55 protein-coding genes and 1 tRNA gene (2 of these 56 running past the window's edge) are annotated in these 55,468 nt (G+C 72.8%); 34 read left to right on the top strand and 22 right to left on the bottom strand.

Features of this window, described 5'->3' with window-relative positions:
- From atpD to HOQ23_RS16870, 3 genes are all read left to right on the top strand, one after another.
- Window positions 1–814, top strand: the 3' portion of a protein-coding gene (atpD, locus tag HOQ23_RS16880) for a F0F1 ATP synthase subunit beta (protein WP_172215961.1). 641 nt of this gene lie to the left of the window's left edge; 814 of the gene's 1,455 nt are visible here — the last part of the coding sequence; its start codon lies off the left edge, out of view; its stop codon occupies window positions 812–814.
- 2 nt (window positions 815–816) lie between these two features.
- The gene (locus HOQ23_RS16875; protein WP_172215959.1) at window positions 817–1,218 is read left to right on the top strand and encodes a F0F1 ATP synthase subunit epsilon; all 402 of its coding nucleotides are present in this window, start codon (window positions 817–819) and stop codon (window positions 1,216–1,218) included.
- A gap of 98 nt (window positions 1,219–1,316) precedes the next feature.
- Window positions 1,317–1,769: a DUF2550 domain-containing protein gene (locus HOQ23_RS16870; protein WP_172215957.1), complete on the top strand. Its 453-nt coding sequence runs from the start codon at window positions 1,317–1,319 to the stop codon at window positions 1,767–1,769.
- A 59-nt stretch (window positions 1,770–1,828) separates the two neighbouring features.
- On the opposite strand, the gene HOQ23_RS16865 is transcribed toward HOQ23_RS16870, so the two are convergent.
- From HOQ23_RS16865 to HOQ23_RS16855, 3 genes are all read right to left on the bottom strand, one after another.
- The gene (locus HOQ23_RS16865) at window positions 1,829–2,590 is read right to left on the bottom strand and encodes a hypothetical protein (protein ID WP_172215955.1); all 762 of its coding nucleotides are present in this window, start codon (window positions 2,588–2,590) and stop codon (window positions 1,829–1,831) included.
- A 4-nt stretch (window positions 2,591–2,594) separates the two neighbouring features.
- Window positions 2,595–3,170 (bottom strand): cob(I)yrinic acid a,c-diamide adenosyltransferase, encoded by a 576-nt coding sequence (locus HOQ23_RS16860; RefSeq protein WP_172215953.1) that lies wholly within the window; start codon window positions 3,168–3,170, stop codon window positions 2,595–2,597.
- A 77-nt stretch (window positions 3,171–3,247) separates the two neighbouring features.
- The gene (locus HOQ23_RS16855; protein WP_172215951.1) at window positions 3,248–3,562 is read right to left on the bottom strand and encodes an STAS domain-containing protein; all 315 of its coding nucleotides are present in this window, start codon (window positions 3,560–3,562) and stop codon (window positions 3,248–3,250) included.
- 279 nt (window positions 3,563–3,841) lie between these two features.
- On the opposite strand from HOQ23_RS16855, the gene HOQ23_RS16850 reads away from it, so the two are divergent.
- The 5 genes from HOQ23_RS16850 (at window position 3,842) to HOQ23_RS16830 (ending at window position 8,958) form a co-directional block, all read left to right on the top strand.
- Window positions 3,842–5,863 (top strand): protein meaA, encoded by a 2,022-nt coding sequence (locus HOQ23_RS16850; protein WP_172215949.1) that lies wholly within the window; start codon window positions 3,842–3,844, stop codon window positions 5,861–5,863.
- A 105-nt stretch (window positions 5,864–5,968) separates the two neighbouring features.
- Window positions 5,969–6,199 carry a hypothetical protein gene (locus HOQ23_RS16845; protein WP_172215947.1) on the top strand — a complete coding sequence of 77 codons (231 nt, stop codon included), beginning with the start codon at window positions 5,969–5,971 and terminating at the stop codon, window positions 6,197–6,199.
- 52 nt (window positions 6,200–6,251) lie between these two features.
- The gene (locus tag HOQ23_RS16840) at window positions 6,252–6,776 is read left to right on the top strand and encodes a ferritin (protein ID WP_172215945.1); all 525 of its coding nucleotides are present in this window, start codon (window positions 6,252–6,254) and stop codon (window positions 6,774–6,776) included.
- A gap of 122 nt (window positions 6,777–6,898) precedes the next feature.
- The gene (locus HOQ23_RS16835) at window positions 6,899–7,804 is read left to right on the top strand and encodes an FAD-dependent oxidoreductase (protein ID WP_172215943.1); all 906 of its coding nucleotides are present in this window, start codon (window positions 6,899–6,901) and stop codon (window positions 7,802–7,804) included.
- A 29-nt stretch (window positions 7,805–7,833) separates the two neighbouring features.
- Window positions 7,834–8,958, top strand: coding sequence for an ATP-binding protein (locus HOQ23_RS16830; protein ID WP_172215941.1), 1,125 nt, complete (start codon window positions 7,834–7,836; stop codon window positions 8,956–8,958).
- Here the strand turns inward: HOQ23_RS16830 and HOQ23_RS16825 are convergent.
- Complete coding sequence (locus HOQ23_RS16825) at window positions 8,945–9,259, bottom strand: DUF952 domain-containing protein (RefSeq protein WP_172215939.1); 315 nt, start codon at window positions 9,257–9,259, stop codon at window positions 8,945–8,947. The two genes, HOQ23_RS16830 and HOQ23_RS16825, sit on opposite strands and share 14 nt — an antisense overlap.
- Before the next feature lie 7 nt (window positions 9,260–9,266).
- Window positions 9,267–9,953, bottom strand: coding sequence for an endonuclease NucS (gene nucS / locus HOQ23_RS16820; RefSeq protein ID WP_172215937.1), 687 nt, complete (start codon window positions 9,951–9,953; stop codon window positions 9,267–9,269).
- A 39-nt stretch (window positions 9,954–9,992) separates the two neighbouring features.
- On the opposite strand from nucS, the gene HOQ23_RS16815 reads away from it, so the two are divergent.
- On the top strand, window positions 9,993–10,586 hold the full coding sequence (locus HOQ23_RS16815; RefSeq protein ID WP_172215935.1) for a GNAT family N-acetyltransferase: 594 nt from the start codon (window positions 9,993–9,995) through the stop codon (window positions 10,584–10,586).
- 46 nt (window positions 10,587–10,632) lie between these two features.
- Window positions 10,633–12,444, top strand: a complete 1,812-nt coding sequence (locus tag HOQ23_RS16810) for a 3-hydroxyacyl-CoA dehydrogenase family protein (protein ID WP_172215933.1) — start codon at window positions 10,633–10,635, stop codon at window positions 12,442–12,444.
- On the opposite strand, the gene HOQ23_RS16805 is transcribed toward HOQ23_RS16810, so the two are convergent.
- Together HOQ23_RS16805 and HOQ23_RS16800 are read right to left on the bottom strand one after the other, a co-directional pair.
- The gene (locus HOQ23_RS16805; protein ID WP_172215931.1) at window positions 12,441–12,968 is read right to left on the bottom strand and encodes a polyketide cyclase; all 528 of its coding nucleotides are present in this window, start codon (window positions 12,966–12,968) and stop codon (window positions 12,441–12,443) included. The genes HOQ23_RS16810 and HOQ23_RS16805 overlap by 4 nt on opposite strands.
- 59 nt (window positions 12,969–13,027) lie before the next feature.
- Window positions 13,028–14,344 carry a glutaminase gene (locus tag HOQ23_RS16800; RefSeq protein ID WP_172215929.1) on the bottom strand — a complete coding sequence of 439 codons (1,317 nt, stop codon included), beginning with the start codon at window positions 14,342–14,344 and terminating at the stop codon, window positions 13,028–13,030.
- A 90-nt stretch (window positions 14,345–14,434) separates the two neighbouring features.
- Between HOQ23_RS16800 and HOQ23_RS16795 the strand changes: the two genes are divergently transcribed.
- Complete coding sequence (locus HOQ23_RS16795) at window positions 14,435–15,190, top strand: hypothetical protein (protein ID WP_172215927.1); 756 nt, start codon at window positions 14,435–14,437, stop codon at window positions 15,188–15,190.
- A gap of 56 nt (window positions 15,191–15,246) precedes the next feature.
- Window positions 15,247–16,035: an endo alpha-1,4 polygalactosaminidase gene (locus tag HOQ23_RS16790; protein WP_172215925.1), complete on the top strand. Its 789-nt coding sequence runs from the start codon at window positions 15,247–15,249 to the stop codon at window positions 16,033–16,035.
- A gap of 19 nt (window positions 16,036–16,054) precedes the next feature.
- Here HOQ23_RS16790 and HOQ23_RS16785 read toward each other — a convergent pair whose 3' ends face one another.
- Window positions 16,055–16,600, bottom strand: coding sequence for a CGNR zinc finger domain-containing protein (locus tag HOQ23_RS16785; protein ID WP_172215923.1), 546 nt, complete (start codon window positions 16,598–16,600; stop codon window positions 16,055–16,057).
- A 47-nt stretch (window positions 16,601–16,647) separates the two neighbouring features.
- Between HOQ23_RS16785 and HOQ23_RS16780 the strand changes: the two genes are divergently transcribed.
- Window positions 16,648–17,613 (top strand): DMT family transporter, encoded by a 966-nt coding sequence (locus HOQ23_RS16780; RefSeq protein ID WP_216654328.1) that lies wholly within the window; start codon window positions 16,648–16,650, stop codon window positions 17,611–17,613.
- Window positions 17,614–17,795: 182 nt separating this feature from the next.
- On the opposite strand, the gene HOQ23_RS16775 is transcribed toward HOQ23_RS16780, so the two are convergent.
- From HOQ23_RS16775 to mce, 3 genes are all read right to left on the bottom strand, one after another.
- Window positions 17,796–18,992 carry a hypothetical protein gene (locus HOQ23_RS16775; RefSeq protein WP_172215919.1) on the bottom strand — a complete coding sequence of 399 codons (1,197 nt, stop codon included), beginning with the start codon at window positions 18,990–18,992 and terminating at the stop codon, window positions 17,796–17,798.
- A 174-nt stretch (window positions 18,993–19,166) separates the two neighbouring features.
- Complete coding sequence (ccrA, locus tag HOQ23_RS16770; protein ID WP_172215917.1) at window positions 19,167–20,507, bottom strand: crotonyl-CoA carboxylase/reductase; 1,341 nt, start codon at window positions 20,505–20,507, stop codon at window positions 19,167–19,169.
- A gap of 123 nt (window positions 20,508–20,630) precedes the next feature.
- Window positions 20,631–21,077 (bottom strand): methylmalonyl-CoA epimerase, encoded by a 447-nt coding sequence (mce, locus tag HOQ23_RS16765; protein WP_172215915.1) that lies wholly within the window; start codon window positions 21,075–21,077, stop codon window positions 20,631–20,633.
- 163 nt (window positions 21,078–21,240) lie between these two features.
- On the opposite strand from mce, the gene HOQ23_RS16760 reads away from it, so the two are divergent.
- The 6 genes from HOQ23_RS16760 to HOQ23_RS16735 all read left to right on the top strand — a co-directional run bounded on the left by HOQ23_RS16760 (window position 21,241) and on the right by HOQ23_RS16735 (window position 26,856).
- Window positions 21,241–22,428, top strand: coding sequence for an acetyl-CoA C-acetyltransferase (locus HOQ23_RS16760; protein WP_172215913.1), 1,188 nt, complete (start codon window positions 21,241–21,243; stop codon window positions 22,426–22,428).
- A gap of 6 nt (window positions 22,429–22,434) precedes the next feature.
- The gene (meaB, locus tag HOQ23_RS16755) at window positions 22,435–23,424 is read left to right on the top strand and encodes a methylmalonyl Co-A mutase-associated GTPase MeaB (protein ID WP_172215911.1); all 990 of its coding nucleotides are present in this window, start codon (window positions 22,435–22,437) and stop codon (window positions 23,422–23,424) included.
- A gap of 55 nt (window positions 23,425–23,479) precedes the next feature.
- Window positions 23,480–24,430: a tetratricopeptide repeat protein gene (locus HOQ23_RS16750; RefSeq protein ID WP_172215909.1), complete on the top strand. Its 951-nt coding sequence runs from the start codon at window positions 23,480–23,482 to the stop codon at window positions 24,428–24,430.
- A 112-nt stretch (window positions 24,431–24,542) separates the two neighbouring features.
- Complete coding sequence (locus HOQ23_RS16745) at window positions 24,543–25,235, top strand: EI24 domain-containing protein (RefSeq protein WP_172215907.1); 693 nt, start codon at window positions 24,543–24,545, stop codon at window positions 25,233–25,235.
- Window positions 25,236–25,289: 54 nt separating this feature from the next.
- Window positions 25,290–26,273 (top strand): DUF1963 domain-containing protein, encoded by a 984-nt coding sequence (locus HOQ23_RS16740; RefSeq protein WP_172215905.1) that lies wholly within the window; start codon window positions 25,290–25,292, stop codon window positions 26,271–26,273.
- A gap of 151 nt (window positions 26,274–26,424) precedes the next feature.
- A complete protein-coding gene (locus HOQ23_RS16735; protein ID WP_172215903.1) occupies window positions 26,425–26,856 on the top strand; it encodes a hypothetical protein in 432 nt (143 codons plus the stop codon).
- A 46-nt stretch (window positions 26,857–26,902) separates the two neighbouring features.
- Here the strand turns inward: HOQ23_RS16735 and HOQ23_RS16730 are convergent, their stop codons facing one another.
- Window positions 26,903–27,796, bottom strand: coding sequence for a LysR family transcriptional regulator (locus HOQ23_RS16730; protein WP_172215901.1), 894 nt, complete (start codon window positions 27,794–27,796; stop codon window positions 26,903–26,905).
- Window positions 27,797–27,869: 73 nt separating this feature from the next.
- On the opposite strand from HOQ23_RS16730, the gene HOQ23_RS16725 reads away from it, so the two are divergent.
- Window positions 27,870–28,793 (top strand): EamA family transporter, encoded by a 924-nt coding sequence (locus HOQ23_RS16725; protein WP_172215899.1) that lies wholly within the window; start codon window positions 27,870–27,872, stop codon window positions 28,791–28,793.
- A 3-nt stretch (window positions 28,794–28,796) separates the two neighbouring features.
- Here HOQ23_RS16725 and HOQ23_RS16720 read toward each other — a convergent pair whose 3' ends face one another.
- From HOQ23_RS16720 to HOQ23_RS16700, 5 genes are all read right to left on the bottom strand, one after another.
- Complete coding sequence (locus HOQ23_RS16720) at window positions 28,797–29,825, bottom strand: NUDIX hydrolase (RefSeq protein WP_172215897.1); 1,029 nt, start codon at window positions 29,823–29,825, stop codon at window positions 28,797–28,799.
- Between the two features lie 86 nt (window positions 29,826–29,911).
- Complete coding sequence (gene glgB, locus HOQ23_RS16715) at window positions 29,912–32,116, bottom strand: 1,4-alpha-glucan branching protein GlgB (protein ID WP_172215895.1); 2,205 nt, start codon at window positions 32,114–32,116, stop codon at window positions 29,912–29,914.
- A complete protein-coding gene (locus HOQ23_RS16710) occupies window positions 32,113–33,609 on the bottom strand; it encodes a hypothetical protein (RefSeq protein WP_172215893.1) in 1,497 nt (498 codons plus the stop codon). The genes glgB and HOQ23_RS16710 overlap by 4 nt, the downstream gene beginning before the upstream one ends.
- Window positions 33,606–35,333 (bottom strand): maltose alpha-D-glucosyltransferase, encoded by a 1,728-nt coding sequence (treS, locus tag HOQ23_RS16705; RefSeq protein WP_172216035.1) that lies wholly within the window; start codon window positions 35,331–35,333, stop codon window positions 33,606–33,608. The genes HOQ23_RS16710 and treS overlap by 4 nt, the downstream gene beginning before the upstream one ends.
- Before the next feature lie 212 nt (window positions 35,334–35,545).
- Window positions 35,546–37,543, bottom strand: coding sequence for an alpha-1,4-glucan--maltose-1-phosphate maltosyltransferase (locus HOQ23_RS16700; protein ID WP_172215891.1), 1,998 nt, complete (start codon window positions 37,541–37,543; stop codon window positions 35,546–35,548).
- 275 nt (window positions 37,544–37,818) lie between these two features.
- Here HOQ23_RS16700 and glgP point away from each other — a divergent pair, with 275 nt between their 5' ends.
- On the top strand, window positions 37,819–40,386 hold the full coding sequence (glgP, locus tag HOQ23_RS16695) for an alpha-glucan family phosphorylase (protein WP_216654327.1): 2,568 nt from the start codon (window positions 37,819–37,821) through the stop codon (window positions 40,384–40,386).
- Window positions 40,387–40,401: 15 nt separating this feature from the next.
- Here the strand turns inward: glgP and HOQ23_RS16690 are convergent, their stop codons facing one another.
- The 3 genes from HOQ23_RS16690 to glgX all read right to left on the bottom strand — a co-directional run bounded on the left by HOQ23_RS16690 (window position 40,402) and on the right by glgX (window position 44,125).
- The gene (locus tag HOQ23_RS16690) at window positions 40,402–41,343 is read right to left on the bottom strand and encodes a hypothetical protein (RefSeq protein ID WP_172215887.1); all 942 of its coding nucleotides are present in this window, start codon (window positions 41,341–41,343) and stop codon (window positions 40,402–40,404) included.
- Entirely contained in the window at window positions 41,340–41,861 is a 522-nt protein-coding gene (locus tag HOQ23_RS16685) for a SigE family RNA polymerase sigma factor (protein ID WP_172215885.1), read from the bottom strand. Before HOQ23_RS16685 ends, HOQ23_RS16690 begins: the two co-directional genes overlap by 4 nt.
- Window positions 41,862–41,977: 116 nt before the next feature.
- Window positions 41,978–44,125, bottom strand: a complete 2,148-nt coding sequence (gene glgX, locus HOQ23_RS16680) for a glycogen debranching protein GlgX (RefSeq protein WP_172215883.1) — start codon at window positions 44,123–44,125, stop codon at window positions 41,978–41,980.
- Window positions 44,126–44,240: 115 nt separating this feature from the next.
- Here glgX and HOQ23_RS16675 point away from each other — a divergent pair, with 115 nt between their 5' ends.
- The 12 genes from HOQ23_RS16675 (at window position 44,241) to HOQ23_RS16625 (ending at window position 53,436) form a co-directional block, all read left to right on the top strand.
- Window positions 44,241–45,020, top strand: coding sequence for an enoyl-CoA hydratase/isomerase family protein (locus tag HOQ23_RS16675; protein WP_172215881.1), 780 nt, complete (start codon window positions 44,241–44,243; stop codon window positions 45,018–45,020).
- A 71-nt stretch (window positions 45,021–45,091) separates the two neighbouring features.
- On the top strand, window positions 45,092–45,421 hold the full coding sequence (locus HOQ23_RS16670) for a hypothetical protein (protein ID WP_172215879.1): 330 nt from the start codon (window positions 45,092–45,094) through the stop codon (window positions 45,419–45,421).
- 192 nt (window positions 45,422–45,613) lie between these two features.
- Entirely contained in the window at window positions 45,614–47,023 is a 1,410-nt protein-coding gene (locus HOQ23_RS16665) for an Ig-like domain repeat protein (RefSeq protein WP_172215877.1), read from the top strand.
- A 282-nt stretch (window positions 47,024–47,305) separates the two neighbouring features.
- Window positions 47,306–48,091, top strand: coding sequence for an electron transfer flavoprotein subunit beta/FixA family protein (locus tag HOQ23_RS16660; protein ID WP_172215875.1), 786 nt, complete (start codon window positions 47,306–47,308; stop codon window positions 48,089–48,091).
- A gap of 36 nt (window positions 48,092–48,127) precedes the next feature.
- Window positions 48,128–49,081, top strand: a complete 954-nt coding sequence (locus HOQ23_RS16655; protein WP_172215873.1) for an electron transfer flavoprotein subunit alpha/FixB family protein — start codon at window positions 48,128–48,130, stop codon at window positions 49,079–49,081.
- Between the two features lie 119 nt (window positions 49,082–49,200).
- Entirely contained in the window at window positions 49,201–50,103 is a 903-nt protein-coding gene (locus HOQ23_RS16650) for a phosphotransferase (RefSeq protein ID WP_172215871.1), read from the top strand.
- 62 nt (window positions 50,104–50,165) lie between these two features.
- The gene (locus HOQ23_RS16645; protein ID WP_172215869.1) at window positions 50,166–51,416 is read left to right on the top strand and encodes a glutamate-5-semialdehyde dehydrogenase; all 1,251 of its coding nucleotides are present in this window, start codon (window positions 50,166–50,168) and stop codon (window positions 51,414–51,416) included.
- A gap of 28 nt (window positions 51,417–51,444) precedes the next feature.
- Complete coding sequence (locus HOQ23_RS20595; protein WP_216654325.1) at window positions 51,445–51,600, top strand: hypothetical protein; 156 nt, start codon at window positions 51,445–51,447, stop codon at window positions 51,598–51,600.
- A gap of 14 nt (window positions 51,601–51,614) precedes the next feature.
- Window positions 51,615–52,256, top strand: a complete 642-nt coding sequence (gene nadD / locus HOQ23_RS16640; protein ID WP_367650548.1) for a nicotinate-nucleotide adenylyltransferase — start codon at window positions 51,615–51,617, stop codon at window positions 52,254–52,256.
- Complete coding sequence (rsfS, locus tag HOQ23_RS16635; protein WP_172215867.1) at window positions 52,253–52,657, top strand: ribosome silencing factor; 405 nt, start codon at window positions 52,253–52,255, stop codon at window positions 52,655–52,657. The genes nadD and rsfS overlap by 4 nt, the downstream gene beginning before the upstream one ends.
- A 2-nt stretch (window positions 52,658–52,659) precedes the next feature.
- On the top strand, window positions 52,660–53,283 hold the full coding sequence (locus HOQ23_RS16630) for a histidine phosphatase family protein (protein ID WP_172215854.1): 624 nt from the start codon (window positions 52,660–52,662) through the stop codon (window positions 53,281–53,283).
- 80 nt (window positions 53,284–53,363) lie between these two features.
- Window positions 53,364–53,436, top strand: a tRNA-Ala gene (locus HOQ23_RS16625).
- 102 nt (window positions 53,437–53,538) lie between these two features.
- On the opposite strand, the gene HOQ23_RS16620 is transcribed toward HOQ23_RS16625, so the two are convergent.
- Together HOQ23_RS16620 and HOQ23_RS16615 are read right to left on the bottom strand one after the other, a co-directional pair.
- Window positions 53,539–54,147 (bottom strand): lysoplasmalogenase, encoded by a 609-nt coding sequence (locus tag HOQ23_RS16620; RefSeq protein WP_172215852.1) that lies wholly within the window; start codon window positions 54,145–54,147, stop codon window positions 53,539–53,541.
- 76 nt (window positions 54,148–54,223) lie between these two features.
- The gene (locus HOQ23_RS16615) at window positions 54,224–54,517 is read right to left on the bottom strand and encodes a YiaA/YiaB family inner membrane protein (protein WP_172215850.1); all 294 of its coding nucleotides are present in this window, start codon (window positions 54,515–54,517) and stop codon (window positions 54,224–54,226) included.
- Window positions 54,518–54,679: 162 nt separating this feature from the next.
- Here HOQ23_RS16615 and HOQ23_RS16610 point away from each other — a divergent pair, with 162 nt between their 5' ends.
- On the top strand, window positions 54,680–55,468 hold the 5' end (the start) of the coding sequence (locus HOQ23_RS16610) for an acyl-CoA synthetase (protein ID WP_172215847.1). 876 nt of this gene lie beyond the right edge of the window; the window shows 789 of its 1,665 coding nt (coding positions 1–789); it begins with the start codon at window positions 54,680–54,682; its stop codon lies off the right edge, out of view.

The raw sequence follows: 55,468 nt of genomic DNA, 5'->3' as shown, positions 1-55,468 counted from the left end.
GGAGGCCGGCGTTCTCGGCCAGACCGCCCTCGTCTTCGGCCAGATGGACGAGCCGCCGGGCACGCGTCTTCGCGTCGCGCTCTCCGCGCTCACCATGGCGGAGTACTTCCGTGACGTGCAGCAGCAGGACGTCCTGCTGTTCATCGACAACATCTTCCGCTTCACCCAGGCCGGCTCCGAGGTCTCGACCCTGCTGGGTCGCATGCCCTCCGCCGTGGGCTACCAGCCCAACCTGGCTGACGAGATGGGCGTCCTGCAGGAGCGGATCACCTCGACGCGCGGTCACTCGATCACCTCGATGCAGGCGATCTACGTGCCCGCCGACGACTACACCGACCCGGCGCCGGCGACCACCTTCGCCCACCTGGACGCGACCACGGAGCTCTCCCGTGAGATCGCCTCGCTCGGTATCTACCCGGCCGTGGACCCGCTGACCTCGACGTCGCGGATCCTCGACCCGCAGTACATCGGGCAGGCGCACTACGACTGCGCGATCCGGATCAAGCAGATCCTGCAGCGCAACAAGGAGCTGCAGGACATCATCGCGATCCTGGGCGTCGACGAGCTGTCCGAAGAGGACAAGATCATCGTCTCCCGCGCGCGCCGCATCCAGCGGTTCCTGTCGCAGAACACCTACGTGGCCAAGCAGTTCACGGGCATCGAGGGTTCGACGGTCACCATCGGCGACACGATCGAGGCGTTCAACCTCATCGCGGACGGCGAGTACGACCACGTCGCCGAGCAGGCGTTCTTCATGTGCGGTGGCCTCGACGACGTCGAGGCCAAGTGGGCCGAGATCCAGAAGAACCTCTGATCATGGCTCAGGACAACGGCAACGCTCTGCACGTGGAGCTCGTCGCAGCGGACCGCGTGGTCTGGTCGGGCGAGGCCAACATGGTCATCGCCCGCACGACCGAGGGCGACGTGGGCGTGCTCCCCGGGCACGCGCCGATGCTCTCGCTGCTCGTGCACGCCGTCGTGGAGATCGTCACGACGGGTGACGAGGTCGTGATCGCCGCGGCGGACGGGGGCTTCCTCTCCGTCGCGGACAACCGCGTCTCGGTCCTCTCCCCGCACGCGCTGCTGTCCAACGAGATCGACGTGGACGCGGCCCGAGCGGACCTCGAGGAGGCCTACGCGATCGTGGAGCCGAGCGAGGCCGAGGCGCACATCCGTCGCGCCGAGGCCCGGATCCGCGCCGTGGAGCGCGCCTCCTAGGACTCCGGTCACCCGGTTCCGACCCCGACGCCGACCGGTGTCCGTCCCCCAGTAGGGTGACGGACACCGGTCGACGTGTTTTTCCCCCAGGAGTGCAGATGCCGCTGTGGCAGTGGGTGCTGGACATCGCCGGCGTCCTGGTGCTCCTCGTGCTGGCCTACGGACTGGCCCTGGTGCTCCGGCGCCGGTTCCTCTCGCGCGACGGCGGGACCTTCGAGCTGAGCTACCGGGTGCGCTCGGACCGCCCCGGACGGGGCTGGGTGCTCGGTCTGGGCCGCTACTCCGGTGAGCGGCTGGAGTGGTTCCGCATCTTCTCCCTCTCCCCGCGCCCCAAGCGCAGCTGGGACCGCTCCTCGCTCAGCTACGAGGTGCGCCGCGTGGCCGAGGGCCACGAGGAGATGTCGCTGTACCCCGACCACGTCATCATCGGCTGTGCCAGCCCCGCCGGCCAGGTCGAGCTCGCGATGAGCGTCGCCTCGTTGACCGGCTTCCAGGCGTGGCTCGAGGCGCGTCCGCCGGGCACCGACTGGAGCACTCGCCGCCGCGCCTGATTCATCGGGCACCCGGACCGATCGGGCCCCTGCCCGCACGGGGCAGGGGCCCGATCGTGTCAGCGGTGGATGCGGCCGGCCAGCGCCGCGACCAGCGCCTGCACCGCCTCGACGTAGGCGTCGGCGCGGGTGGCGGGGTCGGCGAAGAGCGACTGCGGCACCACCAGCACCACCGAACGCACCGAGGTCGGCGAGGGGTAGGGGTGCAGGACGGGCTCGGTGACGTCGTCGCCGTCGCGGACCACGAGGTGCAGGTCCAGCCAGTCGAGACCGGCCAGCTCCTCGACGAGCGCCGGGTCGGCGCCGAGGTCGCGCCGGGCCCGGTCCCAGGCGGGGTCGGAGGTCGCGACGACGCCGGTCTCGGGGTCGTCGCCGAGGTCGTCGGTGCCGTAGCTGGTCACCACCCCCGGCGGGGGAGAGGCGACCTTCCACTGCAGGGTCACCGGGAAGCCCGGGTCGTGCTCGCGCGGGGTGGGGTCGACGGCCGCGGCGTGGCTGCTCCAGCCGGTGACGAGCAGCGCCTCCGCGTCCTGCCAGCGCCAGCGGGTGGGGTCCAGCTCCTCGCCGGCCGCGATCGTCGTCTCGTAGGCTTCGCGCCCGGCAGCGACGACCGCTGCGGCGACCCACTCGTCGGTGTCCTCGGGCAGGTCGGCCGGGACGCCGCAGTGGCGCAGCAGGTCGGCGACGTGGACCTCCACCTGGTCGGCGAAGGCGTCGCCCTCGCCGGAGCGCTGCAGCACGAGGTCCAGGCGCTCGCAGGAGGCGTCGTCGGCGACGCCACCGAGGGAGCCGATGAGCTCCCAGAACCGTTCGGGGGTCACCGGCTCAGTCCCGCTCGCCGCCGGGGACCCACAGCACGTCGCCCTGCGAGCCGTTGGCGTACCGGGCGAGGATGAAGAGCAGGTCCGAGAGCCGGTTCAGGTAGGTCAGCGCGAGCTTGTTCATGGCCTCGCCGTGCACCTCGAAGGCAGCCCAGGCGGCCCGCTCGGCACGGCGTACGACGGTGCGGGCGACGTGCAGCTGCGCGGCGGCGGGGGTGCCGCCGTTGAGGATGAACGAGCGCAGCGCGGGCAGCTGCTCGTTGTACTCGTCGCACCAGGCCTCGAGGCGGTCGACGTAGGCCTGCTCGATGCGCAGCGGCGGGTACTCGGGGTCCGTCACGACCGGCGTGCACAAGTCGGCGCCCACGTCGAAGAGGTCGTTCTGGATGCGGGTCAGCACCCGGACCACGTCCTCGGGGAGGGTGCCGGTGGCGAGCGCGACGCCGATGACGGCGTTGGACTCGTCGACGTCGGCGTAGGCGTGCAGGCGCAGGTCGTTCTTCGTGGTGAGGCTCATGTCGCCGAGACGCGTCTCGCCGCCGTCGCCGGTGCGGGTGTAGATCCTGGTGAGGTTGACCATGGCACGAGGCTAGTGCCCGCGACCGGCGCGCCGGTGCTCGCCGCGAGCGGCGCCCGTCACCGGCCGGGTGCCGGTGCTCAGGCCGGGATCACGGCGCGCTCGACCTCGAGGACGCGGATCAGCCGGCTCTTGTGCAGCATCCGGCGCACGGCGGGTCCGCAGCCGCGCAGCACCAGGTGCTGGCCGCGCTCCTCGTGGGCACGACGGCTGGCGAGTGCCAGCACCCTCAGCGCGGTCAGGTCGACCACGTCGACGGCGGTGAGGTCGACGACGACCTCGCCCTCACCGCGGGCCGCGAGGTGGGCGTAGAGGGCGTGGCGCACCTCGCTGGTGCTGCGCACGTCGAAGGCGCCGCTGAGCACGAGAGCCGGTCCGTCCGAGTTGATCTCCATCGTTTCGCCCGTCTCCCGAGAATGCGCCCCGCGCCCATTGGTGTGTTCCGTCACCGAGAATGACGCGCCAGCACGCCATTTCGTTGCACGCAGGGCCGCTATTTCTTCATTTTGCCTTCGTGAAAACACCGCCCCGGTGGGAATCAGTTCTCCCAACCGGCCCAATTCCATGCGCGCGACCGCTTTCTCCGATTGCGGGACCGGTCCAGAGCGGGGCCGTGGATGTAGGAAAGACCACAGGTAGTTACCAAAGGGTAGGTCTCGCCCTACCCTTCCCCCATGACCGAGAACCACAGCCCGGACCGTCCCGTGAAGGACCGCCCGTGGGTGATGCGGACCTACGCGGGCCACTCCACGGCCGAAGCCTCCAACGCGCTCTACCGCACCAACCTCGCCAAGGGCCAGACCGGCCTCTCGGTCGCCTTCGACCTGCCGACGCAGACCGGCTACGACCCGACCAGCCCGCTCGCGCGCGGCGAGGTGGGCAAGGTCGGCGTACCGGTCCCGCACCTGGGCGAGATGCGCAAGCTGTTCGACTCCATTCCCCTCACCGAGATGAACACCTCGATGACGATCAATGCGCCGGCCATGTGGCTGCTGGCGATGTACCAGGTCGTCGCGGAGGAGCAGAATCCCGATCTCGCACCCGAGGACGTCGCGGTGCAGCTGGCCGGGACGACGCAGAACGACATCATCAAGGAGTACCTCTCCCGGGGCACCTACGTGTTCGGCCCCGAGCACTCCCTGCGCCTGATCAGCGACATGATCGCCTACACGGTCCACCACATCCCGAAGTGGAACCCGATCAACATCTGCAGCTACCACCTGCAGGAGGCCGGGGCGACCCCGACGCAGGAGCTGGCCTACTCGCTGTGCACCGCGATCGCGGTCCTGGACGCGGTCAAGGCCTCCGGCCAGGTCTCCGAGGACGACTTCGAGAAGGTCGTCGGCCGGATCTCGTTCTTCGTCAACGCCGGCGTGCGCTTCATCGAGGAGACCTGCAAGATGCGGGCCTTCGTGCGGCTGTGGGACGAGATCACCGCCGAGCGATACGGCGTGACCGACCCCAAGATGCGTCGCTTCCGCTACGGCGTGCAGGTGAACTCGCTCGGCCTGACCGAGGCCCAGCCGGAGAACAACGTCCAGCGCATCGTGCTGGAGATGCTGGGCGTCACGCTCTCGAAGGACGCCCGCGCCCGCGCCCTCCAGCTGCCGGCGTGGAACGAGGCGCTCGGCCTGCCGCGCCCCTGGGACCAGCAGTGGTCGCTGCGCCTGCAGCAGGTGTTGGCCGTCGAGTCGGACCTGCTGGAGTACGACGACATCTTCGAGGGCTCCCACGTCATCGAGGCGAAGGTCGCCGAGCTCGTCGAGGGCGCCCGCGCGGAGATCGAGCGCGTGCAGGAGATGGGCGGGGCCGTGGCCGCAGTGGAGTCGGGCTACATGAAGCAGGCGCTGGTCTCCAGCCACGCCGCCCGGCGCGCGCGCATCGAGTCCGGCGAGGAGCGCATCGTCGGGGTCAACTGCTACGAGACCACCGAGCCGTCCCCGCTGACCGCGGACCTCGACGCCGCGATCATGGCGGCCGACCCGGCCGCGGAGCAGTCGGCGATCGACAGCGTCGAGGCCTGGAAGGCGCAGCGCGACGAGGACGAGGTCGCTCGGGCCCTCGAGGCGCTCGCTGCCGCCGCGAAGACCGACGCGAACCTGATGGCGCCGACCCTGGTCGCCGCCCGCGCTGGTGCGACCACGGGGGAGTGGGCCGGGACGCTGCGTGAGGTCTTCGGCGAGTTCCGCGCCCCCACGGGTGTCAGCGGCGCGGTGGGGGTGGCCGCCCCCGGCGCCGACCTCGCCGCGGTCCGCGAGCGGGTGCGCGCCACGGGCGAGGAGCTCGGCGGGCGGCTGCGGCTGCTGGTCGGCAAGCCCGGCCTGGACGGGCACAGCAACGGCGCCGAGCAGGTCGCCGTACGCGCGCGCGATGCGGGGTTCGAGGTCGTCTACCAGGGCATCCGGCTCACCCCGGAGCAGATCGTGGGCGCCGCCGTCGCGGAGGACGTGCACTGCGTCGGGCTCTCGATCCTGTCCGGCTCGCACATGGAGCTGGTGCCCGCGGTGCTCGACGGGCTCCGCGAGGCCGGGCTGGAGGACGTGCCGGTGATCGTCGGCGGCATCATCCCGGACTCCGACGGCCGCCGGCTGCGCGAGCTCGGCGTCGCCGGCGTCTACACGCCGAAGGACTTCGGGCTGACCGAGATCATGGGCGGCATCGTCGACGTGATCCGCCGGGCCAACGGCCTGGACTGAGGACCGCGCGGGCGAGGGGCTCGATCGACGTGCCGAGTGGCGCGGGCCACAGAAAGTCCGGCATAGGTAAGGCATGCCTAACGAAATCCTGCTACCGTGCTGGGCATGGCGAAGGACAAGGCGAAGGACGCGTCGAAGTCCGCCTCGAAGTCGGAGGCGAAGGTCCGCAAGCTTCCCAAGCTCGAGTGCTGCGAGTCGAAGACCAAGTGCGGGCGCTGTCCGCTGCGGATGCTGAAGGAGGGCACGCTGCCTCCGGGGTATACGGTCAAGAAGCGCAAGCTCGTGCGGGTCGACGGCAAGAAGGTCACCAAGAAGAAGCTTGCTGAGGTCGCCTGAGCCCTCGCTCCCGGCGACCTCCTCCGTGTCCACGTCCAGCCAGGAGTCCTCGATGGTCGCCCCCCGTTTCGCCGAGCAGCTCAACATTCAGATCGGCAACGAGTTCGCCGCCCACAACCAGTACCTCGCCTGTGCGGTGCACTACGACGCGCTGACGATGCCCCGGATGGCGGCGTTCTTCTACGGCCAGGCGCTCGAGGAGCGCGACCACGCGATGATGATGGTGCAGTACCTCCTCGACACCGACGCGGACGTCGTGATCCCGGGCGCGGAGGCGCCGGTGGCGCACTTCGAGGACGTCGTCGCGCCGATCCGCCTGGCCCTGGAGCAGGAGAAGCGCGTCACCGAGCAGATCAACGACCTGCTGCGGGTCGCGCGCGAGGAGCACGACTTCGCCTCCGAGCAGTTCATGCAGTGGTTCATCAAGGAGCAGGTCGAGGAGGTCGCGACGATGTCGGACCTGCTGGCCGTCGCGATCCGCAACCGCGACGACGTCGAGGACCTCGAGGACTACGTCGCCCGCGAGCAGGGCGGCGGCGACACCGACCCGACCGCGCCGCGCATCGCCGGCGCCTGATCGGCCCGGCGGCCCACGGCGCGCAGCGGGCGGGGCACGGCGCGTTCTCCCTGCGGGGAGCGGTGCGGGCACGCGGATGCGCCACACTGCGGCGTGAGGGACGTCGAGGTGCGGAGGTGCCGATGAGCAGGGTGATCGTGGTCGGGGCCGGCGTGATCGGGCTGACCGCCGCCGTACGGCTGCTGGAGGCCGGGCACCGTGTGGACGTGGTCGCGCGCGACCTGCCCCTGGAGACGACCTCGGCGATCGCGGCCGCGCTGTGGTACCCCTACCGAGCGTTGCCACAGGACCGGGTCACCGCCTGGGCCGCGCGCTCGCGCGAGGTGCTCGCCGCACTGGCGCAGGACGAGCCCGAGTCGGGCGTGCGCCTGCGGTGGGGGACCGAGGTGCTGCACGAGACCACCGGCCCGCCGTGGTGGGCCGACGCGGTCCCGGAGCTGGTGGCGCCGCGCGCGCTGCCGCCGGGGTACGCCGCGGGGCGCTCGTTCGTCGCACCCGTGGTGGAGATGCCAGTGCACCTGCGGTGGCTCACCCGCCGCGTCGAGGAGCTCGGGGGCACCCTCACCCGGCTCAACCTCGCCGCGCTCCCGACCGGGGCCGACCTGGTGGTCGACTGCGCCGGGATCGGGACCCGGCTGCTCGCCGGCGACCGGGCGGTCCTCCCGGTGCGCGGGCAGGTGGTCCACGTCGAGCAGGTCGGGCTGGAGCAGTGGTGGCTCGACGCCGCCGGGCCGACGTACGTCGTGCCGCGCGAGCGCGAGATCGTCCTCGGCGGCACCGACGAGGAGGGGGTCTGGAGCCGCACCCCCGACCCGGTGGTCGCGGAGTCGATCCTGCGGCGCGCGCAGGCCCTGGTGCCCGAGCTCGCGGGCGCGAAGGTGCTGCGCCACCGCGTCGGGCTGCGTCCGGTGCGCCCGGTCGTGCGGCTGGAACGGGCCGGTCGGGTGATCCACTGCTACGGCCACGGCGGCGCCGGGGTCACCCTCGCCTGGGGCTGCGCGGAGGAGGTCGCCGGGCTGGCGGAGTGACCTCACGACCCGCCACGTACGATACGCGCGTGACGCGGCCGGAACTCGACAGCGGTCTGTTCCGCGAGCTCCTGGACGCCGCGCCGGACCCCACGGTGATCGTCGACGGCGACGGCCTGATCGTGCTGGTCAACCGCCAGGTCGAGCGGGTGCTCGGCCACCGCCGCGAGGACCTGGTCGGTCACCCGGTCGAGGTCCTCGTCCCCGCGCGCTTCCGTCCCCAGCACCCGGGCCGCCGTCAGGGGTTCGTGGGCCGACCGAGCCCGCGTCCGATGAGCGCGAGCCAGGGGCTCACGGCGCTGCACAGCGCGGGCCACGAGGTGCCGGTGGAGATCTCGCTGTCGCCGCTGGTGACCGAGAGCGGCGTGCTGGTCTCCGCGGCGCTGCGCGACATCACCGAGCGCCGGCGGATGGAGGCCGAGGCCGACCGGCTGCGCGACGAGCTGATCGGCACCGTCTCCCACGAGCTGCGCACCCCGCTGACCTCGGTGATCGGCTACTCCGAGCTGCTCGCCGACCTGCCCGAGGAACAGCTGGGCGGCCGCGCCCGGGCGCTGGTCGAGGTGATCCGGCGCAACGCGGCTCGCGAGCTGCGCCTCGTCGACGACCTGCTGACGATGGCGTTCTTCGACGGGGACCGGATGCGGGTCCAGCGCGTCCCGATGAGCCTGGCCGCGCTCGCCGCTCGGGTGGTCGCCGACCAGATGCCCGCCGCGCGCGCCGCCGGCGTCGAGCTGGTCATCGAGACCGAGCCGGTGCCCGTGGTCTCCGGGGACCGCGACCGGCTGGCCCAGGTCCTGGAGAACCTGCTCACCAACGCGTTCAAGTTCACCCCGTCCGGCGGGCAGGTGACGGTGCGGGTGTGCGACGACGGCACCGGGCCGGTCCTCGAGGTCTCCGACACCGGCGTGGGCGTCGAGCCCGACGAGATCCCGCACCTCTTCGAGCGCCTCTACCGCACCCCGAGCGCGATCGCGGCCCACGTGCAGGGCGCCGGGCTCGGGCTCTCGATCGTGCAGCGGGTGGTTGCCGCCCACGAGGGGACGGTCACGGTGCACAGCGAGCGCGGGCAGGGCACCAGCTTCCGGGTCCGGCTGCGCTACGACGCCGGCGCCGACCCCGGTACCGACGCTGGGGAGCTCACAGCTCCCTGACGGCGACCACGGCGGCGGGCGGGATCGCGCCGTACACGTGTGGGAAGGTCTCCGCCGCCCCGGGTGCCGGCGCCTCCACGAGGACCGGCACGTCGAGCAGGTCGGTGTCGATCTCCAGCAGCACCAGCGGCTCCTCCACGTCGGCGTAGTACGCCGCCCGCACGCCCTCCCACTGGTCGGCGCGGCTGGCGTGGATGTAGCCCTGCTCGGCCAGGCTCACGCCGCGGGTGGAGGTGGTGTAGGCGCCGCGCGCCCGCGCCGCCTCCCAGTCGGCACGGGTGGCGACGTGGAAGATCCGCATGGACCGATCAGAACAGCCGGTGGCTCGGGTCGTCCAGCCCGCGCAGGGCGTCGTAGTCCACGGTGACGCAGCGGATGCCGCGGTCCTCGGCCAGCACCCGGGCCTGGGGCTTGATCTGCTGGGCGGCGAAGACGCCGCTGACGGTGCCGTTGGTGGTCAGCAGCGGGTCGCGGTTGAGCAGCTCGAGGTAGCGGGTGAGCTGCTCCACGCCGTCGATCTCGCCGCGGCGCTTGATCTCGACGGCCACGCTGCGGCCCTCGGCGTCGCGGCACATCAGGTCGACCGGGCCGATCGCGGTCGGGAACTCCCGGCGCACCAGGGTGAGGCCGGGGGCGATGGTGGCCGGGTGCTCGGCGAGGAGCTCCTGGAGGTGCTTCTCGACGCCGTCCTTCTGCAGGCCGGGGTCCACGCCGAGGTCGTGGCTGGAGTCGCTGATGACCTCCGCGAGCAGGATCCGCAGGGTGTCGTCGGTCTTGGTGCTGGTGACCGTCCACTCCGGCACGCCCTCGTCGGTGGTGCCCTCGCGCAGGGTGCACGGGGGCGACATCCAGTTCAGCGGCTTGTAGGAGCCGCCGTCGGAGTGCACGAGCACCGAGCCGTCGGCCTTGATCATCAGCACCCGGGTGGCCATCGGCAGGTGGGCAGTGAGCCGCCCCGCGTAGTCGATCTGGCACTTCGCAACGACGAGTCTCACGTGCGCAGAGGCTACCGGTCGCCCGCGTAGGGTCTGCGCATGGCCGACCACCCCAGCCCGGCGGACGCCGCGCGCGCCCGCCCGCAGCGCCTCGACGTACCGCCGGAGGAGCGGCCCGGCGTCCGTGCGGCGGCGCCGCGCGACCTGCGCCGGCTCGCCCCGCTGGAGGCCGCGGCCGACGCCGTGCTGCTCGCGGCGCTGGGCGTGGAGCCGGCCGACGCGGGGTGGGGCGAGCCGGTCGACGGGCGCGACCGCGACCTGCGCCCCGGGTTCCTGCTGGTCGCCGGGGACCCCCCGATCGGCTTCGCCCACGTGCAGGTGATCGACGGCGACGCGCATCTCGAGCAGCTGGCCGTGCACCCCGACCACGCCCGTCGCGGCCTCGGGACCGCGCTGGTGCGCGCGGCCCTGGAGGAGGCCCGCTGGGCGGGGCACGAGCGGCTCTCGCTGACCACCTACCGCGAGGTCGCGTTCAACGAGCCGTTCTACCGGCGCCTGGGGTTCACCGAGGTGGAGCGCCCGTCGGGGTGGCAGCGGCGGCTGGTGGTCGAGGAGCGCGAGCGCGGCCTGGAGCGGGCGGGCGCGCGCATCCTCCTCGACATCGCGCTGGGGGGACAGGCGCGGAACGCATGACCTGGATCACTGTTACTCCCCGGTAATACGTGCCATGATCCCGGCCATGACGAGCGCCCCCGCAACGCCCGCAGCCACCTCCCGTCCCTTCACGACGATCGGCGTCGTCGGGCTCGGCACCATGGGTGCCGGGGTCGCCGAGGTCTTCGCCCGCACCGGCCACCGCGTGGTCGGCGTCGAGCTGGACGACGAGACCCTCGCCCGCGGCCGCGCCCACCTGGAGCACTCCACGGCGCGCGCCGTGCGGGGCGGCAAGCTGAGCGAGGCCGAGCAGGCCGAGATCCTCGGCCGGATCACGCTCACGACCTCGCTGAAGGACCTCGCGGAGGCGGACCTGGTCCTGGAGGCGATCCCGGAGTCGATGGAGGCCAAGAAGCAGGTCTTCCGCGAGCTCGACGCGATCGTCGCGCCCGAGGCGATCCTGGCCACCAACACCTCCTCGCTGTCGGTGACCGACCTGTCGGCCGCGACCGCCCGGCCCGGCCGGGTCGTGGGCACCCACTTCTTCAACCCCGCGCCGGTGCAGGACCTCGTGGAGGTCGTGCGCACCGTGGTCACCGAGGAGTCGGTCCTCGCCGACGTGACCGCGCTGGTCCGCACGCTGGGCAAGACCCCGGTGGTGTGCGGTGACAAGGCCGGCTTCATCGCCAACACCCTGCTCTTCGGCTACCTCAACCACGCGGTGTCGATGTACGAGAACAAGTACGCCTCCCGCGAGGACATCGACGCCGCCATGCGCTACGGCTGCGGCTACCCGATGGGCCCGCTGGCGCTGCTCGACCTGATCGGCCTCGACACGGCGTACGAGATCCTGGACACGATGTACAAGCAGGGTCGCGACCGGCTGCACGCCCCGGCGCCGATCCTCAAGCAGATGGTCACCGCGGGCCTGCTGGGCCGCAAGACCGGTCGCGGCTTCTACACCTACGAGGGCCCCGACAGCCCGGTCGTGGTCCCCGACGACAAGACCCCGTCCGCCGACGCGCGCCCGCAGCTGCGCCACGACATCGCCCAGGTCGGCGTCGTCGGCACCGGCACGATGGCGACCGGCATCGTCGAGGTCTTCGCCAAGGCCGGCTTCGACGTCGTGTACGTCGGGCGCTCGGAGGCCAAGGTCGCCGGCGTCCGCGCCGCGATCGAGAAGTCGCTGGACAAGGCGGTGCAGCGCGGCAAGCTCGCGGAGACCGCCAGGGGCGAGGTGCTGGCGCGGCTGACCGGCTCCACCTCCCTCGACGAACTGGCGTCGGTGGACATCGTGGTCGAGGCGATCGCCGAGGATCTCCAGGTCAAGACGACCCTGTTCGCGAACCTCGACGAGATCTGCAAGCCGGGCGCGATCCTGGCCACCACCACGTCCTCGCTGCCGATCATCACCTGCGCCCAGGCCACCTCCCGTCCGCGCGACGTGGTCGGCATGCACTTCTTCAACCCGGCCCCGATCATGAGGCTGGTCGAGGTGGTCTCCACCGTCGCGACCGACGAGGCGGTCACCGAGACCACCCGCGCGCTGTGCGAGCAGGTCGGCAAGGTCGCGGTCAGCTGCACCGACCGGGCCGGGTTCATCGTGAACGCGCTGCTGTTCCCCTACCTCAACGACGCGGTGCGCATGCTCGAGGCGCACTACGCCACGGCCGACGACATCGACTCCGCGATGAAGCTGGGCTGTGCGTTGCCGATGGGGCCCTTCGAGCTGCTCGACGTGGTCGGCAACGACGTCTCGCTGGCCATCCAGCGCGAGCTCTACCTGGAGTTCCGCGAGCCCGGCTTCGCGCCGGCGCCGCTGCTGGAGCACCTGGTGACCGCGGGCTACCTCGGGCGCAAGACCGGGCGCGGGTTCCGCGACCACTCGCGCCGCTAGGCCTCCGGCGTGGGCCGCGGCTGCCCCGGACGGGGGTACCCGCGGCGCACGGTGCGGTCCAGGATCCCGAGGGTCCCGCGCAGCGCGGCCTCGGAGACGACGGGGAACATGTCCAGCCCGGCCCAGTCCGGGTGGATGTCGGACCAGTCGTAGAACGACGTCACGAGCGTCCGCGCCGGGTCCTCGGGCTGCTCGGGGTCCGGCTCCAGGCGGTAGCCGTAGACGTGGCCGATCTGCGGGCGCACCCGGCCGAGGATCGTCCAGGAGATCAACCGGTCCGGCTCGAGGTCGCGGATCGTGACGGTGACGTCGTAGCGGCCCATCTCGGGGATGTCGTTGAGCGACTCGCGGTCCATGTGCACCACGAAGCTGTCCCCGGCGGCGCGCACCGGGTCGCCGTCGGCGTCCTGGAGCATCCCGGTCGCGTCGATGGCCACGTGGCCGTGTGGGTCGCAGAGCAGGGCGAAGATGTCGGCGGCGGGCGCACCGATCGTGCGCGAGGTCTCCAGGCGGGTGTCGGTCACGCGCCGATCGTCGCACGCCGTGCCACGTCGTACGCCGTGCCGCGCGGCGGGGGCGGGTCTCAGGCGCCCTCGCGGACGTCCTCGGGCCGTTCCGCGACGGGCTCCCCGACGGGCTCGCCGACGGGGCCGCGGCACACCGGGACCTCGACGCCGTCGCCGGCGTCCAGGTCGCCGTCCGTGTGGTCGTCGGGGAACGCCTCGAGCATCGCGTCGGGGTCGACCAGCGTGACGTCGTGGCCGTCCTGGACCAGACGGCGTACCGCCTCGAGGAGCATCCGGCGGCCCACGTCGCGGACCTCGGTGACCCGGGTCAGGTCCAGCACGACACCGGGGTCCGCGGGCGGGTCCTCGGACAGGTGGCGCAGCACCCGCTCCATGCCGACGAAGTTGACCGAGCCCTCGAGCTCGAAGACCCAGCCGTCGCCGGTGTCCCCGGGCATCCGGGTGCGGCTGCGCACCAGCGAGCGGGCCGGCGGCGGCACCTCCATCAGGTGCATCCCCATGTCGCGCGAGAGGCGCTCGAAGACCTGCACGCCGCGCACCGAGTTGCCGTGCTCGTCAAGGCGGGGGGAGAACGTCGCGATCCCGGCCTGCCCCGGGAGGGCGCCGATCAGCCCGCCGGCCACGCCGCTCTTGGCGGGGATGCCCACGGTGCTGAACCAGTCGCCGGCGGCGTCGTACATGCCGCAGGTCGCCATCACGGCCATCACCTGACGCGTCACCTCGTGCGGGACCACGCGCTCGCCGGTGACCGGCTGGACCCCGCCGTTCGCCAGCGTCGCCGCCATCACCGCCAGGTCACGGGCGGTGACCAGGAGGGCGCACTGGCGGGTGTAGCCCTCGACCACCTGCTGGGCGTCGCCCTCGACGATGCCGTGGCTGCGCAGCATGAACGCGATCGCGCGGTTGCGGTCGGCCGTGTCGAGCTCGGAGGCCATGACCTCCTCGGAGACCTTCAGGTCGCGGCCCGCGAAGGCGGAGAACCCGCGGCACACCAGGTCGTCGTCGAGCATCGCGTGCACCGTCAGGGCGCCGGCGTTGATCATCGGGTTGAAGGGTCGCCCGGTGCCCAGCTCCAGCGACAGCTCGTTGAAGGCGTCGCCCGACGGCTCCACGCCGACCCGCTCGAGGACCGCGTCGAGCCCGTGCTCGGCGATGGCCAGCGCATAGGCGAAGGGCTTGGAGATCGACTGGATCGAGAACGGCACCTCGTCGTCGCCGACGCCGTAGACGGCGCCGTCCACGGTGGCGAGGGCGAGCCCGAACCGGTCCGGGTCGGCCTGCGCGAGCTCGGCGACGTAGTCCGCCAGCTCGCCGCCGTCCTCGTGGCAGGCGTCCAGCACCTCGGTCAGGTAGTCAGGGATGGGGGAGCGCACTACCCCACCCCACCACACATCCCCACACGCGGTGTCCCAGCGACGCCGCGCCTGGCCCCGACGGTTGGTCGCGGGCCGTAGTGTCGGACCATGAAGTGGCTGGTCCTCCTCGTCCTGGTCGCCGCTGTCGTGGCCGTGGTCGTCGTCGTCTCGAACCGCCGCAAGGCACGCGAGCTCGCTCGCCGCGAAGCCGAGCTCGCGCCGGTGCGCAAGCTGACCTTCGAGGACATCACCGCCCTCGGCGTCGACCTGCAGGAGCTCGACCTCGAGCTGACCGGGCACCAGCTCGACGCCGGCGCCAACGCCGACTACCAGCGCGCGCTGGACGCCTACGAGTCGGCCAAGCTGGCCGGCGACGCGCTCAGCGCCCCGCACGAGGTCAAGCACGTCACCGAGATCATCGAGGACGGGCGCTACGCGATCGCCTGCGTGCGCGCGCGGGTGCACGGCCAGCCGCTGCCGACGCGCCGCCCGCCGTGCTTCTTCGACCCGCGCCACGGGCTCTCGGTGGGCGACGTGCCCTGGACCCCCGCCGGCGGCGCCGAGCGCGACGTGCCCGCCTGCGCGCTGGACCTGGAGCGGGTGCAGGCCGGGGCCGCGCCGGACGTGCGCCAGGTGATGGTCGGCACCCAGCGGGTGCCGTACTGGCAGGGCGGTCGTGCCTACCAGCCGTACGCCGCGGGCTACTTCGGTGGCTTCGCCGCGATGGACTTCATGTTCATGGGGATGATGTTCGGGGCGTTCGGCGGCTTCGACGCGATCGGCGAGGTCGGCGAGGGGCTCGGCGACATGTTCGGCGGCCTGGGCGAGGGCCTCGGCGACATGTTCGACGGCTTCGACTTCTGAGCGCGCCTCGCGACGCGTTCCGGGGTGCAGGTCCCGCGGCGCCGCGCGCGGTCCTCGTGCTCCTGCTGGGCGTGCTCGTGGGCGCGCTGGCGCTCGCCGCGGTGGTCCCGGGCGCCTCGGCCGTGTCCTCGACGCCCCCGCCGGTGGCGGCCCCGACGCCGCTGCCGGTCGACACCGACGCCGACTACCAGCTCGGCGGCGTCCGCCCGGTGCCGGCGCGGGTGGGGATCGTGGTGCGCGACCGGCGCGCCGAGCCGGTGCCGGGGCGCTACAACGTCTGCTACGTCAACGGCTTCCAGACCCAGCCCGACGAGCGCGCCTTCTGGCGTGCTCGGCCGGGGCTGCTGCTGCGCGACGGTGGGCGTCCGGTGGCCGACGAGGAGTGGGGCGAGTGGCTGCTCGACCTGCGCACGGCCGCCACGCGCGAGCGCCTCGCGCGGATCGTCGGGCGCTGGACGCGCGGCTGCGCGCGGTCCGGGTTCGACGCGGTCGAGTACGACAACCTCGACTCCTTCAGTCGCAGCCACGGCCTGCTGACCCGTCGCCAGGCGCTCGCGTTCGCACGGCTGCTGGTGCGCGACGCCCACCGCGCCGGGCTGGCCGCCGGGCAGAAGAACCTGCCCGGCCTGCGCGGCACCCGGGTCGGCTTCGACTTCGCGGTGGCCGAGGAGTGCGGGCGCTACCGCGAGTGCGGGCGCTACGCCGCGTCGTACGGGCGTCGGGTGCTGGCGGTGGAGTACCGCGCGCGGGACTTCCGGCGCACGTGCCGCACCCGCGGGAAGGCGTGGGCGGTGGTGCTGCGCGACCGCGACGTGTCGCCGCGGGGCGTGCGGCGCTGGTGCTGAGGCCTGTGGTGGCGGGTCGTCAGGACGTCGTGAGGGAGGACTGCCGGGCCCGGTAGGCGGCGACGGCGTTGCGGTTGCCGCACGCCACCGAGCAGAAGCGCTTGGAGCGGTTGCGGGAGAGGTCCACGACGATGCCCTCGCAGTCCTCGTCGGCGCAGATGCCGAGGCGGTTCATCTCGTCGCCGCGGATGACGTCGATCATCGCCATCGCGGTCTCGACGCAGATCCGGGTCACCAGCGGGGCGTCGGGGGAGACCGCGTGCAGGTGCCAGTCCCAGGTGTCGTGGCGCACCAGCTGGGGGAGCGCCTCGCCGTCGCGCAGCATCGCGTTGACCAGCTCGACCGCCGTGTCGCGGTCGGCGGTGAGCAGCGCGCGCAGCCGCGGGCGCAGGGCGCGCACGTCGTCCAGCTCCGCGCGGGTGCCGTCGCGCCGCCCGGTGTACTCCCACTGCGCGTAGAAGTCGTCGAGGTCCTCGACCGTGGTCAGCGTGTCCGGCGCCAGGGCCGAGTTGGCCAGCGCCGCGGCCGTCTGCAGCGACACCGCCGTGTCATGAGCGAAGGGCATGTTGACACGTTACCCGCCACCGCCTAGCGTCACTGATCATGACGTCGATGACCCATGACAGCCCCACCGCGGTCCCGGTAGCAGCCGGGGGACGGCTGGCGGCCGGTCTGGGCTTCGCGCTCGTCTCCGCGCTCAGCTTCGGCATGTCCGGCTCGCTCGCGCGGGGGCTCCTTGACACCGGGTGGAGCCCGGGCGCCGTGGTCCTGGTGCGCGTCGGGCTCGCCGCGCTGCTGGTGCTGCCCTTCGGCCTGGTCGCGCTGCGTGGGCAGTGGAGGCTGCTGCGCAGGAACGCCGGCGTCGTGGTGCTCTACGGCGTGCTCGCGGTCGCGGGGGCGCAGTTCTGCTACTTCTCGGCCGTGCAGCACATGCAGGTCGCGCCCGCGCTGCTGATCGAGTACACCGCCCCCGCGGCCGTGGTGGTCTGGATGTGGCTGCGCCACGGCCACCGCCCCGGCCCGGTGACGCTGGTCGGGGCGGCGGTCTCCGTCGTCGGCCTGGCGCTGGTGCTCGACCTGTTCTCCGGCGCCGCGCTCAGCGTCGTGGGCGTGCTGTGGGCGCTCGGCGCGATGGTCGGGGCCGCGTCCTACTTCGTGATCTCCGCCGACGAGAGCTTCGGCCTGCCCCCGATGGTGCTCGCCGCGGGGGGCCTGGTGGTCGGCGCGGTCGTGCTCGGCACCCTGGCGGTGCTCGGCGTACTGCCGATGTCGGCGGGGACCGACCCGGCGCAGTACGCCGTGGGCGACGTCGCCTGGTGGGTCCCGCTCGTGGCGCTCGGCGTCGTGACCGCCGCGATCGCCTACACGACCGGCATCGCCGCCGGCCGCCGCCTGGGCTCCCGGCTGGCGTCCTTCGTGGCGCTGCTCGAGGTCGTGGCCGCGGTGGGCTTCTCCTGGCTGCTGCTGCACGAGCTGCCCGGCTGGATCCAGCTCGCCGGCGGCCTGCTGGTGCTCGTCGGCGTGATCGGCGTCAAGGCCGGCGAGCGCACGGTGGTCCGCGTCGAGCCGACGATCTGAGCGCCGGCGTACGGTCTCCGCGCCACCACGAGCGCCGACTCGCGCCACCACAAGGGCCGACTCGCGCCACCACAAGGGCCGACTGGACACACCACGAGCGCCGACTCGCGCAACCACAAGCGCCGACTCGGCGTACGAGTCGGCGCTTGGAGGTGGTGCGGGGTCGTGCGGGTCGGGCGGGGTCAGTCGTCGTCGCCGAAGCCGGCGACCACGTCGCGCAGCGAGGCGAGCTGGGCGGTGATGGCGTCGCGGCGGCGGCGCAGGCGGTCGAGCTCGGCGCGGGTGGCGGCGAGCTCGCGCTCGGCCTCGGCCTGACCGGTGGAGCTGATCGAGTCGGCCTGGCTGCGCGCCGACGTCACGATCTGCTCGGCCTCGCGGCGGGCGCGGACCAGGAGGGCCTCGGCCTCCGCCTGGGCGTGGGTGCGCTGCTCGGCGGCCTGGGTGTTGGCCTGGCGGGCCCGCTCCTCCGCAGCCGTGGCACGGGCCTCGGCCTCCTCGACCAGCTTGCGGGTCTCGGCGGTGGCGCTCTTGTGGAAGTCGGTGGCCTCGCGGGCCAGGCGCTCCTTCTCGACCGCCAGCATCCGGCGGGCCTCCTGCACCTCGCGGTCCGCGGCGGCGCGGGCCTGCTCGACCTCGCGCTGGGCGGAGGTCCGCAGCTCGGTGGCCTCCTGCTGGGAGGCCAGGCGCAGCTGCTCGGCCTCGCGGCGGGCGGAGGCGCGCAGGTCCTCGGCCTCGCTGCGGGCCAGGGCACGCTCCTGCTCGGCGTCGGCGACGGCGCGCGCCCGCTGCTCGTCGAGCTCCTGCAGCTGCACGGTGCGCATGTCCTCGGCCTCACGGGCGGCGTCGGCGCGGGTGGCCTTCGCGTCGCGCACGGCCTGCTCGCGGATCTCGGCGGCCTCGCGCAGCGCGGTCTCGCGGATCTCGCTGGCCTCCTCCTCGGCCAGGCGCAGCATGGCGCTGGCGCGCCCGCCCAGCCCGGCGTACGAGGGGTTCTCGGCCTCGGCGAGCTGCTCGCGCGCCTTCTCGAGCTCGGCCTGGAGGGCCGCGGTGCGCTGCTCGGCCTCGGCGAGGCCGGAGGCCAGCCCGGCGCGCTCGCTGGCGAGCTGGGCGACGCGGGCGTCGACGGCGCTCGGCTCGTAGCCGTTGCGGCGCACCACCGGGAACCGCTCGACCGGTGCGGCGGCCCGTGGCGCGCCGGGAGGAGGCGTGCCCGGACCCCCGGAGCCGGGGGGAGGGCCGGCGGGACGGGCGCCGGCGGTGGCCCCGGACGTCCCGGCGGGCCGGCTCGCGGTGACCGGGATGACCTGGGTCTTGTCGGCGTCCGGGGAGCTGCGCCGCTCCGGCTCGTCGTCGAAGATGGACAGGCCCTGGTCGCTCATCGAGTTCCTCTTCCACTGAGATCGGGTGGATCGCGGTCGCGCTGTCGACCGGTCCGACCGGGCGGTTCAGCGCAGTCCCCATCCTCCCCGATGGACGGTGAAGAACCCACCCGCCACCCCGACGACTCGAGGGGCGGATGGGTTCCTCGGCGCTGGTCCGGGCCCGACCTGCGCTCAGACGCCGCGGAAGCGGTTGATCGCGCTCTCGTGCTGGGCGCGCAACTCGGTGTTGCGCACGCCGAGACCCTCCTGCGGGGCCAGGCAGAGCACGCCGACCTTGCCCTGGTGCCTGTTGTGGTGCACGTCGAGGGCGGCCTGGCCGGTCTCGTCGAGCTTGTAGGTGCGCGACAGGGTGGGGTGGATGGCGCCCTTCGCGACCAGGCGGTTGGCCTCCCACGACTCGCGGTAGTTCGCGAAGTGGCTGGAGATGATCTTCTTCAGGTTCATCCACAGGTAGCGGTTGTCGTACTCGTGCATGTAGCCCGAGGTCGAGGCGCACGTGGTGATGGTGCCGCCCTTGCGGGTGACGAAGACGCTGGCGCCGAAGGTCTCGCGGCCGGGGTGCTCGAAGACGATGTCGATGTCCTCACCGCCGGTGAGCTCGCGGATCCGCGCGCCGAAGCGCTTCCACTCCTTCGGGTTCTGCTGGGTCCCCTCGTCGTTCCAGAAGCGGTAGTCCTCCTCGGAGCGGTTGATGATCAGCTCCGCACCCATCGAGCGCGCGATCGCCGCCTTCTCCTCGCTGGAGACCACGCAGACGGGGGTGGCGCCGCCGTTGAGGGCGTACTGCGTCGCGAAGCCGCCCAGGCCACCGGAGGCGCCCCAGATCAAGACGTTGTCGCCCTGCTTCATGTCGCCGCCGTTCTTGCTCACCAGCTGGCGGTACGCCGTGCAGTTCACCAGCCCGGGGGAGGCAGCCTCCTCCCAGGTGAGGTGCTCGGGCTTGGGCATCAGCTGGTTGGCCTTGACCATGGCGACCTCGGCGAGGCCGCCGAAGTTGGTCTCGAAGCCCCAGATCCGCTGCTCGGGGTCGAGCATCGTGTCGCTGTGCCCGTCGGGGCCCTCGAGCTCGACGGAGAGGCAGTGCGCGACGACCCGGTCGCCGGGCTTCCACTTGGTGACGCCGGGGCCGGTCTTCAGCACGACGCCGGACAGGTCGGAGCCCACGATGTGGTACGGCAGGTCGTGGCGCTTGCCCAGCGGCGAGGTGCGGCCGTAGCGCTCGAGGAACCCGAAGGTGGAGACGGGCTCGAAGATCGAGGTCCACACGGTGTTGTAGTTGATCGCCGAGGCCATGACCGCCACGAAGGCCTCGCCGGGGCCGAGCTCGGGCAGCGGCACCTCGTCCACGTGGAGGGACTTGCGGGGGTCCTTCTCCTTGCTGGACACCCCCTCGAACATGTCCACCTCGTCCTTGTGCACGGTCACGGCACGGTAGGACTCGGGGAGGGCCAGCGAGGCGAAGTCCTGGGGGGTCGCGTCGTCGGCCTGGATTGCGTCGAGGATGTTCTGCACGTGAGCTCCTAGGTCGGGTGGTGCCGCGAAGATACCCACGAGTAACCATCGGTGAACATGGGCTGTGGCGTAGGTCTCAGCGCGGCACCGGCGACCCCGGTCGCCCGCGGGTCCGAGCGGTGCTCAGTGCGCGGTCGCAGCGGGCTCCACGAGCTCGACAAGGACGCCGCCGGCGTCCTTGGGGTGCACGAAGTTGATGCGCGAGTCCGAGGTGCCGCGGCGCGGGGCGTCGTACAGCAGCCGCAGGCCGCGCTCGCGCAGGATCGCGCTGACCTGCTCGATGTCGGTCACCCGGTAGGCCAGCTGCTGCAGGCCCGGGCCGGAGCGGTCCAGGAACTTCGCGATCGTGGAGGTCTCGTCGAGCGGGGCGAGCAGCTGGATGCAGGAGCCGGAGTCGCCGACCGCCATCATCGCCTCGCGCACGCCCTGGGCCTCGTTGACCTCCTGGTGGGCCAGGCGCATCCCGAAGGTCTGCTCGTAGAAGGCGATCGCGGCGTCGAGGTCGGGCACGGCGATGCCGACGTGGTCGATGTGGGTGAACAGGTGGGCGGGGATGTCGAGGCTCGTCATGCCGACATGGTGACGGGTCGCCCCACGCCCCGCGACGGGTTGTGACAAGTGCCTCAGCAGGGGGCGACCGGACGTGTCTCGCCACCCCTGATCGACGTGGGTAGTGTCGCGGGCATCGCCTTCGACCGGTCCGACCGCGGCCGGCGACCACTGGAGGAACCACATGTCTGCAACTGTCATCGTCGCCGGGGCGCGCACCCCGATCGGCCGTCTCTCCGGCGGCCTGAAGGACCTCTCCGCCGCCGACCTGGGGGGCGTCGCCATCAAGGGCGCCCTGGAGAAGGCCGGCGTCAGCGGCGAGCAGGTCGACTACGTGGTCATGGGCCAGGTGATCCAGGCCGGTGCCGGGCAGAACCCCGCCCGCATGGCCGCGGTCGCCGGCGGCGTCCCGATGAGCGTCCCCTCGATCACCATCAACAAGGTGTGCCTGTCCGGCGTCAACGCGATCGCGCTGGCCGACCAGCTCGTGCGCGCCGGCGAGTGCGAGATCGTCGTCGCCGGCGGCATGGAGTCGATGACCAACGCCCCGCACTTCCTGCCGAAGTCGCGCGAGGGCATCAAGTTCGGCGACGTGAAGCTCGTCGACTCGATGGCCTACGACGCCCTCTTCGACCAGTTCACCAGCCAGGCGATGGGCCTGCTGACCGAGGAGTGCAACGCCGCGGCGCAGAACCTCACCCGCGCGGAGCAGGACGAGTTCGCCGCCCAGTCGCACCAGAAGGCCGCGCTCGCGTGGAAGAACGGCGTCTTCGCCGACGAGGTCGTGCCGGTGACGGTCAAGACCCGCAAGGGCGAGGTCGTGGTCTCCGAGGACGAGGGCGTGCGCGGCGACACCACCGCAGAGTCGTTGTCGAGGCTGCGCCCGGCCTTCAACAAGGAGGGCACCATCACCGCCGCGTCCTCCTCGCAGATCTCCGACGGCGCCTGCGCCGTGGTCGTGATGAGCAAGGCCAAGGCCGAGGAGCTCGGCCTGGAGTGGCTCGCCGAGATCGGCGCGCACGGCCAGGTCGCCGGCCCCGACTCCACCCTGCAGCTGCAGCCCGCCGCCGCCACCGCGAAGGCGTGCGAGAAGGAGGGCATCTCGCCCACCGACCTCGACCTGGTCGAGTTCAACGAGGCCTTCGCGGCCGTCGGCATCTCCTCGGCGCGCGAGCTCGGCCTCGACGACGCCAAGGTCAACGTCAACGGCGGGGCGATCGCCCTGGGCCACCCGGTCGGCATGTCCGGCGCCCGCATCGTGCTGCACCTCGCGCTCGAGCTGAAGCGCCGCGGCGGCGGCGTCGGCGCGGCGGCGCTGTGCGGCGGCGGTGGCCAGGGCGACGCGCTGATCGTCCGGGTCCCGCAGGCCTGACCCGCCTTGGTCCTCAGCGGCACCGGGGGAGGGAGCCGACGCCGGCAGGCGTCGGTCCCCGACCTCGTCGAGGCCGCCCGCGCCGGCCAGCCGCGCGCGGTGGCGCGCCTGGTGTCCCTGGTCGAGGACGCGTCGCCGCTGCTGCGTGAGGTGTCCGCCGCCCTGGCGCCGTACACCGGGCGCGCGCAGGTCGTCGGCCTCACCGGCGCCCCGGGGGTCGGCAAGTCCACCTCCACCAGCGCGCTCGTGCGCGCCTTCCGCGACGCCGGGCGCACCGTGGCAGTGCTCGCGGTCGACCCCTCCTCGCCGTTCTCCGGCGGGGCGCTGCTCGGCGACCGGGTGCGGATGTCCGACCATGCCGCGGACCCCGGCGTCTTCATCCGCTCCATGGCCGCACGCGGCCACCTCGGCGGGCTGGCCTGGTCCACGCCGCAGGCGATCCGCGTGCTCGACGCCGCCGGGTACGACGTGGTGCTGGTCGAGACCGTCGGGGTCGGGCAGAGCGAGGTCGACATCGCCGCGCAGGCCGACACCACGGTGGTGCTCCTGGCGCCCGGCATGGGCGACGGCATCCAGGCCGCGAAGGCCGGGATCCTCGAGATCGGCGACCTCTACGTCGTCAACAAGGCCGACCGCGACGGCGCGGAGCAGGTGCGCCGCGACCTGCGCTCGATGCTGGCCCTCGCCGAGCGCGACGAGCAGGCCTGGCGTGCGCCGGTCCTCGCGACCTCGGCGCGCAGCGGGACCGGGGTGGACGAGGTCGTCGACGCCCTCGAGGAGCACCACGTCTGGCTGCTCGACACCGGCGAGCTGGCCCGGCGCCGCGAGCGCCGCGCACGCGGGGAGATCGAGGCGATCGCGCTCACCACGCTGCGCGAGCGCTGGGGCGGCCTCGAGGGCCGTGCCGAGCTCGGCGAGCTCGCCGTGCGGGTCGCGGCCGGGGACTGCGACCCCTACGCGGCGGCCGACGAGCTGCTCGAGGCCGCGCACGCCTGAGCCGCGCGACGGAGCCATCGGGCCGGATGGGGTCGTCTTCCCTAGGATGTGGGCCATGACGCAGCAGCCGTTCTCCCGTCCCGGTGCCATCGACCTGTCGGCGCTGAAGCGACCGGCCCCGACCGCGCCTCCCGCGGGCGCCCCGGGCCCCGCGGCCGGCGGCTCCGCGGCGCCCGGCGCCAGCTCGGCGTACGTCGTGCAGGTCGACGAGTCGAACTTCCAGAGCACCCTCGAGGCCTCGATGACCGCCCCGGTCGTCCTGGTCTTCCACTCCTCCTCCCAGGCCGGGCCGGGGGACACCTTCGCCGCCGACGTCGCCGCGGTGGTGACCGAGCACGAGGGCCGCTTCCTGGCCGGGCTGATCGACGTCGACGCCACGCCGCAGATCGCCCAAGCCATGCAGATCCCGCAGGTGCCGCTGATGCTGGTGCTGCTCGACGGTCGTCCCGCGACCCAGCCGATCCCCGGCCCGATCCCGGTGGACGACCTGCGCGCGATGTTCACCCAGCTCGCCCAGCAGCTCACCGTCCAGGGCATCACCGACCGCCACCAGCCGCGTCACGTGGCCGCGGCGGAGGGCGAGGAGGAGCAGGTCGACCCGCGCTACGCCGCCGCGCAGGACGCGCTCGGCGACGGCGACATCGACCGCGCCGTGGCGGAGTACCAGAAGCTGGTCGACGCCAACCCCGCCGACACCGAGGCCGCTGCCGGGCTCGCGATGGCCAAGGTGCTCCAGCGCACCCAGGGCGTCGACCTCCAGGCGGCCCGCGCCGCCGCGGCCGCGAACCCCGACGACGTCGACGCCCAGACGATGGTGGCCGACCTCGACATGCTCGGCGGCCACGTCGACGACGCCTTCAACCGTCTCGTCGACCTGGTGCGTCGTACGGCGGGCGCCGAGCGCGCCCAGGCCCGCGACCACCTGCTCGGGCTCTTCGCGGCCGTCGGCAACGACGACCCGCGAGTGCTGCGGGGCCGCCAGAACCTCGCCTCGGCGCTGTTCTGAGCACGTGGTGGAGCAGCGCCCGGCGGTGAGCGTCGGGGGGCCCGGACAGCCGGGACGGCCGGGGCGGTCGGGGCTCGCAGGAGTGGCGGCCGGCTCGGGACCGGCACACCTCGTGCGCGGCTTCGGGATGTGGCGCCGGCGTCCGGGGCTGATGCTGCTCGGCTTGGTCCCCGCGCTGCTCGTGCTGCTGGCGCTGCTCGCGGCCTTCGTCGGGCTCCTCGTGGTGGTCGGCGACGTGGTCGGGTGGGCCACGCCCTTCGTCGACGACGCCTCGGCCACCGTGCGGCGGCTGGTGCGGGTGACCCTCGCCCTCGCCCTCGTGGCGGGGTTCGTGGTGCTCGCGGCGGCGACGTTCGTCGCCCTCACGCTGCTGGTCGGGGACCCGTTCTACGCGCGGATCTGGCGCGAGACCGAGACGCTGCTCGGCGGACCGGTGCCCGAGGACGAGGTGGGGCTGCTGCGCTCGATCGGCGACGGCGTCGCGCTGGTGCTGCTCGGCCTCGCGACGACGCTCGGGGTGGTCGCGGTGGGGCTGGTGCCGGTCGTCGGCACGCTGGCCGCGCTCGCGGGCGGGTTCTGCATCTCCGCCTGGTTCCTCGCCGGGGAGCTGCTCGGCCGCCCGCTGGAGGCCCGCGGCCTGGACCGCAGCGAGCGCTCCCGGCTGCTGCGCGGACACCGTTTCCAGGTGCTCACCTTCGGGCTGTCGGTGCAGGCCTGCTTCCTGGTGCCGCTCGGCGCCGTACTCGTGATGCCGGCGGCGGTGGTCGGCGCGACCACGCTCGCGCGGGACCTGGTCGAGGCCTGAGGTCCGCGCGCCGCCGCGGGTTTCCGAGGGCCTGTCGGTGGTCAGCCTGCACCCATGACCTCGACCTCAGAGACCGGAACGACCAGGCCGCTCCCGTACGACGAGCTGGCGGTGGTCACCTCCCGCCTCGGCCTGCTCGAGGGCGCCGAGGACGTCGTCGACGCCCTCGCGGACCTGGCCCAGGCGCAGGCGCGGCTCCTCCCCGACGGTCCCGCGACGGATGTCCGCGGCTCCTACGTCGGCGGCCACCCCTTCCTGCCGGCCGGGACGTCCTGGCCGACCGACGAGGCGGGGGCGCCGCTGGCGTTCGTGGCGCAGGTCAACTTCGCCGACCTCGCGGCGGCGCTGGCCGCCTCGGACGTCGCCCCGGCAAGCACGCGTGGCCTCCAGGAGCTCCCCGACAGCGGCCTGCTGCAGTGGTTCGTGCCCGCCGTGGAGTGCTTCGGGCTGTCCTTCGAGCACCGCGACCGCGCGTACGCCCGCTTCCACTCCGCCGAGGAGCTGACCCGGGAGGCGGCCCAGCCGGTCTCGGCCGCGGTGCCGGACACCGGGTCCGGTGAGTGGTCCTCCCCGCTCCTGCACCGCGACCGGGCCACCGCCGTCCGGTTCGTGGTGGAGAGCTCCCTGCCCGCGGTCACCGACCTGCACGAGGGCTATCGCCCCGAGCGCCTCGGCGTCCTGGGGGACGAGGACCGTCTCGAGCGCATCGGAGAGGCGGCCGGGTCCGCGTTCACCGATGTGTACGGCGGAGACACCGTGCCGGGTCAGGACGACCCGGAGGAGGAGCCGCCGGCGATCGGCGGCGGCGACAAGGTCGGCGGCTGGCCCTGCATCGTCCAGGGGGACCCGCGGTGCGCCGACGCGCAGGACCCGGCCGCCGCGGCGCCGGGTGCCGACACGCTGATCCTCCAGCTGGACTCCGACGAGGGGGTGTTCACCGAGTGGGGCGACAGCGGGATCTCCTGGCTCTTCGGCGACCCGGCTTCGTTGCGTCGCGGCGAGACCTCCTCGCTGTGGTGGTCCTGGGCCTGCTACTGAGCGGAGGCCCGTCGTACGCCGGCCGGGCACGCCACTTGCGCCGACTCGCGCAACCACGAGAGCCGACTCGGTGCACCACGAGAGCCGACTCGGTGCACCACAAGAGCCGACTCGGGGTTTCGGGGCGGTGGGGCACGGCTAGCCTTCCGGCATGCCTCGCCCTCTCGCTGCTCCGTCCCGTTCCCTCTCCCGCTCCGGTCTCCGGGTCGGAGCAGTGGCCTCCGCGGTCGCCTCGCTCGTGGTGGCGGGGACGATGCTCGCCCCGCCGGCGCAGGCGGCGTGGAAGAACGGCTCCTCGGCGAACGGCGCCAAGGTGCAGGTCTGCAAGGTCCCGCTCGACGGCGGCGACGTGCGGGTCCGGGTGCGCCTGGACAACCGCGCGACCGGCCGGACCTACACCGGCTCGCTCATGCGGCTGAGCGGCGGCTCGGGCAGCGTCACGGTCCGCGCCGCGGGCGGCACCATCTCGGGCACGAAGTCCCTGCGCGTGCGGCCGGGCCACCTGATGGGCACCGGCATCAGCGGGCCGGGCGTCGACCACGGCAGCGCGATCGGGTACGCCCGCAGCCTGCCCCGGTGCTGACCGGCGGAGCCCGAGCGGTCTCGACAGGCGCGACCGACGGCGCCGGTCAATGGGCCGCGACCAGCGCCTCCAGCACGGTGGTGAGGGCGGGGGAGTCAGTCATGCTGCGCCGGTGCGCCGCCAGCACCCGGCGCAGCGGCACCGGGTCGTGCAGCGGCACCGCGCAGAGGTCCGGCGCGAGCGGTGAGCGGCCCAGCCTCGGGATCAGCGCGATCCCGAGGCGCGCCCGGGCCATCGCCAGGTGGGAGTCGAACTCCCAGGACTCGTGGACCACACGGGGCGGGTGGCCGGTGCCGACGTACATCCGCTCCAGCCACTGACGGCAGATGCTGCTCGGCGGGGTGGCGATCCAGCCCTCCGCCACCAGCTCGGCCGGCGACAGCCGGTCCCGCCCGGCCAGCGGGTGCTCGCGGTGCAGGATCACGTCGGCCAGGTCGTCCGCGAGCGGCGTCAGCACGACGTGGTCCGGCACGCTCAGCGGTACGTCTCCCCACCGGTGCACCACCGCGAGGTCGGCGCGGTCGGTGGCGACCAGCTCGACGGCGTCCCACGGCTCGCGCTCGGACAGGGTCACCGAGAGATCGGGGTGGGCGTCGAGCACGTCGCGCACGACCGGCGCCACCAGCCCGCGCATCGCGGTCGAGAAGGTCGCCACCCGAAGCCGGCCCGCCACGGTCTGCGCCTGGCGGTGCAGTCCGCTCTCCAGCTCCTCGAGCCCGGCGAGCAGGGGGGTGCTGGACTCCACGAGGTGGCGTCCGTGGCGGGTCAGGATCACGCCGCGGCCGACCCGCTCCAGCAGCGGGACGCCGGTGCTGCGCTCCAGCCGTTTGACCTGCTGGGAGACCGCGGACGGGGTGAAGCCGAGCGCGCTCGCGGCCGCACCCACGGACCCGTGGGTCGAGACCGCGCGCAGCGCGAGGACGGCGTCGAGGTCGATCATGAAGCAACGCTAAACCAATTCATGCACGATCGTTCGCTGGTGCTGCACGGTCAAGGTCCACGAGGCTGGCGAGGTGAACCGACGAGACTCGCTCCTGGCCGCGCTGGTGGCCGCCGTGTGGGGCTTCAACTTCGTGGTCATCGACTGGGGGATGGGCGAGGTGTCGCCCCTGCTGTTCGTGGCCTGCCGCTTCGTGCTGGTGGTCTTCCCGGCGGTGCTGCTGGTGCCCCGGCCCGACGTGCCGTGGCGGGTGCTGGCGGCGGTCGGGCTGACGATGTCGATCGGCCAGTTCGGCTTCCTCTACGTCTCGATGGCCGCCGGGCTGCCCCCGGGCCTGGCGGCGCTGGTGCTCCAGGCCCAGGTGGTGTTCACCATCGTGATCGCCGCGGTCGCGCTGCGCGAGCGTCCGACGCGCGCCCAGACCGTGGGCGTCGTGATCGGGGCGACCGGCCTGGTCGTGGTGGCCCTGGGCCGTGGCGGGCAGGTCACGCTGGCAGCCCTGCTGCTGTGCCTGGCGGGTGCGCTGTCGTGGGGGATCGGCAACGTCGTCTCCCGGGCCGCCAAGGTGCCGGGTGGGCTCGGGCTGACCGTCTGGTCCGCAGTCGTGGTGCCGGTGCCGGTGCTCGTCGTGTCGCTGGTGCTCGACGGTCCCGCGGCGGTGGCCGACGGGCTGGGCGCGTTCGGCTGGCAGGCGCTGGTCTCGACGCTCTACACCGCCGGTCTCGCCTCGCTGGTGGGGTACGGGCTGTTCAACTCGCTGCTGGCCCGCAACCCCTCGGCGGCCGTCGTGCCGTGGGTGCTGCTGGCCCCGGTGGTGGCCATGGTGTCGGCCTGGGCGCTGCTGTCGCAGGTGCCCAGCGCGGGGGAGGCGCTCGGCGGGCTGCTCCTGGTCGTCGGCGTGCTGGTGGCGCTGCGCCCGCGCCGGGGGAGCGCCCCGGTGCCGGTGCCGGTGCCCGCGCCGGAGCCGGTGCCCGCCCGCGGAGCCGAGCGGGCCTGAGCCTCAGCGCCCGGACTCGGTGTACGCCGCGCCGCCGCGCTCGATGCTGGCCAGCGCGGCGGTGAGCCGGCGCAGGGTGAAGTCGGCGCAGCGCTCGGTGGCCTGCTCGACGGTGCAGAACTCCGCGGAGCGGATCTCGCGGGCCTGGTAGACCGCGCGCTCGAGGATCGCCGGGTCGTGGACGCCGCCGTCGAAGACGAGGCAGAGCGCGTCGTCCCAGCCGCTCCAGGGCGGCATCCAGTCGGTGAGGACCAGCGGACCGGGCTTCACGACCAGGCCGAGCTCCTCCTCGACCTCGCGGGCCGCGGCGAGCTGCGGGGACTCGCCGACCTCGACCACGCCGCCGGGAAGGTCCCAGTCCTTCTTGTAGGTCAGGTTGCACAGCAGCACGCGACCGGCGGTGTCGCGCAGCAGCATCTGCCCGATCGCGCGCTTGCGGGGCAGGAAGGAGTTCAGCAGCGAGCGGAAGCTGGTGGGGTCGCTGACCGGCGGGTCGTCGGCGAGGCGGGCCAGCACGACGTACTCGGTCGCGGCCGGCTGCTCGCCGGTGCCGGCGACGACGCGGCGCACGCCCTCGCGGCGCAGGCCGGCGCGGCTGGCGACGCGCAGCGCGGACTCGTTGGCGGGCTCGATGCGGGCCTCGACCCGGGTGAGGCCCAGGCCTCCCTGGCCGACCGCGGTGAGCGCCCAGTCGGCGAGCACGCGCACCGCGCGGGTGGCGTGGCCCTGGCCGCGGTGGCCGGCGTAGAGCACCCACTGCAGCTCGCCGGTGGTGTCGTCGTCGACGCGCACCTGGCACCCCCCGACGAGCCGGCCACCGGCCTCGATCGCGTAGCCGATCCGGTTGGTGGTGCTGAACCGCTCGGTCCAGATCCGGATGGCGCGCCGGTGCTGGTCGGCGCTCGGGCCCTCCTCGACGCCGAGCCAGTGCAGCACGGGTTCGTCATGGCCTGCGATCGCGACCTCGACGTCGGACTCGCGCCACGCACGCAGCGTGACCGTCCCGTCGGTGAGGCTGGGCTGCTCGGTCACGCCGCAACCCTAGCCACGCGGCGAAAGGTCCGGTCGCCCGGACCGGGTCCGACCGGCCCCGCACGCGCGGGACCGGCCGGGACCGCTCAGTCCGTGCGGCGGAACCACACCGTCGCGAGCGGCGGAACCACGATGTCGGCGTGCGCCGGCTGGCCGTGGTGGGCGCCCTCCGTGCCGGTGATGCCGCCGAGGTTGCCCACCCCGGACCCGGTGTAGGTCGAGGCATCGGTGTTGAGGACCTCCTCCCACCGCCCGGTCGCGGGCAGGGCGAGGCGGTAGTCGTGGTGCGGCACCGCGGCGAAGTTCGCCACGCACACCAGGTCCGGCTCGCCGGGGGCCCGGCGGACGAAGGAGAAGACGTTGTGCTCGGCGTCGTCGGCGTCCAGCCAGGCGAAGCCGGCGGGCTCGTGGTCCTGCGCCCACAGCGCCGGCGTCTCGGTGTACGTCGTGTTGAGGTCGCGCACCAGCGAGTGGACGCCGCGGTGCTCGGGGTGGTCCAGCAGCCACCAGTCCAGCTCGCGGGACTCCGCCCACTCCGACTCCTGCCCCATCTCGGCGCCCATGAACAGCAGCTGCTTGCCGGGGTGGGCCCACATGAAGGCGAGGTAGGCCCGCAGCGCGGCGAGCTGCTGCCAGCGGTCGCCGGGCATCTTGCGCAGCAGCGAGCCCTTGCCGTGGACGACCTCGTCGTGGCTGATCGGGAGCACGTAGTTCTCCGACCAGGCGTAGACCAGCGAGAAGGTCATCTCGCCGTGGTGGTGCACCCGGTGGACCGGGTCGTGCTGCATGTAGCCCAGCGAGTCGTGCATCCAGCCCATGTTCCACTTGAAGCCGAAGCCCAGGCCGCCGGCGGAGGTGGGCTGGGTGACGCCCGGCCAGGAGGTGGACTCCTCGGCGATGGTGGTGACGCCGGGGATCCGGCGGTAGACGGTGGCGTTCATCTCCTGGAGGAACTCCACCGCCTCGAGGTTCTCGCGCCCGCCGTGGATGTTGGGCGTCCACTCGCCCTCCTCGCGGGAGTAGTCGAGGTACAGCATCGAGGCGACGCCGTCGACACGCAGCCCGTCGGCGTGGAACTCCTCGAGCCAGTACACGGCGTTGGCGTAGAGGAAGTTGCGGACCTCGCGGCGCCCGAAGTTGAAGATGTGCGAGCCCCACTCGCGGTGCCAGCCGCGCTGGGGGTTGGGGTCCTCGTAGAGCGGGGTGCCGTCGAAGCGCACCAGTGCCCACTCGTCGGTGGCGAAGTGGCCCGGCACCCAGTCCAGGATCACGCCGATCCCGGCCTGGTGCAGCTTGTCCACGAGCAGGCGGAAGCCGTCGGGGTCGCCGAAGCGCGCGTCCGCGGCGAAGTAGGAGGTGACGTGGTAGCCCCACGAGCCGCCGAAGGGGTGCTGCATCACCGGCATCAGCTCGACGTGGGTGAAGCCGAGCTCTGCGACGTACGCCGGCAGCTCCTCGGCCAGCTGCGCCCAGCTGCGGTCGCGGCGCCAGGAGGCGAGGTGCAGCTCGTAGGTCGACATCGGGCGGGACACGGCCTGCTGGTCGCGGCGCGCGTCCATCCACTCCGCGTCGCCCCAGGTGTAGGTGGACTCGAAGACCCGCGAGGCGGTCTTGGGCGGCTCCTCGGCCCAGGCGGCCATCGGGTCGGCCTTGTCGCGCCACACCCCGTCGGCGCCGAGCACGGCGTACTTGTAGGAGGCCCCGGAGCCGATGCCCGGCACGAAGAGCTCCCACACCCCCGAGGTGCCGAGCTGGCGCATCGGGTGCTCGCGGCCGTCCCAGGCGTTGAAGTCGCCCTTGACGCGTACGCCGTGCGCGTGCGGCGCCCACACCGCGAACGAGGTGCCGGTGACCTCGCCGAGCACGCCGGGGTAGTGGCGCACGTGGGCGCCGAGCACCTCCCACAGCTGCTCGTGGCGGCCCTCGTTGACCAGGTGCAGGTCCATCTCGCCGAGGGTGGGCAGGAACCGGTAGGGGTCGTCGACCAGGATCGGGTCGCCGTCGTAGGCCACCGAGATCCGGTAGTCGGGCACCTCGGCGACGGGCAGCACGCCCACCCAGACCCCCTCGTACTCGTGCTCGAGGCGGGTGGCGGCGTGGCCGTCGGGGGTGGCGTGCTGGATCGTGACCGAGGAGGCGAGCGGGCGCAGGACACGCACCGTGACCCCACCGTCGTGGGGGTGCGCGCCCAGGATGCCGTGCGGGTCGCCGTGCTCGCCGCGCACGAGCAGGTCGAGCTGGTCGCGGTCCACGGGACGCCGGGCGGGTCGGTGGGCGGGGGTGCTGGTCATGAGGCCTCGATCCTCGCGATGGCGGTGAGGGGGATGGTGACCCAGGTGGGGCGGTTGCGCGTCTCGTAGATCGCCTCGTAGACGGCCTTGTCGGCGACGTAGGCGTCGAGCAGGAGCTGCTGCTCCGGGCTCAGCGGACCGCCGGCGTAGGCGTCGAGGAAGTGCTGCTTGTTGCGCTCGGCCCACTCCTCGGCGCGGTAGGCGCGCTGCGCGACGCCCTCGGGGTCCTCCTCGGCCAGCGAGCGGGCGACCACCTGGGGCGCGTAGTCGAAGGAGCGCAGCATCCCGGCGACGTCGCGCCAGGGGGAGTCGGGCAGCTGGCGCTGCGCGAGCGGCTTCGCGGGCTCGCCCTCGAAGTCGACGATCTTCCAGCCCCCGGAGGTGCGCACCGTCTGGCCCAGGTGCAGGTCGCCGTGCACGCGCTGCACCTCGATCGTGCCCAGCGCGGACAGCCGGGCGTACGTCGCGCGCAGCGCCTCGGCGTACGGCTCCAGGGCGGGTACGACGGCGAGCGCGTCGGTGAGGCGCTGCGTCATCGCCTCGCCGAGGTCGGCGGCGGAGCCCTCCGGGCTGGTGCCGAACGCGGTCGCCAGCGTGGTGTGCACCTCGCGCAGCGCCTCGCCGAGGCGGGCGGACTCGCCGGCGAAGTCGCCTCCGACCTCGTGGGCGTGCAGGTCGGCCTCGGCGAACAGGTCGCGCACGCTCGTCAGGGCCAGGTCCCAGCCGTCGGTCCCGGCACGCAGGAACTGCTGGAGCATCGCCAGCTGGAGCGCCGGGGCCTCCGGACCGCCGAGGTCGTCGGGCGCGTCGGGGTCGGTGGGCCCGTGCGGGCCGTCGGGGTCGCGCCACTCGACCCAGCCGTACAGCGCCGCGACGTGCTCGGAGCCGGCGCGGGTGAGCGCCTCGTGGACGGTGATGTCCGGGTTCGCGCCGGGAGTGACCTTGCGGAACACCTTCATGGCGGCGTGGTCGCCGAAGAGCACGGTGGAGTTGGACTGCTCACCGGAGAACAGCGAGGCGGTCGCGTCGGGGTCCAGGTCGTGCCCGGGCGTGCGGTGGAAGGTCAGGCCGGAGCCCGGGTCGGTCCAGACCCCGCCCTCCACCGGGACGGCCCCGACGAAGGTGCGCAGCCAGGCGGCCATCGCCTCGCGGTCGTGCAGCGCGTCGTAGGCGTGCACCCAGCCGTGGCCCGGCTCCTCCCACCAGCCGATGAAGGCGTGGTCGAGGCGCTGGACCGGCTCGGCGTACAGCGTGAGCGGCACCTGGTAGAGCTCGGTGGCCGGCTCGCCGCCGGCGGTGTCGGCGTAGGTGAGCTCGACGAGGTGGTTGACCACCCGCGGCTCCCCGCTGGCCCCCGGGACGTCGCCGAGGCGGCGGATCCCGGTGACGGTGAAATCGCGTCCCTTGCCGGCGAACCACCGGGTCTTGACGAGGTAGTCGGCGAAGACCTCGGGGTCGAGATGGGTGCTGGCGTGCCTGGACTGGGGAGTCACAGCAGCGTCGCCTCCTCTGCGTTGTCGGGTTCGGAGAGCCGGAACCAGTAGAAGCCGTAGCCGCTCAGGGTGAGCAGGTACGGCAGCTCGCCGATGCGGGGGAAGGGCACGCCGCCGAGCAGCTCGACCGGCACCATCCCCTCGAAGCGGCGCAGGTCCAGCTCGACCGGCTGGGGGAAGCGCGAGAGGTTGTGCACGCAGACGATGACGTCGCGGCGCCCGTCGCCCTGGTCGTGCTCACGGGCGTAGCTGAGCACCGAGGAGTTGGACCCGCCCAGGTCGACAAAGGAGCCGAGCCCGAACGCCGGGTGGCTGCGCCGGGCGTGGATCATCCGGCGCGTCCAGTGCAGCAGCGAGGAGGTGTTCTCCAGCTGCGACTCGACGTTGACGGACTGGAAGCCGTAGACCGGGTCCTGGTTTAGCGGGAGGTGCAGCTTGCCCGGGGTGGCCGAGGAGAACCCGGCGTTGCGGTCCGGGGTCCACTGCATCGGGGTGCGAACACCGTCGCGGTCACCGAGCCAGATGTTGTCGCCCATGCCGATCTCGTCGCCGTAGTAGAGGACCGGCGACCCGGGCAGGGAGAGCAGGAGCGCGCAGAACAGCTCCATCTGGTTGATGTCGTTGTCGAGCAGCGGCGCCAGGCGCCGGCGGATGCCGATGTTGGCCTTCATCCGCGGGTCCTTGGCGTACTCGTTCCACATGTAGTCGCGGTCCTCGTCGGTGACCATCTCGAGGGTCAGCTCGTCGTGGTTGCGCAGGAAGATGCCCCACTGGCAGCCGCTCGGGATCGGCGGCGTCTGGTCGAGGATCTCCGTGATGGGGAAGCGCGACTCGCGGCGCACCGCCATGAAGATGCGCGGCATCACCGGGAAGTGGAAGCACATGTGGCACTCGTCGCCGCCGGACTCGTAGTCACCGAAGTAGTCCACGACGTCGGAGGGCCACTGGTTGGCCTCGGCGAGCAGCACCTTGCCGGGGTAGTTCTCGTCGACGAAGCGACGCACCTTCTTGAGCAGGTCGTGGGTCTCGGGGAGGTTCTCGCCGTTGGTCCCGGGCCGCTCGTAGAGATACGGCACGGCGTCGAGGCGGAACCCGTCGAGGCCCATGTCGAACCAGAACGCGATCGCCTCGAGGATCGCGTCGTGGACCGCGGGGTTGTCGAAGTTCAGGTCCGGCTGGTGGCTGAAGAACCGGTGCCAGTAGTACTGCTGGCGCACCGGGTCCCAGGTCCAGTTCGACGGCTCGGTGTCGACGAAGATGATCCGGGCGTCGGAGTAGAGCTCGTCGGTGTCGGACCAGACGTAGAAGTCGCCGTACGGCCCGTCGGGGTCCTCGCGGCTGGCCTGGAACCACGGGTGCTGGTCGCTGGTGTGGTTCATGACGAAGTCGATGATCACGCGGATGCCGCGGGCGTGCGCCTCGTCGAGGAAGTGGTGGAAGTCCTCGACCGTCCCGATCTCGGGGAGGATGTTGGTGTAGTCGGAGACGTCGTAGCCGCCGTCGCGCAGCGGCGAGGAGAAGAACGGCGGCAGCCACAGGCAGTCCACGCCGAGCCACTGCAGGTAGTCCAGCTTCTCGGTGAGACCGCGGAAGTCGCCGACCCCGTCGCCGTTGGAGTCGCGGAAGGACCGGACCAGCACCTCGTAGAACACCGCCGTCTTGAACCAGTCCGGCGTGGGGGCCTGGTCGTCGGGGAACGGGTCGCCCTCCGGGCTCTGGCCCATCGGGCTGAGGTGCACCCCCGCATCGGCGCGCGATGCGGCGCCCGGGTCGTCGGTGGTCGCGGCCGGTGAGTCGGCCGTCGAGACGGCGCTGCCGCCCTCGGTCGAGTCGGCGGGGGCGTCGTGCGGGTGGGCGTTCAGGGCGGTGTCCTCCGGGGCTGGATGGGGGGCTGGGGCGTGCGCGTCGGGCCGGGTGGCAGGGCCGGTCGGAGCGGTCAACGCGTCCTCCTGACGCTGAGGATGTGCGCGGGCTCGTGCGCGGGGTCGAGCCGCACGTAGTTGTGCTGGCTCCACGACCAGTCCTGCCCGGTGATCTCGTCGTGCACACCGAACACCTCGCCCTCTTCCAGCCCCATCGCGGGCAGGTCGAGGTGGACGGTCGTCTCCCGGGTGGCGTGCGGGTCGAGGTTGACCACCACGATCACGGTGTCGTCAGCGGCGTCGGGGCCCGTGCCCCGGCGGGTCTTGGAGAACACCAGGATGTTCTCGTCGTCGCTGGAGTGGATCGCCACGTTGCGCAGCAGCTGGAGCGCCGGGTGCTGGCGCCGGACCTCGTTGAGCCGGGTGAGGTACGGCGCGAGGGTGCGGCCCTCGGCCGCGGCGCCCTCCCAGTCGCGGATCCGGATCTGGTACTTCTCCGAGTCGAGGTACTCCTCGCTGCCCGGGCGGACCGCCACGTGCTCGTAGAGCTCGTAGCCGGCGTAGACGCCCCACGACGGCGAGCCGGTGGCCGCCAGGACGGCGCGCACCTTGAACGCTGCGGGCCCGCCGTACTGGAGGTAGGCGTGCAGGATGTCGGGGGTGTTGACGAAGAAGTTCGGACGCATCAGGTGGTCCGACTCGTGCGCGAGCTCGCGCAGGTACTCCTCCAGCTCCCAGCGCGCCGTGCGCCAGGTGAAGTAGGTGTAGCTCTGGTGGAAGCCGATCGCGCCCAGGCCGTGCATCATCGCCGGGCGCGTGAAGGCCTCGGAGAGGAAGACGACGTTGGGGTCGGTGCGGCGGACCTCGGCCAGCATCCACTCCCAGAACGACAGCGGCTTGGTGTGCGGGTTGTCGACGCGGAAGATCCGCACGCCGTGCGACATCCAGTGCCGCACGATCCGCAGCACCTCGTGGCTGATGCCCTCGGGGTCGTTGTCGAAGTTGACCGGGTAGATGTCCTGGTACTTCTTCGGCGGGTTCTCCGCGTGCGCGATCGAGCCGTCCGCGCGGGTGGTGAACCACTCCGGGTGCGAGGTGACCCACGGGTGGTCCGGGGCGGCCTGGAGGGCCAGGTCGAGCGCGACCTCGATCCCGAGCTCGCGGGCGCGGGCCACTAAGGCGTCGAAGTCCTCGAGGGTGCCGAGGTCGGGGTGGATCGCGTCGTGGCCGCCGTGGCGCGAGCCGATCGCCCACGGAGAGCCGGGGTCGTCGGGCCCGGGGGTGAGGGTGTTGTTCGGCCCCTTGCGGTTCACCTCGCCGATCGGGTGGATCGGCGGCAGGTAGATGACGTCGAAGCCCATCTCCGCCACCGCGTCCAGGCGCTCGGCCGCGGTGCGGAAGCTGCCGGAGATGACCCGCCCGGTGACCGGGTCCACCCGGGCGCCCTCGGAGCGGGGGAAGAACTCATACCAGCTGCTGAACAGCGCCTTCTCCCGGTCGGCGTACGCCGGGAACGGCCCCTCGACCGTGACCAGCTCGCGCAGCGGGTGGGCGTGGAGGAGGGCCTCGAGCGCCGAGTCCTGGAGCGCGGCGAGGCGGGCCTCGACCGGGCGGTCGGTGTCGCTCGCGGCGGCCAGGGCGCCCTCGAGCAGCTCCCGGGCCTCCGCACCGGCGGCGGCGTCGAGGTCGGCAAGCACCCGCTCGAGCAGCAGCCGGCCCTCGGTGAACATCAGCTCGACGTCGACGCCGGCCGGGATCTTCAACCCGGCGGCGTGCTGCCAGGTCGCGATCGGGTCCGACCAGGCCTGGATCTCGAAGGTCCAGGCGCCCTCGAGGTCGGGCACCACCTCGGCGTCGTAGCGGTCCGGGACCTCCCGGTGCGGCGTCATCCGCACCGGTGGGCGTCGTACGCCGTCCGGGCCGGTGAGGACGACGTCGGCCCCGAGGCTGTCGTGGCCCTCGCGGAAGATCGTCGCGCGCACGGGCAGCGGCTCGCCCACGGTGGCCTTGGCCGGGTGGCGGCCCAGATCGACGACGGGATGGACGTTCATGACGGGGATGCGTCCGACCATTGCTCCAACCTTGGTGGGGGGCGCTGACCGGGGGCCTGTACCCAATGCCGTGGCGCAGCCTCCGGCCCTCGCGCCCCGGTGTGGACGGGTGTGGCCCCGAGTCTGGCCGCGCAGGGGCCGTCCGGGCGGTCGACACCGGCGGGGACACCGAGGCGTCACGAGAAGGACCCGGGGCCGTCACAGGACCGTCACGCGAGCGTCACGGGGCGGTCCCCGGACGGCTGCCCCGGGGCCCGGGGCTGGGCTACGGTCGGACGGTGCGTGCGATCCGACGAATGAGCGTCCGTCCCGTTCTCCCCGCCGCGCTGTCGGCCCTGGGGGAGCTCGCCCTCAACCTGCGCTGGGTCTGGCACCCACCGACTCAGGACCTCTTCGCGGAGGTGGACCCCGACCTGTGGCGCAGCAGCGGCCACGACCCGGTCGCGCTGCTGGCCCGGGTCGAGCCCCAGCGGCTCGCCCAGCTGGCCGAGGACCCCGGCTTCCTGGAGCGACTGGCCGCCGCCCGCGCCGCGCTCACGGCGTACGTCACCGGTGAGCGCTGGTACCAGCGCCGCGTGGCCGCGGGGGAGCGGCTCCCGTCCGCCATCGGCTACTTCTCCCCGGAGTTCGGGATCACCGCGGTGCTGCCGCAGTACTCCGGTGGCCTGGGGATCCTGGCCGGGGACCACCTCAAGGCCGCGAGCGACCTCGGGGTGCCGATCGTCGGCGTCGGGCTGCTCTACCGACACGGCTACTTCCGCCAGGCGCTGGCCCGCGACGGCTGGCAGCTGGAGTCCTACCCCTCCCTGGATCCCGCGAGCCTGCCGATCTCGCTGCTGCGCGAGGCCGACGGCAGCGAGGCGCTGGTCCGGCTCGCGATGCCGGCCGGCCCGGACCTGCTGGCCCGGATCTGGGTGGCCCAGGTCGGCCGGGTCCCGCTGCTGATGCTCGACACCGACGTCGCCGGCAACCCCGACCAGTACGTCGAGGTCACCGACCGGCTCTACGGCGGCGGGTCCGAGCACCGGCTGCGCCAGGAGATCCTGCTCGGCGTCGGCGGGGTCCGCGCGCTCCGCGTGCACGCCCGCCTCACCGGTCACCCCGCGCCGGAGGTCTTCCACACCAACGAGGGGCACGCCGGCTTCCTCGGCGTGGAGCGGCTGCGCGAGCTGAGCGCCGACCCGGACGGGCCGGGGCTCGACCTCGACTCCGCGCTCGAGGTCGCCCGGGCGTCGACGGTGTTCACCACGCACACCCCGGTGCCCGCCGGGATCGACCGGTTCCCGCGCTCCCTGGTCGAGCAGTACTTCAGCACCGGCGGAGTCACCCCGGGGGTCCCGGTCGAGCGGGTGCTGGACCTCGGCGTCGAGGACTACGAGGGCGGCGACCCGGCGGTGTTCAACATGGCGGTGATGGGCTTCCGCCTCGCCCAGCGCTCCAACGGCGTCTCCCGGCTGCACGGCGAGGTCTCGCGTGACATGTTCCGCGGCCTCTGGCCGGACTTCGACGAGGCCGAGGTGCCGATCGGCTCGATCACCAACGGCGTGCACGCCCCGACCTGGGTGGCCCGCGAGCTGCTCGAGCTGGCGGCGCGCCACGGCGTGGACGTCGAGGGGGAGGGCGCCGAGCCGGAGTCCTTCGACGCGCTGGTCGACAGCGCCCCGGGCGAGGAGCTCTGGTCGCTCAAGCGTCGGCTGCGCGAGCGGCTGGTGGCCGAGGCCCGCCGCCGGCTGCGTGCCTCGTGGGAGGAGCGCGGGGCCGCGCCCGCCGAGCTCGCGTGGACCGACGGGGTGCTCGACCCGGACGTGCTCACGATCGGGTTCGCCCGCCGCGTCCCGTCGTACAAGCGCCTGACGCTGATGCTGCGCGACCCCGAGCGGCTGCGGCGCCTGCTGCTGCACCCCGAGCACCCGGTCCAGCTGGTCGTCGCCGGCAAGGCCCACCCCGCCGACGACGGCGGCAAGCGACTGGTGCAGGAGCTGGTCCGGTTCGCCGACGACCCGCAGGTGCGCCGGCGCATCGTGTTCCTGCCCGACTACGACATCGCGATGGCGCAGCCGCTCTACCCCGGGTGCGACGTGTGGCTCAACAACCCGCTGCGTCCCTACGAGGCGTGCGGCACCTCGGGCATGAAGGCGGCGCTCAACGGCGGGCTGAACCTGTCGATCCTCGACGGCTGGTGGGACGAGTGGTACGACGGCCAGAACGGCTGGGCGATCCCGTCCGCGGACGGGATCGAGGACACCGACCGCCGCGACGACCTGGAGGCGGAGGCGCTCTACGACCTGCTCGAGGACGAGGTGGCGCCCCGGTTCTACGACGTCGACGCCGACGGGGTCCCGCAGGGCTGGGTGGAGATGCTGCGCCACACCTGGCACTCGCTGGGCCCGAAGGTGCTGGCCACCCGGATGGTGCGCGACTACGTGCGGGCGCTCTACGCACCGGCCGCGACCTCGGCCGGGCGTCTCGACGCCGGCACCGCGCGCGACCTCGCCGACTGGAAGCGCACGGTGCGCGAGCGCTGGGACGAGGTCCGTGTCGAGCACGTCGAGGCCGAGGGCACCGGCGAGGAGCCGCAGGTCGGCGACACGCTGCGGGTCGCGGCCTACGTGGCGCTCGGCGGGCTGGCCCCGGGCGACGTCGAGGTCCAGCTGCTCCACGGCACGACCACGGAGTCCCGCGAGCTGGTCGACCCCGCCACCACGAGGCTCACCCTGGCGGAGAGCTACGAGGGCGACCGGCACCGCTACGACGGCGAGCTCGTCCTCGACCACGCCGGCGGGTTCGGCTACACGGTGCGGGTGCTGCCGCGCCACGACCTGCTGGTCGCGCCGGCCGAGCTCGGCCTCGTCGCGCTCCCGTGACGAGGCCGAGCAGGTTCAGCGGGTCACGAACCAGAGGTCCGAGGACGCCAACGCCAGGGACTCCGCCTCGGTGAGCACCGGCTGCTCGGCGACCACCGGGCCGACCTTCTCGCCCGGGGTGTTGAAGGAGTCGACCCGCACGACGTACCCGTCCGGGGTGTAGAGGCTGACCAGGAGCTCCCGGTAGCTGTCCGGCATGGCATCGCCCTGGCTGGGACGGGCCACGGAGTACCAGCCCGCGGGCGCCTCGCGGCACTCGATGGCCGGGTAGGTCTGGTAGGCGCCGGCGCACGCCTCGGCCGCGGTGGTGGCGACCATCTCGCCGGGGGCGATCGAGGTGTCGCCCTGCGCGGGAGTGCGGCCGGCGGCCGCGATCCGGTCCCGGCGCTCGCCCGAGGGGTCACCGAGCGCGAGGGTGCTGCCGACGGCGGCGATCCCGTCCCAGCGCTGCACCACCACGGAGGCCGCGCCGCCGTCGAGCAGGAAGCCCACGCGGCGACCCTCCGGCGGCGCGCCGATGGTCGAGGGGTCCGAGGTCTCGTGGGCGGCGACCGAGAGCCCGCTCAGCTCCCCGGCGCCGGCCAGCAGGTCGGTGAGGCCAGCGCGGAGCGCGGCGTCGTCGGCGATCGCCCGGTCGGTCGCGATCACCGGGCCCCGGGTGTCGGCGTCCCCGGGGTCGGGAGCGGCGGCGGGCTCGCTCGTGACCGCCGGGGACGGATCGGGCGCGCCGGCCACGGCGGGGCTCCTCGGGTCCGAGCCGCCCACCACCCCGGACGCCGAGACGGCGAGCGCCAGCACGGCGGCGCTCGAGAGGGCGGCACCGGCGATGGCCAGGTGCCGCCCGCGGCGGCGCCGGGTGCCGCTGGTCATGGCAGCACCGAGGATCCGGTCTGCCGTGGTCGGGTCGAGGTCGTCGGGGGCGTGGCGGAGCAGGTCGGCCAGCGTCTGGTCGGTCATGAGGGGACTCCTTCGGGCACGAGATCGGTGAACGGGACGTCGAGGTGGTCGCGCAGGCGCTGCAGGGCCCGCATCAGGCGCTTGCGGACGGCTCCGTTGCTGAGGCCGAGCAGGTGCGCCACCTCCTCGGTCGAGAGGTCGTCGAGGTGGCGCAGGACCACGACCGCCCGGTCGAGGGGCTCGAGCCCGGCGAGTGCCGTGAGCAGGGTGAGCCGCAGCTCCTCCTGGCCGGCCGGCGCCTGCGCCTCGGGGAGCCGCTCGACCGGGCGCTCGTGGGTGCTGCGGCGCCGCTGCTGGCTGATCCAGGTGCGGGTCAGCGTGGTCTGGGCGTACGCCGCGGGGTTGGCGATCGCCGGCCCCCACCGGGCGTACACCCGCGCCAGCGTCTCCTGCACGAGGTCCTCCGCCCGGTGCCGGTCGCCGCACAGCAGCCACGCGGACCGGTACAGGTGTGGCATCCGCGCCTGCGCGAACTCGGTGAAAGCGGCCTCCTGGGCCGCCCGCGCCTGGGTGCTCATGTCCCTCCTCGGGGTGGTCTACGTCCTGTTCGACGCAGCCCGAGCCGCGAGCGTCCCACGCCAGACGGGGTGGGCCGACCAGTTCCTCCCCTCGGGGCGGGGAGGCCGGGCCCCGGTCAGGACTCCTGGAGCACCACGACCGTGCGACGACCGATCACGATCTGCTCGCCGGCCTTCACCTCGGTGCCGACCGGGAGCCGGGCGTCGGTGGACAGCACGACCCGCCCGGACTGGACCCAGTCGTTCTCGGGCAGGTCCACCGCCTGCGGCAGCCAGCCGGCGTTGAACCACAGCATGAACGAGGAGTCGTGCTGCTGCTCCCCGCGCGGGCCCGGGGCGCGCAGCGGGTGGCCGTTGAGGAACATCCCGACGGTGCGCAGCTCCGGGTCGTGCCAGTCCCGCGCGCCCATCTCGCGCCCGGTCGGGTGCAGCCAGGCCAGGTCCTTGGGGCCGTCGAGCATCGTCGGGCGGCCCTCGAACCAGTGCCGCTGGCGCAGCGTGGGGTGCTCGCGGCGCAGCCGGAGCGCGGCCTTGGTGACCTCGTAGACGTCCAGCCAGGCGTCGTCGGGCGACCAGTCGATCCAGGAGACCTCGTTGTCCTGGCAGTAGGCGTTGTTGTTGCCGCGCTGGGTGCGCCCGCGCTCGTCGCCGGCGGTGATCATCGGGACCCCCGCGGACAGGCACAGCGTCGCCATCAGGTTCGCCGCCTGCCGGCGGCGTACCGCGATCAGGGCGGGGTCGTCGGTCTCGCCCTCGACGCCGTGGTTCCAGGACCGGTTGTTGTCGGTGCCGTCGCGGTTGTCCTCGCCGTTGGCCTCGTTGTGCTTGTGCTCGTAGGTGACCAGGTCGCGCAGGGTGAACCCGTCGTGGGCGGTGACGAAGTTGACCGAGTTGTACGGCGAGCGCCCGTCGTCGGCGTACAGGTCGCTGGAGCCGGAGAGGCGGGTGGCGACGGTGCGGATGCCGGAGGAGTGGTTGCGCCAGAAGTCGCGGACCTCGTCGCGGTACTGGTCGTTCCACTCCACCCACGGCGGCGGGAACTGCCCGACCCGGTAGCCGTCCATCGAGGCGTCCCACGGCTCGGCGATCAGCTTCACGTGCCGCAGCACCGGATCCTGCCCGATCGCGGTGAGCAGGTGCGAGCGCATGTCGACGCGGTGCTCGGTGCGGGTCAGGGCGGACATCAGGTCGAAGCGGAAGCCGTCGACGTGCATCTCGGTGACCCAGTAGCGCAGCGAGTCCAGGATCAGGCGCAGGCCGAACGGGGAGGAGGCGTCGACGGTGTTGCCGCAGCCGGTGACGTCCCAGTAGGCGTCGGACACCGGCTCGCCCGGCGCCGCGGCGACGCGCTGGTAGAGGTGGTCGTCGAGGCCGCGGAAGGACAGCGTCGGGCCGAGCGGCCCGCCCTCGGCGGTGTGGTTGTAGACGACGTCGAGGATGACCTCGAGGCCCGCGTCGTGGAACGCCTTGACCATCGCCTTGAACTCGGTGACCTGCTGGCCGCGGTCGCCGGAGGCGGAGTAGGCGTGGTGGGGCGCGAAGAAGCCGATCGAGTTGTAGCCCCAGTAGTTGCACAGCCCGCGCTCGACCACGCCCGGCTCGGAGACGAACTCGTGCACGGGGAGCAGCTCGACGGCGGTGACCCCGAGGTCGCACAGGTAGTCGGTGACCGCCGGGGTGGCCAGCCCGGCGTAGGTCCCGCGCAGCTCCTCGGGCACCCGGTCGTGCAGGGCGGTCATCCCCTTGACGTGCAGCTCGTAGATGACGGTGTCGCGCCAGCGCCGGCGCTGGGGCACCTCCCCGCCCCAGTCGAAGTCGTCGTGGTGCACGACGCTGCGCGGGACGAAGGGCGCGGAGTCGGTGGTGCTGCGCGTCTCGGGGGAGCCGTGGACGTAGCCGAAGACGGCGGGGTCGACGACCAGGTCGCCCGACACGGCCCGCGCGAACGGGTCCAGCAGCAGCTTGTCGACGTTGAAGCGCGCGCCGCGCGCGGGGTCCCAGGGCCCGTCGACGCGGTAGCCGTAGCGGGTCCCCGGCGCCAGACCCGGGATCGCGCCGTGCCAGATGCCGAGCTGCTGCTCGCTGAGCTCGTGGCGCTGCTCGCCGCCCTCGTCGTCGAAGAGGCAGACCCAGGCCGCGGTGGCCTTCGGCGCGTGCACGGCGAAGTTGGTCGCCTCCGGTGACCAGGTGGCACCGAGCGGGTAGTTGCGCCCGGGCCAGACCGCGGCGCGCTCCTCGGTGTGCTTCCAGACACGGGGGCTCACCGCGCCAGTCTGGCAGGGGCGTGCACAATGCGGGGCGCATGATGCAGACCCGTGACCTTGCCCGGTCCGCGCGCCAGCTCGTCCGGTTCCGGGCCCGAGAGAGACGAGACATGTGATGGCGGAGTACGTGCGGCTGGAGGTCGAGGACGGCGTCGGGACGATCCGGCTCGACCGGCCCAAGATGAACGCGCTGGACGCCCAGATGCAGGAGGAGATCCGCGCCGCGGCCACCGAGGCGGCGCAGCGCGAGGACGTCAAGGCCGTCGTCGTGTACGGCGGGGAGCGGGTCTTCGCGGCCGGCGCCGACGTCAAGGAGATGGTCGACATGTCCTACACCGACATGGTCCGCCGCTCCGGGGACCTGCAGGCCTGCTTCACCGCGGTGGCGACGATCCCGAAGCCCGTGGTCGCCGCGGTCACCGGCTACGCCCTGGGCGGCGGCTGCGAGCTCGCGCTCTGCGCCGACGTGCGCCTCGCCGCCGACAACGCGGTGCTCGGGCAGCCCGAGATCCTGCTCGGAATCATCCCCGGCGCCGGCGGCACCCAGCGGCTGACCCGTCTGGTCGGTCCCGCGAAGGCGAAGGACATCGTGTTCACCGGCCGCTTCGTCCAGGCCGACGAGGCGCTGGCGATCGGGTTGGTCGACCGGGTGGTGCCTGCCGCCGAGGTGTACGCCGAGGCCGTGGCCTGGGCCAAGCAGTTCGTCGGGGGCGCGACGTACGCGATCCGGGCGGCGAAGGAGAGCATCGACCGCGGCCTGGAGGTCGACCTGGGGACCGGGCTGGAGATCGAGCGCCAGCAGTTCGCGGCGCTGTTCGCGACCGAGGACCGCACGATCGGCATGCGTTCCTTCATCGACAACGGTCCTGGCAAGGCGAGCTTCGTCGGTCGCTGAGCCCTGCTTCGCCGGCCGCGGGTGTGCGATCCTTCGCCGGTCTGGTCCGAGGATCCCGGAGGAAAACCCCAGTGGCACGTCAGAGCAGCACCACCACCCTCAACGGCACGGCACGGGCGCGACGTGCGGTCGCGCAGGTCGCCTGGACGATCTGCGCACTGCTCGCGCTCGTGCTGGCCCTGGGGGCGCTCCTGGTCGCGATCGATGCGACGAACGAGTCCAACGAGCTGGTGCGGTTCGTGCTGCAGCTCGCCGACGCGGTCGACCTCGGCGTCTTCTCCCGCGACGCCGGCGTCATGGACTTCGACAGCGAGACCAAGAACGCGCTGCTCAACTGGGGACTGGCCGCCATCACGTGGCTCGTCGTGGGCCGGCTGCTGGAGCGCATCATCCGGCCCTGAGCACCCGCCGACCAGGTTTCGGACGTGTTACAGGTCACTCACGATGTGAGAAGATATATCTGAAAGCGTATATTTTCTCGCTCCTGGTCCTAGCGTCTCCCTCACGACCGGCGCCCCCGGTCGCACCGCGGCTTCGTGGAGGAGCCGTGGTCCCGCAGGTCGCTGCACGGGCGGCCACGGAGAGGGAGAGACATGACCACCACCTCGTTCCGCCGCCGCGCCGCGGCGGTCGCGACCGGCACGCTTGCCGCCGGCGCACTCAGCTTCGTCCCGGCCATGGCCGGCATCAGCACCGCACACGCGGCCCCGACCGACCTCGGCTACAGCTGCGTCATGAGCGGGTTCGGTGCCCCCGTGACCCTGGACTCGACGCTCAGCATCGAGGTCGGTACGCCGGCCGCTGCCGTGGCGCCGGGTGCCGGGTTCACCTCGACGATCTCGGCCAGCCTGGACATGGGCACCACTGCCATGGGTCCGGTGAGCCGTCTGAGCGGCACCATCGACGTCGCGGTGCTCGTCGCCGGCGAGTCGAAGACCGTCACCATCCCGGTCGCGGACTGGACGCCGGCAGCCGGTGAGCTGGTCTTCGCCGGCACCGTCGACTCCGAGCTCACCGCCCCCGCCGCCGTGGGCGACGCGGCCATCGAGGTCGGCGCCGTGTCGGCCGCCCTGAAGGCCACGGTCGGTGCGGTCAACGCGCCGGTCAACGTCCCGTGCACCGCTGACGAGGGCCAGGACCAGAAGGTCGGCACCGTCACGGTCGGCGACGACGCGCCGTTCGGCAACGCGCGGTGCGAGATCGACATGACCGAGAGCGGCTTCGGCGGCAAGGACACCTACGACGTGGAGATCGCGCACGCGATCACCGCGCCGTCCTCGGCCACCGTCGGCAAGGCGTTCACGCCCACGATCGCCACGTCGCTGAAGTTCGGCCAGCCGTTCGTCGACTACATGGTCACCAGCCCCACCAAGACCATCGGTGTCGTGGCCAACGCGACCACCACCGCCGGCGGCGCCGCCGGCACCGCGTCGGTCGACCTGGGTGAGTGGAACCGGACCTGGACCACGCCCACCCCGATCGGCTCGCCGATCGAGGCCATCGAGCTCTCCGGGACCGGCTCCTTCGCCCCGATCACCCCGACCGCCGCCGGCAGCCTGCCGCTCTCGGTCACCGGGCTCGACGGTGACATCTCGATGACCGTCAGCTTCGGCAACATGAAGAGCACCTACCCGCTCGACTGCACCATGAACGAGGGCGCCGCACCGGCGACCGCCGAGGTCTCCGTGGCCGAGGCCCCCGTCGTGGTGGCCCCTGCCGCCGCGACCAAGACCGCCGTCAAGACGGCGTACGCCAAGAAGGCCAAGAAGCTCACGGCCAAGGTCACGGTCACCTCGGCCAAGGCCAAGCCCGCCGGCAAGGCGACCCTGGTGCTCAAGAAGGGCAAGAAGCAGGTCGGCAAGGCCACGGTGAACATCAAGAAGGGCACGGCCAAGGCCGTCTTCAAGAAGATCGCCAAGGGCAACTACAAGCTGACCGTCAAGTACGCCGGGAACAAGAAGTTCAAGGCGTCGAGCAAGACGATCACCGTCAAGATCAAGTGACCCCGTGGGCGGCCTGGTCCAGGCCACCCGCACGCACCACCAGCTGAAACCGATCGGCCCCGGCGAATCTGCGCGCCGGGGCCGATCTGCGTCCGCGCTCACGGGGCCCGCGAGGGGCGCCGTCGTCCGCGGTGCGGGACCGATGCGGCGGATCGACCGTGCCACTGGCACTGTGAGGGACTGTGAGATTGCCGACGCGGTCATCTGTGTTGACGCACCGCTTCTGTCGGTAGCCTCGCGTTCACATCCGAGTCCACAGGAGGGGCCGTCCCGGCCATCGCCATGAACATTGTTGTCTGTGTGAAGTACGTGCCCGACGCCACTGCCGACCGGCAGTTCGAGTCGGACAACACCGTCGACCGCGTCGGCGTCGACGGCCTGCTGTCGGAGCTCGACGAGTACGCCGTCGAGCAGGCGCTCCAGATCAAGGAGAAGTCCGGCGACGCCGAGGTGACCGCGCTCTGCATCGGTCCGGAGAAGGCCGTGGACGCTGTCCGCAAGGCCCTCCAGATGGGTGCCGACAAGGCCATCCACGTGGTCGACGACGCCATCGCCGGCTCCGACGCCATCGCCACCTCGCTGGTGCTCGCCAAGGCGGTCGAGAAGGCCGGTCCCGTGGACCTGGTCGTCTGCGGCATGGCCTCGACCGACGCCTCCATGAGCGTCGTCCCGGCGATGCTCGCCGAGCGGCTCAACCTGCCCCAGGTCACCTTCGCCTCGGTCATCGAGACCCAGGGCGACCAGGTGCGCGTCAAGCGTGACGGCGACACCGCGACCGAGGTCATCGGCGGCACCATGCCGCTGGTCCTCTCGGTGACCGACCAGTCCGGCGAGGCCCGCTACCCGTCGTTCAAGGGCATCATGGCCGCGAAGAAGAAGCCGCTCGAGACCTGGTCGCTCGCCGACCTGGGTGTCGACGCCTCCGAGGTCGGCCTGGGCGCCGCGTGGACCGAGGTCCTCGAGACCGCGGCCCGCCCGCCGCGCACCGCCGGTGAGATCGTCAAGGACGAGGACGGCTCCGGCGCCACCGCGCTGACCGACTTCCTCGCGTCGAAGAAGTTCATCTGAGCCGCGGCTCAGAGTGCGTAGAGGAGCGAGTCACTGATGTCTGAAGTTCTGGTTCTCGTCGACCACGTCGACGGCGCGATCCGCAAGCCCACCCTCGAGCTGCTGGCCCTGGCCAAGCGCCTCGGCGAGCCCTCGGCCGTCTTCATCGGCGCCGCCGACCAGGCCGCCGCGGCCGCGGAGAAGCTCACCGCGTTCGGTGCCGAGAAGATCTACACCGTGGACGACGCGCAGGTGAAGGGCTACCTGGTGGCCCCGAAGGCCGAGGTCCTCCAGCAGCTGGTCGAGAAGACCTCCCCCGCCGCGGTCCTCATCGTCTCCGGCTACGAGGGCAAGGAGATCGCCGGTCGCCTCGCGATCAAGCTGAAGTCCGGCCTGATCACCGACGCCGTCGACGTGCAGGAGGGGCCGGTGACCACGCAGAGCGTGTTCGCGGGCAACTTCACCGTCACCGCCAAGGTCACGCAGGGCACCCCGATCATCACCGTGAAGCCCAACTCGACCTCCCCGGTCGAGGGCGCCGGCGCCGGCACCGTCGAGGAGTTCGCCGCGACGATCTCCGACGACGCCAAGAAGGCGCAGATCGTGGCCGCCCAGCCGCGCAAGGCGACCGGTCGTCCTGAGCTCACCGAGGCCGCGATCGTGGTCTCCGGCGGTCGTGGCACCGGCGGCAACTTCGAGCCGATCGAGGGTCTCGCCGACTCCCTCGGCGCGGCGGTCGGCGCCTCGCGTGCCGCCGTCGACTCCGGCTGGATGCCGCACACCTTCCAGGTGGGCCAGACCGGCAAGACGGTCTCACCGCAGCTCTACGTCGCCAACGGCATCTCCGGTGCGATCCAGCACCGCGCCGGCATGCAGACCTCGAAGACCATCGTCGCGGTCAACAAGGACGAGGAGGCGCCGATCTTCGAGCTCGTCGACTTCGGCGTCGTCGGCGACCTGCACGCGGTGCTCCCGGCCGCCACCGAGCAGATCAACCAGCGCAAGGGCTGATCTCACCCGCAGCACGCACGAAGGCCCCCGGCACTCGCCGGGGGCCTTCGTCGTCGCTGGGTCTCGACCGGCGGCCGACCGGCGGGGGCGGCGCGCGGGCGGGGTGGGACGATCTGCGGGTGGATCCCTTCGCCGCCGTCGGTGCCTCCCTGCAACCGGTCGAGGGCGGGTGGTCGGGGGAGACCTTCCTGGCCGAGGCCGGCGGAGAGCGCAGCGTGGTGCGGATCTTCGCCGACCCCCGCCACGGTCCGCACGCCGCCGAGGTCCAGGAGTCGGTGCTGCGCCTGGTGCGCGGGCTGGTCCCGGTGCCCGCGGTGCTCGACGCACGGCATGCCGACGCGGCGACCGGGATGCCGGCGATGCTGGTGACCGAGCACCTCCCGGGGGTCCGCGGCGACCTGCTGCTGCCCCGCCTGGCGCCGCCGCAGCGCGAGGCGCTCGGCCGCGCGGTGGGTGCGGTGGCCGCCGACCTGGCCGCGATGCCGCAGCTGCGAGCCGGCCGGTTCGTCGACGGCGACCTTCGCGTCGCGCCTGGCGCCGAGGACCTGCCCACCCGGGTCGACCGGCAGACCGAGGCGCTCGCCGCGACCGGCTGGAGCGCCGCGGAGGTGGACGCCCTCCGGGCGGTCGCCGACGAGGTCGAGGCCGAGCTCGAGTCCGTCGGGCGCACCTCGCTGGTGCACGGCGACCTCACCCTTGCCGACCTGCTGCTCGACGAGGCCACGCTCTCCGTGACCGGGGTGGTGGACTGGGAGCGCGCCCATGCCGGGCACCCCTTCACCGACCTCGGCAGCCTCCTGCGCCTGCACCGGGACCCGGCGTACGTCGCGGGCGTGCTCGAGGCCTGGCGCCAGCGCCACGGCACCGATCCGGAGGCGGCGCTCGACCTGGCCCGGCAGGCCGACCTGCCGGCCCTGGTCGACCTCGCGGTCCGCGCCGGCGAGCACCCGGCGGCCGACGCCGCGGCCGGGCTGCTGCGTGCGATCGCCGCGACCGGCGACGTGCACGCCGTCGCCACCTGAGCGGGGCGGGGGAGCGGCGAGACCGGCGTGCCGGTGCGCCCGGCGCTCACTAGGCTGGTGCCATGAGCATCGAGCAGGACGTCATCGCCGTCGCCGGACGCGCCCGCGAGGCCAGCCACGGGCTCGCCCTCGCCACCCGCGCCCAGAAGGACGCCGCCCTCGAGGCGATGGCCCAGGCGCTGACGGACCGCGGTGCGGAGATCCTCGCGGCCAACGCGGAGGACGTCGCGCGCGCCGAGGAGGGTGGCACCCCGGCGAACATCGTCGACCGGCTGCGACTCACCGAGGACCGCCTTGCAGGGATGGCGCAGGGGCTGCGCGACGTCGCCGGCCTCGCCGACCCGGTGGGTGAGGTGGTGCGCGGCGGCACGCTGGCCAACGGCTTGGAGATGCGTCAGCTGCGGGTCCCGTTCGGGGTCGTCGGCATGATCTACGAGGCCCGCCCGAACGTCACCGCGGACGCCGCCGGCATCTGCCTGAAGTCCGGCAACGCGGTGCTGCTGCGCGGCAGCTCCAGCGCCCGCTCCAGCAACGCCGCCATCGTCGCGGTGCTGCGCGACGCCGTGGCCTCCGCCGGCCTGGAGCCCGACGTGGTCCAGCTGGTCCCGGGCGACAGCCACGACAGCGTCAAGGCGCTGATGCGCGCCCGCGGCCACGTCGACGTCCTGATCCCGCGCGGCGGCGCCGGGCTGATCCGCTCGGTCGTCGAGGACTCCACGGTGCCCGTCATCGAGACCGGCACCGGCAACTGCCACGTCTACGTCGACGCCGCCGCCGACCAGGACAAGGCGCTGGCCGTCGTCCTCAACGCCAAGACCCACCGCACCAGCGTGTGCAACGCCGCGGAGTCGCTGCTCGTGCACGCCGACATCGCCGGCACCTTCGTGCCGCGCGTCGTGGCCGCGCTCCAGGAGGCCGGCGTCACCGTGCACGGCGACGAGGCGTTCACGGCGTACGACGGGGTGGTCGCGGCCACCGAGGAGGACTGGGACACCGAGTACCTCTCCCTCGACATCTCCGCCGCCGTCGTGCCCGACCTCGACGCGGCGATCGCGCACATCCGCCGCCACTCCAGCGGTCACACCGAGGCGATCCTCACCGAGGACCTGGCCGCCGCCCGCCGCTTCACCGCGGCCGTCGACTCCGCGGCGGTGCTGGTCAACGCCTCGACCCGCTTCACCGACGGCGGGGAGTTCGGCTTCGGCGCGGAGATCGGGATCAGCACCCAGAAGCTGCACGCGCGGGGTCCGATGGGCCTGGTCGAGATGACCTCGACCAAGTTCGTGGTCACCGGCGACGGCCACGTGCGCTGACGCGGGTGGGGACCGGTAGTCTGTCGCCATGTTCAACGCGCTGACGACCGTGCTCGCTGCCGAGGGTACCCACCACGAGATCAACCACGCCCTGTCCTGGGGCGTCGGAGCGGTCATCCTCGTGATCATGCTCGGCCTGCTCCTCGCCCTGGTGAGCTTCGGCGCGGGCCGCGAGCACAGCTGAGCACCGCGCCCGAGGTGAGTGACGCCGCGCCGAGGCGCCGACGACGTGTCGGCGTCATGGGCGGCACCTTCGACCCGATCCACCACGGGCACCTCGTCGCCGCCTCGGAGGTCCAGGCCTGGTTCGACCTCGACAAGGTCGTCTTCGTGCCGACCGGCGACCCGTGGCAGAAGTCCGACCGCAAGGTCAGCCCGGCGGAGCACCGCTACCTGATGACGGTCATCGCGACCGCCTCGAACCCGCGGTTCACGGTCTCCCGGGTCGACGTCGACCGGGAGGGCCCGACCTACACCCGCGACACCCTGCGCGACCTGCACGCCGCGATGCCGGACGCGGAGCTCTACTTCATCACCGGCGCCGATGCGCTGACCGAGATCTTCACCTGGCGCGACCCCGACGAGCTCTTCGCGCTCGCGCACTTCGTCGGCTGCACCCGGCCCGGCTACACCATGGACCCCGCCACGCTCTCCTCGATCCCCGTCGACCGGGTGACGATGGTGGAGATCCCCGCGCTGGCGATCAGCTCCACCGACTGCCGCCGCCGTTCCGGTCGCGGCGAGCCCGTCTGGTACCTCGTGCCCGACGGCGTCGTCCAGTACGTCGCCAAGCACGACCTCTACCCCCAGACCACCGAAGCACCTGGAGACCCCGCATGACCGCCACCGACCGAGCCGTCTCGCTCGTCCACATCGCCGCCCGCGCGGCCAGCGACAAGCTCGCCACCAACCTGCTCGCCTTCGACGTGAGCGAGCAGCTCGCGATCACCGACGCCTTCCTGCTCGCCTCGGCGTCCAACGACCGCCAGGTGAAGGCGATCGTGGACGAGGTCGAGGCCAAGCTGCGCGACGCCGACGCCAAGCCGATCCGCCGCGAGGGCGAGCGCGACGGCCGCTGGGTGCTGCTCGACTACGGCGACGTCGTCATCCACGTGCAGCACGAGGAGGAGCGCGAGTTCTACGCCCTCGAGCGGCTGTGGCGCGACTGCCCGGTCATCGAGCTGCCCGCCGACGTGAAGGGTCCCGCCCAGGGACCCGGCTCGGGCCCCGCCCAGGCGTGAGCGTGAAGCGCCTGGTCCTGCTGCGCCACGGCCGCACCGCCTGGAACCACGCGCACCGGGTCCAGGGCCAGGCCGACGTCGAGCTCGACGACACCGGCCACCTCCAGGCCGCCGCGGCCGCCCCGGCGATCGCGGCGTACCGACCGGAGGTGCTGTGGTCCTCCGACCTCGCGCGCGCCCGCCAGACCGCGGCGTACGTCGCGAAGGAGACCGGCCTGGAGCCGGTCCACGACGCGCGCCTGCGCGAGTTCTTCCTCGGCGAGCGCCAGGGCCTCACCCACGAGGAGTACGCCGCACTCGCGCCCGAGGAGTTCGCCGCCTTCCGCGCGGGCGACCTCTCCGTGGCCCGGGGCGCGGAGTCCGCGCGCGCCGTGGTCGACCGGCTGAGCGAGGCGCTGCACGAGCTGCTCGGTCAGGTCGCGCCCGGCGGGACCGGGGTCGCGGTCGCCCACGGCGCCGCGATCCGCGTGGCGACCCTGGGCCTGCTCGGCCTGCCCGACAGTGCCCTGGGGGCGTTCCGCGCGGTCGGCAACTGCCACTGGGTGGTGCTCGAGAACCACACCGGCATCATCCGTCTCGCTGGTTACAACCTGGGTGTGGCCGAGCCCGTGCCATCCGCACCCTGACCCCCGATTTCGCATCCACGGGGGCCGTTGCTAATGTTCTCGTCGTTGGCCGGACCGCCTGGCGGGAAAGCGAACGAGATGGGGCTGTGGCGCAGCTGGTAGCGCATCTGCATGGCATGCAGAGGGTCAGGGGTTCGAGTCCCCTCAGCTCCACCGAAGAAGACGAAGGGCCGCTCCGACCGAGGTCGGGGCGGCCCTTCGGCATTTCAGCACCGGCATCTCGGGACCGGCGGTGCGGGCGTGGCGCGGACCGGGTCAGGCACGGCGCCGGGAACCGGCTCGCATCCCCTCGACGATGCACCACTGCGCCGCGGCGTACGTCGTCAGCACGCCGGCCTCGAGCAGCCGGCCACGGTCGCCGGCGAGGAACTTGCGCACCCCGATCAGGGTGTCGGAGACCAGGAACAGCGAGGCGCCGGTGAGCAGCCGGTCGCGGCCCTGGTCGTGGTCGACCGCGGCGGCGGAGGCGACCATTGCGGTGAGCGTGAGGCTGTAGACCGCCACCGGCGCGGCGAGGGTCCGGTCGGTGCGCGCGGCGGCCAGCGCCATCGCGGTGGACAGCGTGCCGCCGGCGACCACGAAGCGGCGGCGCCCCGGGTCGGCGAGGACGGGCACCGAGGAGCGGCGCCGGAAGGCTGCGATGTAGGCGAGGTGGGCGAGGAGGAAGGAGCTCAGCCCGGCCAGGAAGCGCCCGCGGGTGCGCCCGTTGAGGGCGAGGTCCCCGGCGTAGGAGAAGGCCTGGGCGAGGAGGACCGTGCCGCTTCCCGGGCTTCGCGGGGAGCGCAGCAGGCGCACGGCCAGGCTCGGCATCAGCAGGGCCTTGCCAACGGTGCGCGGCGTGAACGCTGGGGCAGTGGTGGTCACAGGGTCACCTCGGTGGCTCGTGGCAGCAGCGGTCCGGGCTCGGCCGCGCCCGTGAGGTACCCGCCGGCCGGGTGGGTCACGACACCGCGCGGAACGGGTCGTGCTCGGCCAGGATCTTGTCGACGCGCGCCTGGTCGAGGCGGGAGACAACGTAGCGGTTCTCCTGGGCGTCGCGCACGCACTTGGCGAGCGTGAAGGAGGAGGAGACCAGGAAGAGCGTGGTCATCGCCAGGAACGCCCGGACCCACGGGTCGACGGGCAGGTAGAGCACCGCGAGCACGATGCCGAGCAGCGAGACTCCGAACGAGATCGCAGCCTGGGCGAAGAAGGCGGTGGTCGTGGACGACTGGGGCGGGGTCTTGTTCTCCATGTCCCCAGCCTCGCCCGGCGCCGGGGTGGCGCGCCTGAGTCGGCGTACTCACCTCGACCGGGGTGGACCACTCAACCGCGTCGCGGGCGATTGTGAGATCCGGGTCACATCGCCGTTCCGGCTCGGTTAGGTTGCGGCCACGCGATCAACCGGAGGAGCGGCATGACCCGTTTCAACCTGTCCACCGTGTTCCGCACCGTCGCCGAGACCGTGCCCGACAGCGAGGTCCTGGTCTGGCGCGAGCGGCGGCTGAGCTATCGCGAGCTCGACGCCCGCATCGACGGCGTCGCGCACTTCCTGGTCGAGCAGGGCCTGGGCTGCCACACCGAGCGCGAGGCGCTCGCGGGGCACGAGTCCGGCCAGGACCACCTCGGGGTCTACCTGCGCAACGGCAACGAGTACCTCGAGGCCACCCTCGGCGCCTTCCGGGCCCGGGTCGCGGCGTTCAACGTCAACTACCGCTACGTCGAGGAGGAGCTGGTCTACCTGCTCTCCGACGCCCAGGCGACGGCGCTGGTCTACCACGCCGAGTTCGCGCCTGTGGTCGCCGCCGTGCGCGAGCGGCTGCCCGCCCTGCGGGTGCTCGTCCAGGTCGCCGACGACTCCGGCAACGCGCTGCTTCCCGGCGCGGTGGACTACGAGGCCGTGGTGGCGACGCCCGCCCCGGCCGCGGGGATGCCGACGCCGTCGGGGGAGGACCTGCTGCTGCTCTACACCGGGGGCACCACCGGCATGCCCAAGGGTGTGATGTGGCGCCAGCACGACATCTTCGTCTCCTCGATGGGTGGTACGCCGTTCGGCACCACCGAGCCGTTCGCCTCCCACGAGGCGCTCGCCGCACACACCCTGGCCTCCGGCGGCGGGCTGTCGCTGCTCATGGTGCCGCCGTTCATGCACGGCGCTGCGCTGTGGTCGACGTTCCACTCGATCACCGGCGGCGGCAAGATCGTG

Origin of the sequence: Nocardioides sp. zg-DK7169 (genome assembly GCF_013155365.1) — a bacterium.
Taxonomy (GTDB): domain Bacteria; phylum Actinomycetota; class Actinomycetes; order Propionibacteriales; family Nocardioidaceae; genus Nocardioides.
Note: the sequence above shows the minus strand (reverse complement) of the source record. Positions and strands in the feature narration are given on the sequence as shown.

Bases quoted from the DNA above. Each gene is read 5' to 3' on its own strand.
- HOQ23_RS16875 (WP_172215959.1), top strand. From the start codon at position 817: ATGGCTCAGGACAACGGCAACGCTCTGCACGTGGAGCTCGTCGCAGCG.
- HOQ23_RS16870 (WP_172215957.1), top strand. From the start codon at position 1,317: ATGCCGCTGTGGCAGTGGGTGCTGGACATCGCCGGCGTCCTGGTGCTC.
- HOQ23_RS16860 (WP_172215953.1), bottom strand. From the start codon at position 3,170: ATGGTCAACCTCACCAGGATCTACACCCGCACCGGCGACGGCGGCGAG.
- HOQ23_RS16855 (WP_172215951.1), bottom strand. From the start codon at position 3,562: ATGGAGATCAACTCGGACGGACCGGCTCTCGTGCTCAGCGGCGCCTTC.
- HOQ23_RS16850 (WP_172215949.1), top strand. From the start codon at position 3,842: ATGACCGAGAACCACAGCCCGGACCGTCCCGTGAAGGACCGCCCGTGG.
- HOQ23_RS16845 (WP_172215947.1), top strand. From the start codon at position 5,969: ATGGCGAAGGACAAGGCGAAGGACGCGTCGAAGTCCGCCTCGAAGTCG.
- HOQ23_RS16840 (WP_172215945.1), top strand. From the start codon at position 6,252: ATGGTCGCCCCCCGTTTCGCCGAGCAGCTCAACATTCAGATCGGCAAC.
- HOQ23_RS16835 (WP_172215943.1), top strand. From the start codon at position 6,899: ATGAGCAGGGTGATCGTGGTCGGGGCCGGCGTGATCGGGCTGACCGCC.
- HOQ23_RS16825 (WP_172215939.1), bottom strand. From the start codon at position 9,259: ATGCGGATCTTCCACGTCGCCACCCGTGCCGACTGGGAGGCGGCGCGG.
- HOQ23_RS16815 (WP_172215935.1), top strand. From the start codon at position 9,993: ATGGCCGACCACCCCAGCCCGGCGGACGCCGCGCGCGCCCGCCCGCAG.
- HOQ23_RS16810 (WP_172215933.1), top strand. From the start codon at position 10,633: ATGACGAGCGCCCCCGCAACGCCCGCAGCCACCTCCCGTCCCTTCACG.
- HOQ23_RS16795 (WP_172215927.1), top strand. From the start codon at position 14,435: ATGAAGTGGCTGGTCCTCCTCGTCCTGGTCGCCGCTGTCGTGGCCGTG.
- HOQ23_RS16785 (WP_172215923.1), bottom strand. From the start codon at position 16,600: ATGCCCTTCGCTCATGACACGGCGGTGTCGCTGCAGACGGCCGCGGCG.
- HOQ23_RS16780 (WP_216654328.1), top strand. From the start codon at position 16,648: ATGACCCATGACAGCCCCACCGCGGTCCCGGTAGCAGCCGGGGGACGG.
- HOQ23_RS16775 (WP_172215919.1), bottom strand. From the start codon at position 18,992: ATGAGCGACCAGGGCCTGTCCATCTTCGACGACGAGCCGGAGCGGCGC.
- mce (WP_172215915.1), bottom strand. From the start codon at position 21,077: ATGACGAGCCTCGACATCCCCGCCCACCTGTTCACCCACATCGACCAC.
- HOQ23_RS16760 (WP_172215913.1), top strand. From the start codon at position 21,241: ATGTCTGCAACTGTCATCGTCGCCGGGGCGCGCACCCCGATCGGCCGT.
- HOQ23_RS16750 (WP_172215909.1), top strand. From the start codon at position 23,480: ATGACGCAGCAGCCGTTCTCCCGTCCCGGTGCCATCGACCTGTCGGCG.
- HOQ23_RS16740 (WP_172215905.1), top strand. From the start codon at position 25,290: ATGACCTCGACCTCAGAGACCGGAACGACCAGGCCGCTCCCGTACGAC.
- HOQ23_RS16735 (WP_172215903.1), top strand. From the start codon at position 26,425: ATGCCTCGCCCTCTCGCTGCTCCGTCCCGTTCCCTCTCCCGCTCCGGT.
- HOQ23_RS16730 (WP_172215901.1), bottom strand. From the start codon at position 27,796: ATGATCGACCTCGACGCCGTCCTCGCGCTGCGCGCGGTCTCGACCCAC.
- glgB (WP_172215895.1), bottom strand. From the start codon at position 32,116: ATGACCAGCACCCCCGCCCACCGACCCGCCCGGCGTCCCGTGGACCGC.
- treS (WP_172216035.1), bottom strand. From the start codon at position 35,333: ATGGGCCAGAGCCCGGAGGGCGACCCGTTCCCCGACGACCAGGCCCCC.
- HOQ23_RS16700 (WP_172215891.1), bottom strand. From the start codon at position 37,543: ATGGTCGGACGCATCCCCGTCATGAACGTCCATCCCGTCGTCGATCTG.
- glgP (WP_216654327.1), top strand. From the start codon at position 37,819: ATGAGCGTCCGTCCCGTTCTCCCCGCCGCGCTGTCGGCCCTGGGGGAG.
- HOQ23_RS16690 (WP_172215887.1), bottom strand. From the start codon at position 41,343: ATGACCGACCAGACGCTGGCCGACCTGCTCCGCCACGCCCCCGACGAC.
- HOQ23_RS16685 (WP_172215885.1), bottom strand. From the start codon at position 41,861: ATGAGCACCCAGGCGCGGGCGGCCCAGGAGGCCGCTTTCACCGAGTTC.
- HOQ23_RS16675 (WP_172215881.1), top strand. From the start codon at position 44,241: ATGGCGGAGTACGTGCGGCTGGAGGTCGAGGACGGCGTCGGGACGATC.
- HOQ23_RS16665 (WP_172215877.1), top strand. From the start codon at position 45,614: ATGACCACCACCTCGTTCCGCCGCCGCGCCGCGGCGGTCGCGACCGGC.
- HOQ23_RS16660 (WP_172215875.1), top strand. From the start codon at position 47,306: ATGAACATTGTTGTCTGTGTGAAGTACGTGCCCGACGCCACTGCCGAC.
- HOQ23_RS16655 (WP_172215873.1), top strand. From the start codon at position 48,128: ATGTCTGAAGTTCTGGTTCTCGTCGACCACGTCGACGGCGCGATCCGC.
- HOQ23_RS16645 (WP_172215869.1), top strand. From the start codon at position 50,166: ATGAGCATCGAGCAGGACGTCATCGCCGTCGCCGGACGCGCCCGCGAG.
- HOQ23_RS20595 (WP_216654325.1), top strand. From the start codon at position 51,445: ATGTTCAACGCGCTGACGACCGTGCTCGCTGCCGAGGGTACCCACCAC.
- rsfS (WP_172215867.1), top strand. From the start codon at position 52,253: ATGACCGCCACCGACCGAGCCGTCTCGCTCGTCCACATCGCCGCCCGC.
- HOQ23_RS16615 (WP_172215850.1), bottom strand. From the start codon at position 54,517: ATGGAGAACAAGACCCCGCCCCAGTCGTCCACGACCACCGCCTTCTTC.